Here is a 57,671-nt window from a genome sequence, read left to right as displayed (position 1 = left end):
GGTAATCCATCTGGATCTCTTATTTCAGCTCTTTTAGAAGAACCTAAATCTACTGGGCCCCAACTAATCTCTATTCCTTTATCTTCTAGATACTTTATTGTGTCTTCTATATCTTTTACTTCTAAGGCTAACATTCTATAACCTACTTGCCATTCTGTTTTTGAACTAGATTTTGGTTCTTCTACAGATAATAATTCAAGCATTGAATCATCTAATTCTAAATAGACGACTTCCTTTATTGGGGATGCATCAACTTCTTCTCTTTGTTTAATCTTAAATCCCAATATTTCAGTATAAAATGTAATTGATACTTCGATATCTGACGGTATGATTTCAACATGGTCAATTCTTTTAAACATTTTAACCCTCCTACTTCATATTTCCAATAGTATTATGACTTAAATTTACCAATATATTAATTTAAATCATAGCTTTTTTATGTTCACATCCTGGGGGACATTTATTAATCTCACAATCCTTACACTGCTCAAGAGAATCTATTGCACTCTTAATATTCTCTTTTGTATCTTTTAAATCTTGAATTTCTTCTTCTATCTGTTGTAACTGCTTACCAAGTAATGAAAGACTAGCAGAAGCTCTTTGTGATTTATCATCACTAATTTCTATAGAATCAATTAACTTCTTTATTTTATCTAATGGAAAGTCTATCTTCTTAAACCGATTTATAAATAGAAGTCTAGAGAGGTCATTTTCATTATATAATCGAAATCCACCTTCACTTCTTTCCGAAGGAGACAATAAACCTAACTCTTCATAATAACGTATAGTTCTTTTAGTCACTCCAGCTGTTTGAGCCAATTCACCTATCTTTAATAAACTTTGTTTATCTTTTTCCAAATCAAGGCCTCCCTATTTTTCTTTGCTTTATTATATCAAAAGAAGGCCTATACAGCAACATCTCTCAATATCTCATCTATAAAAATCATAATATAATCTATTCATCATTATTAATTAGAAAGTGGACAAGCCTTTATACATATCCCACATCTTTTTCCACCTAATTTAACAAAAATCTCATGATAACATTTCTCTTTATCTATATGCCATCCTTCTTGAGGAGTATATTTATTTTCCCAATCATCTAAAGCATTTCTTGGGCATGCCTTTATACATTTTAAACATTTATTACAGACCTGCTCTGCCTCATAGCTTGTAGGTGCTAATTCAGCGGTAGTAAGGATAGTTGTAAACCGAACTCTAGGACCATACTCAGGTGTAATAACTAAGTTATTAAGACCAAACTTCCCTAAACCAGCAGCCACTGCAATATGTTTGTGCGATATATCGGCTGCTAATCTTTTAGCATCACCAATACTAGCCGTTCCTGGTATACCTAAAGCTAGGTGACCCTTTTCCTCTAAAAATTTACCTACTTGATGATTAATTAAATTAAGCTTCTGATTAGCAAGATTAAATTCTAGCATATAACTATTCCTGCTCGTTGGCAAATTTAAAACTCCACCTTTATTTAAGGCATAAGCAATCGAAACCGCACTCTTAGCTCCTGATAAGTAATCGGTTGGGTGATGATTGTTAGGAAAATCTAGTTTCCTTACATCAACTACTCCTACCAAATCTGCACCTTTCTGCTTAGCAAAATTAATAGCTTTTTTAGTTAAATCCTCCATATCAAATCATCTCCTCAAACCTTTATTAATTTTCAAATTTATTCTTATCCAGCTTGAATCACTTAAGTCTTTAATTCATTATTAACAATTTAAAGCCCTTCTAATACGAAGGGCTTTAAATTAGCATATAAGTAAAATTATAATAATGATTCTGCTTGTTCAGCTTCAAATAATACTTTACCATCTTCAGCATGTGCTGTTCCTGTCAAACGATACCCTTTTGGCTCATCATTAGTAGATGCTAAAACCACCTGCATATCTCCTGTGTCTACTAAATTCTCTTGAGTAGTCTCCATCTTATAGATACCAAAAGTAAGTACATCATCATTTATCTCCTTTACCTCACCAACAACAATTAAATGTTGTTCTCCTTGAGAAGACACTGTACTAATTGGTACAAATGGAGCCTCTTTAGCCAAATTCTTAATTTCATCATTTAAAACCATTTTTTTATACCTCCTATTTAAGATTTTAGTTTAACTATAAATCATAATACCATAATCTTTACGTAAACGTCAAGCTAATAGTAAGGTTTTTTAGCATATTCATTTAGAAAAATAATATAAATCTTTTAATTGAATTTTTTATATCTAATCTAATTTCACTTTTTGTCGCCATTTATAAGGCAACTCTATTATAGTACCTGGTTCATCAATTTCTTTTATTGACATTAAACTCTCTTTAATCACCTTTAGTTGTAATCCCGTATTACCTGGATCTCCAAATGGAGCACCAAAGACAAAATTAGTATTGATTGTTCGTGGTGCTTGTACTAAATTAGCAACTTCTAAAAACATATTTAATGTTACAGTAATTATATCATTCTCTTCTAATTTTCTTGCTAACAATCCCACGGATTGATTGCATATTGGTCATGCAGGTGCTAAAATCACTATATCTACTTGATCTTCCTTTAAAGAATTAATAATTTTCATTCCTGTCTGATTAATAAGTTCATCAACCTTTAAACAATAACCCATAAAACTATAATTTCTTTTAGCTAACGTACCAATTAAACCTCTTTCCTCAAGTCTTTTCAACAATTCAACAGGAAATACAGTATTCATATCTTCCTTTATATATCTGTAGTCATAATGACCATGACTAATTTCTAAATCTGCAAATTTCACTTCACTCGGAATTTCTCGATAGCTAGCATCTCCCATTGGATCTTCAGTGTCAAACTTTGAAGTATCTTTTAAATGAAGTCCACCTGAAGAAATTAAAGCAACTTTTGCTTTAGAAATCGGTTTTCTTAGCTTAACAAATGGCACCTCTTTTTTTCGATTATCAATAAATTTAAAATTAGGATCAACATTACTTTGAATCATTTTCTCAATATTTTCTATATCCATTTCTATCTCCCTTCTCTCATTTTTAAAAATTACATCATAACCCTAACGTTAGAGTCAAGTAGCTAACAAATTAATATATCTTTCTATAGCTGTTTTATTTCGCACCATATATTTACCAAAAGACCAAAAAGCTTTATGTTGATAAAAGATTACTTCTATATTCCATCGTATCCTATAATCACATAAGGGTAGATGGAATATCTTTTTTACATTTTTCTCATATCTAGTTCCTTATTTTGTAGTATATCCGTATTACAAATTACTAAACAGATATAATATTTTATAAAGCATCCCTTTAACTGGCAGAATTTTTAATAAATCCCCTGGTCTTATACGATTCATATTATTAATATCATTTGCTCCAATTAATGTGTCAATATCTATATCATGCTTTCTTGCTATATCCCAAAGCGTCTCACCTTTTTTTACCTCATGTTCTTTAATTCTATCTATCAATGTTACATCCTTAATTTCTTTTCGCTTTTCCTTCGAATTATATTTTTCTAAAATAGTTTTTTTCTTCTTTTTTTGATAATAACTCTTCAGAAGCGATTATAGATTTATCTACGTTAAACCCAACGTAAATGAATATAAAAGAAGTAATTAATAAGATTAGTGCAACTATTTTCTTCATTCTCCTTACTCTCCTTTAGCCCTCGTAATTCTCATCGCATTTAAAACAGCTAATAATGCCACACCTACGTCAGCAAAGACTGCTTCCCACATTGTAGCAGAACCAAATGCACCTAAAATGAGTACAATTCCTTTTATACCTAAAGCTAATATGATATTTTGCCAAATAATTTTACGTGTAAATTTGGCTATATTAATCGCATCAATTAAATTAGAAGGCTTGTCTTTCATCAATACTACGTCAGCTGCTTCAATAGCCGCATCAGATCCTAATCCTCCCATAGCCACTCCAATGTCAGACCTAGCCAAGACAGGTGCGTCATTAATTCCGTCCCCAACAAAGATTAAATTTTGATCATCATCACTTCTATTAAGCATTTCTTCTACCTTTTCTATCTTTTGATCAGGTAAAAGTTCGGCATAATAATCATCTAAGCCTAACTCATCTGCCACACTTTGGGCTACTTGCTTATTATCTCCAGTCAACATCACAAATTTATCGACACCAAGCCTCTTTAAGCCACTAATTGCTTCCTTAGCATCTTCTTTAATCTTATCGGAAATAAGAATATAGCCTACATACTCATTATCACAAGCCACGTAGATAATCGTTCCTGAAGAATCGATTCTATCATTATAATTGATATCTTCTCGTTCCATTAATTTATGGTTACCAGCCAAAATTTCTTTCCCATCTACAGTCACCTTCAATCCATGTCCCGCAATTTCTTGGTAATTATCAATTTCATCTGATTTAATATTCTCTCCTTGGTATGCTTCTAAGATTGACTGAGCAATTGGATGGTTAGAATTAGTCTCTGCTTGAGCAGCTAATTTTAATAAATCTCCTTTTGACCAATCACCCTCAGGCACTATCTCTGCAACATCAAATACACCTTCAGTTAAAGTTCCTGTCTTATCCATCACAACTGTCTGCACACTATTTAAAGCCTCTAAATAGTTACCTCCTTTAACCAAAACTCCTTGTTTAGAAGCTGAACCAATTCCGCCAAAAAAGCCTAAAGGAATAGAGACTACTAATGCACAAGGACAAGAAACAACCAAAAAGACTAATGCTCTATAAATCCACTCATTAAAAGCAGCTCCAGGAATGACTAATGGCGGTATAATAGCCAATGCCAAAGCACCAAATACCACACCTGGTGTATAATAACGAGCAAATTTAGTAATGAATTTTTCTGTCGGTGCTTTTTCACTAGCTGCATTCTGAACTAGCTCTAAAATCTTATTGACAGTGGATTGACCAAACTCCTTACTAACCTTTACTGTTAAAAGGCCATCTTGATTAATCATTCCACTTAAGATCTCTTCACCTTGTTTTACCTTTCTTGGTACAGATTCACCAGTTAAAGCCGCAGTATCAACCATCGATTCCCCTTCGATAACTTCACCGTCTAATGGCACCTTTTCACCAGGTTTGACTACAATTAAATCCCCAATTTGAACTTGATTAGGATCTACTTTCCTTACTTCATCCTCTTCTTTTAAATTAGCATAGTCTGGTCTAATATCTAATAAAGACTTAATAGAACGTCGTGAACGATTAACGGCCATATCTTGGAATAATTCTCCAACTTCATAAAAGAGCATAACTGCTACACCTTCAGGGAATTCTTGAATAGCAAAAGCACCAATTGTAGCAATCGCCATTAAAAAGTTCTCATCAAATATCTGACCTTTAGAAATATTTCTTGCCGATTTAGATAATACTTTACCACCAATTATCACATATGCAATCCCATATAAAGCTAATTCCCCAACAAAACTTAACTTTAATAATAAAGCCGCTACAAAAAAGGCTGCACCAATTCCAATTCTAATTCCTTCAGACTTTAATTCGTTATTATCTTCTTGTGAATGACTATGCCCGTGTTCATGACCACAACAGTCGTCTTCATCTTCTTTAATTATTACATCAGGCTCTAAATCATGAACAATCTCACGAACTGTAGTTACTACTTCTGATAATACTTTAGCCTCATTTACTTCAATACTTAACTCTTGTAGAGCAAAACTTAAATCAGCCTTAACTACTTCTTCTAAATCATTGACTCTATTTTCTATCTTTTGAGCACAATTTGCACAACCTAATCCTTCTAAAGTTAATTTCTTCTTTTTATTAAGATTAGTTTGATTAGTTCTTTTTACCTCAACACCAGGCTCAATATCATCAACAATCTTAGCAATTTTATCTATAACTTCACCTGGATTAACATTAATCTTAACTTCTAATGTCTTCATCATAAAATTCATCTTACTCTCATTTACCTCTGATAACTCACCAACTTTAGCCTCAATCTTGCTAGCACAACTAGGACAATTTAAACCTTCTAACAATAACTTTTCCTTAACTAAACTATCTGCTCCCATCACAAAACCTCCTTTATCTTTTAGCCAGCATCAGTCAATATTTATGATTTGTTTATATCTAAATTTTAATTATGTTTAATCATGTTTTAAATGTCTTTAATTGTCAATTATTTTAACAATAACATCCATAAGTTACCCCTCATCACATAAATATCTCACTTACTTCCTTTAAATCACTGATCCCTGTTTGTATGAACAACTGTTCACATATATAATAAAAAATATATGAATATGTGCTCATGTAATTATTATATATATTCTCCTACCTAATGTCAACAACTTATTTAAATTTGATCATCTTCCATTACATGCTCTAAACCTTGATTAAATAATTGTAAAATATGATGATCATCTAAAGAATAATAGACTACTCTCCCCTCTTTCCGATATTTAACTAAATTAGAATCACGTAATTTCCTTAACTGATGCGAAATAGCCGACTGTGTCATCCCTAGTAATTCAGAAATATCACATACACATAATTCTTTATTAGCTAAAATATTAATAATTTTAATTCGGGTCGGGTCACCTAAGACTTTAAAAGTAGCCGCTAATTGTTGTATTATATCTTCAGATAATTTCTTATTCTTCAACTCTTTAATATTTTTCAAATTCGGACAATATTCTTGGCAGACTAATATATCTGTATCTTTCATTATTTTCACTCCCACTTCTACTCAATAAATCAACTTTAAAAACATTTCTCTACATTAACTATATCTTATTTCTTCTAGTCACTAAATTAAATACCCTTTAAATCATCTTTATAATCATAAGAAGTTTACCTCCAAAACGGTGGGTTCGATTCCATACCTCTTCGCTTGCTAATGTCCAAGGAGTCTTGATTCCTAATGACCAGTTACGTTATCTATTTCATTTTACAAGTAACATGTTTTATTAGTCTTTTTTCACTATCTAAGTTAATGTCATCAATTACAAGTATAGTTTTCACTTTATTTTCATTACTTCTTCATATTTAACCTATATTATATATTTGTAAGGTCAAATGGGCCGTACATAAAAAAATTAAATGAGGAGTGTTTCACATGAAAAAAACAGTAATAGGAATAACAGTATTAACATTAGTCTTATCTTTAGGAGCGATGGCTATGGCACATGGTTTTGGTGGCAATGGTGACTATGAAGCACAGTATAATGCACAAAAGGAATATATCCAACAACAATTAGATGATGGAGCAATTACACAAAAACAAGCAGATTATATGTTAGATAGATTAGAATATATGAAAGAATACTCAGAGCAGTATGGTAATGCTGGTTATGGAGCATATGGTATGCCTTGCGGAGGACCAGGTATGATGGGTGGTTATCCTGGTATGATGAGAGGTTACGGTCCAGGTATGATGGGCGGCTATGGCCCTGGCATGATGCATGGTGGTTGGTAATTAATTTTATAAACTTCATTATATAATTTAATTTCCCCTTCCCTTTATATAGAATCCCATTTTATATAAGGAAGTTAGTCTCCTTGGAAACAAGGAGACTTTTTATATTAAGCATAACAAAAAACCAGCCTAATTAGTTGGTTTTGATAATAGTTATTCTACTCTATTTATGATAACTTTTGTAACCTTTTTTGAGGGTTATCAAACTTTACAGCGGAAGGGTCAAAATAATCAGGATCATAACCTTCCTCTAACCACTCTATAATTCGTTCATACTCTTCATCTTCAGGATTATTAAGTATTTCCAGTATTCTTTGATAACCAGGAATACCGCCACAATCCTCAGGTGGGCAAGCTCTCTCACCTTCTACACATATCGGATAATCCACTTCTTTTTTTGCAGGTTTAATCTCTTCAAGTTCTATTATGTGCTGCCAATAATCACCGAAATCATAGATATAATTTACAGTCTTGTTCTCCTCTGTGAAATAATCAGCTATTTTTACTTGCCAACTAGTAGCAACATCATCACCAAACTCTTGGTCAGGAATACCTATTTGAAGTTTACCTTCGGGGACTTTTGCTTTAAATTCATGCAAATGATAATCGAACCAACCCATAGCATCTTGAATTGCTACGTGTAAATCCCAAAAAGTATAATCTTCAGGAACTTCTATTTTTCGCCAAATTGTTGGTTTTATCCCTTTAAGACTTATCTTAAAACGATAAACCTTATCATATGATTTACCCATCCTTGCTTTAAAAACAGCCCTTAGTTCTTCGATTGGATAAGCTGTTTCTAATTGTAAAATAGGTATTCTATTGTTTTCTTTATTTAATTCAATCATGTCTTGATTAGATTTAGATGCAAGCTCATAATTCCCATGGTCTATAAATTTTTTAAGATAATTTATTGAACTTAAGATACTGCGACTATAAGTTTTAGAGTAGTTTATATCTTCTATTCTTTTCATGTACTCATCTATGTAAAATTTCTTTATTCCTTCAGCTTTCAAATTATCTTTAATAGCATTAGTTATCAATTCACTTAGATTTTTAAAGTCTGCTTTCTTTAATCCATATAAAATAATGGAATAGCGAGTTGCAACATTCATTAAAATGACAGCTTTTCTTCTCTGGATAGTAACTAAGTGAGCATGCCAGTTATAAAAATCATCCCTATTTTCTTGGGAAGTCTCTTTAATTTCATAGTCAATCTCTTTACGTAATTTACCAGTACAATTAATTGTTAGCATCATATCACCTCCGCAAATTCAATTATATCCTCTTATTGGATAATTAACAAGTCTTTCTAATAAGTTTATTCCCATATTAAATATGAAAAATACTCTTATTATAAATATATTTCAAATTATTTCCAGGGGAATGATTTGAATTTATTATTCTATTTCTTGCTCTTATAATTTTCATGTTTGAAATACATCTCACGTGATTAATGTAATACTTCATTAATTGCTTGTTGGATTAATGGAGCTCCCCTTTATTAGTATTAACCTATAAATCCCCCCTAGAAAATAAAAAACTATAAGTACAAAAATAACCTGTGTCTTTAAAAACACAGATTTTATTGTTTAATAAATTTATTATATTTTGCTAATATATACTGATTTAATTTAATACCTACAAACAACGTAATATTATTAAATATTTTACCAGGATTTTTTTAATTCATCTAATTTTGACTGTTTATTTAAAATTTTAGTACATGTTTCCCAGTCACTTGCTCTAGCCTGTTCATTATATTTAATTTCAAAGGGGTGCTTTTCAGGTGCACTATCAATAATTCTTTTAGCCTTTTCTTTCTCACCTATTGCAACATTGATCCATGCATCTTCTAAAACATCAGGTAATTGCCCAAAAATATCCTGCTTTATTACCACCAGCATAAATACCTATAGAAGTAAATCTAAAAAACCAGTAAAAAAGAAGTATCAACTCATATAACTACTACTTCCAATCAAGTCTGGACCTGGGATATAACCTAGCTCAATGCTTTTATTAAGGGTAAATTCTTAATGTTTTATTAGAACATTTTTTACATCATATTAGAGGACAATATTAACTTTTATATAAATAATTATATGAGGTATAGAAAGGAGGATAAATATTTAATTATGTAACTTTTCTCAATCTTATTTATCATTATCACTTATAGCACTTGTCATTATATTTCTTATGGTTAGATATATTAGTTCTAGAATATAAAAGTTATTTTAATAAATTTTGGAAGGGTGTCTTTAATATGAATTATTATTTTGAAGTATTAAATGAATATGCAGAATTTAATGGTCGAGTAAAAAGAAAAAAATATTGGATGTTTACTCTTATAAGTTTTGTTATTTCTATTATATTACGCTTAATAAGCCCTGTTCTTTTAGGAATATATGGCTTAGTAGTATTGCTCCCTGGATTAGCAGTTACTATAAGGAGGTTACATGACACTAATCGTAGTGGATGGTGGGTATTAATTAATATTATTCCTTTAATAGGACCTATAATTTTTTTAGTATTTATGGTGCAAGATAGTACATCTGGAGAAAACAAATATGATTCAAAACCTAAAATCCAATCACAAAACAATCAAGTTAATACTAATAACTTTAAACAAAATAATTTAAATTCTAAAGAAAAATTAGCTTTAGAAAATTCTAAAGTAGAATGTAATGAATGTGGAGAAATGGTAAATACTGAGGTTGATTTTTGTTCAAATTGTGGTAATGAATTAACTAGTGAAAGAAAACAAACATGTTATAATTGTGACTCAGTAATTGAGGAATATGCTAGATTCTGTCCTGAATGTGGAGTTGAGCTTGTAATGTCTTGTCCAGAATGTGAAACAGAATTAGATCCTAAAACTAAGTTTTGTTCTAATTGTGGTTTTAATTTTGAGTCTGATAATAATGATGATAGGGGTAGTGAAGAAGAGACAGGACCCTAAATATGAAAGCTATAAAATATGAAATTAAGGAAGGTTAGAAATGAATAAACATAAATTTTTAACAGTAGGAATTATTTTATTATTAATTGGTCTAGTAGTTTTAATCAATACTGAAATATTAAATAATAATCAAATAAATCAATTTTTAACAGAAATTCTATCAGTAAAAATTATGGCTATAATTTTAATAGTAGCTTGCTTATTACTAATAATATATTTAATTATTAAGTTTAATATTTGGAGTAAAATTTTAACTTTTTACAAATTAGACTTAAATGGCAAATTTATATTAAGACTTAATTTAATGAGTAACAGTTATACTGAGATTACTAATTATCAGAAATTTAAAGATAAACTGGCTCAATTTCAGACAAAATATGACTTTTTGAAATATGATATTGATTATACTTCTAGTTCAATTAGCATTGAATTAAAAACCCCACAAAAATTAAACATCAAAAATGGTGAAGATTTTTTAAAACAATTTGTAAATGAATTAAATAAAATGATTTCTTTATTGTCTACAGAACAAATATTTATAGATTTAAATATAACAGGTGAAGTTAATAACTTAAAAGAAAATATAAGTTTTATAATTACAAATCAAGACAATAAAGTAGGTATTAATAAAAATAAATATCCTAATGGTATTATGAGTAAACTCACACATATAAATGGCTAATTAAAGAAAGGAGATCTTAATATGTTTTTATTCTGGTTTATTTTTTGTGGAGTAGTAGCCTATTTTGCTAACGAAAGAGGACGCAGCCCAATATTATGGGGGCTTTTAGCTTTTCTTATTTCTCCTTTATTAGCTGGAGTTGCTTTAGCAGCTATGAAAGATTTAAGCATAGAAGAAGAAATCGATAGATTAGATAAAACTACTGAAAATATAAAACGGGAAATAAAGTCTAATCAAAAATATAATGAACAATATAGGAAAGAAATTCAGCCTAAATTAACATCTGGAGGAGAACATCTAACTAATAATCAAACTCCTAGTAATAAATCACAGCCAGCCTTAGGATCTAAAAAAATAAAATGCAAAAATTGCAATAAATATGTTCCAAAAGACACTAAATATTGTGGTGATTGCGGCAATAAAATAATCAAACAAAATGAAAAAGAATGTATTCATTGTCAGCAAATAATATCTAAAGAATCTAAATTCTGTCCTAAATGTGGTCAGAAATTGATTATAGAATGTTCTAATTGTGGTAAAGAACTAACTTCTGATATTAAATTCTGTGTGAAATGTGGAAAAGAAATTAAGGTATGATCTCAAGCTTATTCATATGCTTAAGGGTGGTGGGGAAATTAATCTTTTCTCCAAAGTTTGTCATTAAATATCCTTCCATTAATTAGTCTTTCTACTTCAATAATTCTATATATTCATTTTACTTTAATCTCTTCCACTTTGCATTTCTTCCTTTGCCTAACACTTCTATAAATCCTTCTTTCTTTAGTTTCCTAAATACTCTATTAATTGTTGAATCAGAAACATCTGGACAGGCATTTCTTATATCTTCTTTAGTAAAAGTTCCTAATACATTTTTAACAGCTTGCTCTACTCTATAACTTTTATTTCCTTTTTTATTCTTTACTAATCCTACTCTATCCTCAAATTCTTTATAAGCAGCAAGTAAAGTTCCTAAAAAATAATCTAACCAAATAAATATATTATGATTAGCATCATGCCAACCTGTGGAAGATTGGTTTAAAGTTCTATAATAACTAGATTTACTCTCTTCAATAATTTTTTCTAAACTAATATATCTTCCAACTTTATAATCATATTTATATAATAATAGTAATGTCAATAATCTTGACACTCTTCCATTCCCGTCATTAAAAGGATGAATACATAAAAAATCCAATATAAAAGTTCCTATTAATATTAAAGGATCAATCTTTTCCTCTCTCATTTCTCTATTTAGATAATTACATAATTCCTCCATAGCTTTTGGGGTTTCATATGCAGACAATGGCTTAAATCTTACACGCTCCTCCCCATCAGGTGATATTTCTCCTATAATATTATCTTGATTCTTCCATTTCCCTCCATCAGCAGGAATAAACTTATATAAATCTCTATGTAATTGCAAAATTATATTAGGATTTATAGGAATAGCATCATAAGAAGTGTGGATTGTATTTAAAACATCTTTATACCCAGCAATTTCTCCTTCTGAACGGTCTTTAAGGTTTGTATCATCTTTCATTATCTCTTTTAATCGTTTATCAGTAACAACTATCCCTTCTATACTATTAGAAGCTTTAGTACTTTGAACAACCGCTACTTCTTTTAATTTTTCTAATATCTGTGGAGATTGATTCATATACAAATCTTGTTTTCCTTTATATTCATTTGTTTTCCCCACTAATTTTACTATATTCATTGGTATCTTTTCATTTTTTAATTTCTCATTTCTAAATGAATTCATAAATATACTCACCTTTCCTATTAATATGCTCATTTAATTTTTTATGACTATATTTATTATACCATAAACATAATCATTTTACTATAAAAGTATTCATTAAATCATAAATGAATATATTAAAAAGATTGATCAATATATTTATATCTCTACGAGATCGTTGTGCTATGCAAGTAAGTTTTGTTCTAACCTTTTCTCTGGTTCTGAGTTCAGAGAGTGTGTCCTTTACTTGCAATTACTCTTTTACTACTCCTTCCTGCGACCGGAGTTACCCGGCTTCTTAAGTACATTGATGACTAGTCTTTATCCTGATGGGTATTCCGCCCACTAAAATATATGCCCTGCCAGGACACACCGCTAAGGTGCTGTTATATGATTGTAAGGGCACATCAAAAATCTGAAGTTACTTAGTAAACACTACGATATATTCATTCCAATCTAACAAATAACTTTATAAAACACCCTTCATTATAATATTACCATAAAAGTTATTATTTGTTTATGTTAATCTAAAAGTGACCCACGATATTAATTGAAAATTTAGTTAAAGAGCCACAATATGATTCATCAAATAGGAGTAAGAGAAAATTAACCGATGAAATTATTGAAGAAATTAATAAATGTTTAGAGAAAAATAAAAAGAAGAAAACTCAAGGTAAACATAAACAACTTATGAATAAAGTGGATATCCATGATTATTTAGTAGATAAAGGTTATGATATTAGTTATAGTACAGTTTGTAATTATGTCAGGGAACATACTAAAGAAGCTTATATTAAACAAGTATATAAGCCTGGGAAGACTCTTCAATTTGACTATGGAGAAGTAAAAGTTAATATAGCTGGTGAAAATAAAGTTCTAAATTTGGCCCTATTTACAACAGGATATGGTTTTTATAGCTATGGTAAACTTTATGAGAATAAAAAGATCGTAAACTTTTTAGATGCTCATGTCAATGCATTTAAACATTTTGGAGGGGTTCATAATGAAATAGTTTATGACAATTTAAAACAAGCTGTTAGGAGATTTGTGGGCCCTACTGAAAAAGAAGCAACCGAAGATTTAGTTAAATTATCACTTTATTATAAATTTAACTATAGATTTTGTAATGCAAGACCAGGAAATCCAGGGACAGGTAAAACCCATTTATCAATTGGATTAGGTATTAAAGCCTGTAATGAGGGTTATAGTGAAAAACGATTACGGTCCTTTGAGAAGAAATTTGAAAAGTATGATTTAATTATACTTGATGAACTAGGATATATTTCGTTTGATAAGGAAGGTAGTGAATTATTATTTTCATTTTTCATAAAGTTTGAAACTACCATAAATTAGGTGTTGTATATTTATTAATTTGCCAAATAACCTTAATAACAGACATTAGTTATATTCTAACACTATTATATACTGTTTAGATGTAAAAATCAATACATTTCTCTGGTTTACTATGTTTTATTAATTAATATGGAATCCGTTAATTAAATTAGATACTACATTAAGCAACCTATCTCTTCCACGCAATTTTTTAAACTAATATACTAAATTTTATTATAGTAATATTCAAATATATCTTATCTTACTTTAAATCAACATTATAATAAATTAATTTTGATTTTAATGTTTTCTGCTACTGCATTATCCTCACAGCTCACTTTTAATAAAAACCTATCAATAATATTTAAGTATTAACATAGCTTGACATCTAATTATATCTTACTATTATAATGTAGGAAAAATATTTTTCTCTTATATATCTACATTCTAAAAAGTTGTGATCTACTAATTTCAATACTTTTGTAACCTCTCTATTAGTAGAATTAGAGAATTTTAAAATCTCATTTATATCCAATCATTCTCCTTGAAAAATGTTAAAAAACCCCTGAATCAATTCGAGGGCACTGAAAAACCTACGGTTTTTCAGTGCCCTCCCTAATTAGGTATAGAACTTTCAGTAATAACTTTATTATTTGTTAAGTTCATTATAATCTTTTTGTGTCTTAAAAGTATGGGTTCTAATATCGCCTGGTGTTGCTGACTTAGCTGTTTTAGGCATATGACAATCCACACACTTTTGTGCTACATTTTGTTTTTCTAAATCAAGGTGAACATCATGACATGAACTACAAGTTAAACCAGCCTCGTTATGTTCACTTTGAAGGAATCCTAAGTATTGCTGATGATGGCTCTTTTCTAATAATAAGTCTGCATCTGCTTTATCATCCCACCATTTATTAGCTGCATCTTTTCCTTTAACTTCCCACCATCTCTTATCGGCAGTAGTTGGATTATAAATATCTTCAACAATATCTCCAGGTTCAAACCCATACGGATAACCATAATATCCATCAACATGCTTTCCACGATTATGACATGAACCACAAATGCTAACCTTTTGCCCTCTACTTAAATCTTTTGGATTAACAATTTTTTCTGGATCCATAGTTTTAACATGCTCTTGTCCAGCTCCGTGACAGGATTCACAACCAACTGATGTCTCAGCAAAAGGTTGTACCTTACCAGCATTCTCCTTATCAGGTATAGCATCTGCTGGTCTAGCTCCCGTAGTATGGCAGCCCATACACTTCTTACTCCATGGTCTTTCCTCCCAGTTATTAGCATGATATGGTTTCCATTCTTGTGTTTTAACAATCCATTGAGCAGGTAAGATATAATAGTGTCCATCTTTTTTAGTAATATATCTTTGCTTCCACTTACCTCCAATAACATATACTGCGTCATCTTTATCAAAAGTTAAATCTGCATCATCAGAAGTAAAGTTTCCAACAATATTTTCTTCTTTAGCCTTTCTAATCATCTGACTATGTCTTGATCCTTTCCACTCTTTATATTTGCTACTATGACATGTTTTACATGTCTCTGAACCTACATAGTCATCTACATCAGATGCTAAAGCTACCCCTGTTACAAATGTCATCATTAATAAAATTAAGCAACTTACTAATAATTTTTTCATCCTTTAATCACCCCTTTAATTTTTTCTTTCATTATAATTATTTCATATTGTAATTTTTTTAACAAGATGTTAAATATAACATATTAATATGACATAAATCATAATAAAACCTCGGGGGAATATGACATTTGTCACAAAGTTCTTTCTTTATTTTTAAAATTTAAGGTTTTTATTCTATTTCCTCATCTTTTTTTTAGTAATATAAGTTGCTGCTTCCACTCGATTATCAAAATCTAACTTCTTTAGTATATTGCTGACATAATTTCTAACAGTCTTTTCAGTTAAATTTACTTTCTTAGCTATCTTCCTATTAGTTAATCCCTCTGATAAAAATTCAAGAATTTCTCGCTCCTTATCTGTTAACTTCTCATCATCTTGATCTGCTTCATTCTCCGATTTACGCATATGTTGTAAAACTTTCTTTGTAACTTTAGGATCCAATAATGATTCCCCTCTACTAACCTTCTCGACTGCTGTAATTAATTCTTTATTATTAATCTCCTTTAATACATATCCACTTGCTCCTGCCATAATTGACTTAACGATAGCCTCATCATCCTTATAAGAACTTAACATTATAACTTCAACATTAGGTTGATTATTACATATTCTTCGACAAGCATCAATACCACTATAATCTCCAGGTGGCATCTTAATATCTAATAATACTACATCGGGTTGATATTCTTCGGTCTTTTTAATTGCTTCATTAGCAGAACTTGCTTGTGCTACAACTTCAAATTCAGACTTTTGTTCTAATAAAGTAACTAAGCCTACTCTCACTACTCCATGATCATCAGCTAAAATTATCTTTACTTTAGACACCTTTTATCACCTCACATGGTATTTTGATTTTGATCTCTGTTCCTTTTCCCTTAGCTGAATTTATGATTAATTCGCAATTGATCAGATTAGCTCTTTCCTTCATATTCTTTAATCCCTGATGTTTTTCCTTTTTGTCGCCAGTTGAATATAAATCAAAACCAACACCGTCATCAATTAATCTTATAATTATTTGATTAGTATCTTCCGATACTTTTAAAGTTACTTTTCTTGCTTTGGCATGTTTTTTAATATTATTTAAACCTTCTTGCAAAATATGATAAATATTATCTAAATATTCAGGAAAAATCTTAATATCCTTAGAAACCATATAATCAAAATTAACCTGCACATCTAAATCTAAAAAATCATCTATTAATTTTTTTAACAACTGATATAAGTGCTCTTCTTCTAGAATTTCTGGCTTTAAATCCATAATATAGTCTCTAATATTAGAAATAATTCCATTTAGATTATCCATCTTCTTATTAAGTTCTTCCTCAGCTTTAACTAAATTCTTTTGTTGCATTAAGTATGACACACTCTCTAAACCTAGACCAACACCATAAATTGACTGAATAATACCATCATGTAAATTTCTAGAAATCCTTTGTCTCTCATTTAAAATTGCTTTTTCTTTCTTCAATTTTTCTAGTTTATAATGATACTCTACATCATACATTTCTAAAATACCAACTATAAAATAGGCCATTCCTATTCCAGTTATAGCTCTAAACATTTGAACTGGTAATTTAAATGTAGTAAAAAAAGTATTAACATTAATATACCTTGATAACAGGTGTATATTTTCAGGTACTACTAGTCCCCCTACTACTCCATATAAAAATATAGCTCCTATTAAACCATAAAGATTATTAACTATCTTTTTATTACCTAAAACTTGTAATTCATTTATCTGTAAAAACAAAGCATAACATGTAATAAATGAACCAGGCAGAGCCAATAAATATCTACTCCAAACATCTGCTGCTTTTAACCACATATTAAAATAAACTAAATTACTCTTAAACCCAAAATAAACAGATAAAAACATCCAAATAATAAATATAATCCATGGCAGAAATAATAAATAATTACTCTTTTGTTTGGTGTTCACCAATAAATGAATTCCAAAATAAAATAAAAATACAAATGATAGCCCCTCTATAAAGCCTCTGAAAATATAGAATTCCTTAATAATAATTGAAGACAAATAATGCTCTTGAATTGGAATAAAAATATATCCCCACTCATAAAAACTATGTAAAACTCCAAAAATTGCTAAAAAGACTAAACTATTAGCTAATCTAAAATTACTATTAGAAGTATTCTTAAGAAAAACTGCAAATCCTAACATAAAAAATGATAAACCATAGAAAAAATAAATCAAATTAATATTTACCTTTAAAACTTCATAAATAGTATGCATTAATTAATCCCTCTTTATTTAAGACTATAAATTAATATTATAGGACTATAATTTTTTATACTTAACTTGCTAAATCTTTATTTTTCATATATGAAATGACTATCTTAATCAATAACTGACTCTCCAAAGTCTGTTAGACATCAATGGAAAATACTCCCTTATCAATTAAACGTGTATAATCCCTCTTTCCTTAAATAAAATATAGTCTACTAGATAATAAAAGCCTCATCAAGGGCCTTAAATGCAGTCTGGCAAGCAGAATCTTTTAAAGATCATAAGCCCCATAACTTTGCAACCTTGCTTTTTAATAAATATTTAATCTAGTTATTTCAATCAAATAAAAAATACTAAAACTATGATGCAGAAGTGAATATCTCACCTTTAACCAATAACTCTTCAACTTCTTTAACTGACAGAGGATGTGCAAATAAATAACCTTGTCCAATATTACAGTTATGTTGCTTTAAAAATATTTGTTGTTCTACAGTTTCTATACCTTCCGCAATTATATTAAGATTTAAATCATTACCTATGTTAATTATATTCTTTACAAGTGCTGTTTTGTTTTTATCTTTTGAAATATCTTGAATGAAACTCCGATCAATTTTTAAATTATTTAGAGGAATATCATCCAAAATACTTAATGATGAATAACCAGTTCCAAAATCATCTAGAGCTATGTTCACTCCTATCTCTTTTAACTTCTTTAACATATGACTTAGTTCTTCTATATTTTTTCTATTCCTTTCAGTAATTTCTAATTCTAAATATTTAGGTTCAAGCTGAATTTTTTCTAGTACTTGATTTACAGTTTTTAAAAATCCTTTATTAAAAAGTTGGTTCTTATAGACATTTACTGACATATTTATCGGAGGTAGACCAGCATCTTGCCAAGCTTTATTCTGTTTACAGGCAGTCTGTAGAACCCACTTGCCAATAGGTTTAATAAGACCCGACTCTTCTACTATTGGAATGAATTCTCCAGGAGAAACATGTTCTAATTCAGAATTCTGCCAACGGATTAATGCTTCTACTCCTATAATTTTACCTGTATTTAAATTTATTTGTGGTTGATAATGAAGTCTAAGTTCATTATTCTCCATTGCATGTCTTAACCTATTTTCTATTTTAGCTTTTTGTAAAAGTATTACATTTAAATTAGAGTCATAAAATTTATAGTCAACTTTTTTCTTCTTCTTATTTGAATACATTGCTATATCAGCGTATCTAATTAGTTCATCTGCATTATTTCCATCCTCTGGATAAACACTAATCCCAATACTAGGAGTTATAATTATTTCATACTCATTTATATTAAGTGGCTTAGAAAATTCACGAATAATTCTATTAACTACCTTTTTAACTTGTTTTCTCTCAATTTCTTTCATTTTATTAAAATAAAAGCAATTACTTTACTAATTATACTAAGTTTATATTTCATATCTTGATTTATCACCCCTTTAAAATTAAATTTTTATCTATAAATTATATCCCTTTACTTTTTATTAATTTAAATAGTATATCTATTACAGACAAATTAATATAAGAACTATAATAAAAAACCACATCAAAAGTTTTAAAAATTACAATTCCACAACTTTGCTTCCCTGCTTTTCAACAGGTTTACCCTCTAAAATCTAAAAAATTCTATTTTATTGTATATAACTATGATTTTGATTCATTATATAATGATTGAAGCTATAAGATGAATAATTCATTTATTAATATTTTACCATATATTATTATAACTACTATATTATTGTTATAATTCCTTTTTTAATATAAAAAAATGTAGTATAAAGTTATATTTGTCCCAAATATATTATGAGAACCATCATGTTGTTATGCATAAAAACTTTTAATTTATAGATAATAAAAGATGTACATAAAATAAATTTGGAGGTGATTATGGTGTCTAATATTAAATGTACTGTCGAAGAATGCCAATATAATGAGAGCGACTTATGTCAAGCTTCTACAATTAAAGTGCAAGCAGGAATGCAAGACCATGTAATTAGTACTTCGCATGATACTGCATGTAGAACCTTTACCCCTAAAACAAATTTAAGTTAAATAATATTAACCACAAACTCCTGGTTTAAACCAGGAGTTTCAGCTTATCAACTCCATAATATACCTGTTAAATTTAATTATCTCAAATTCTTATGGTCTGTATTTACTTTAAAAATGTTACATGTCTTTAAATAAATTTATTGTCAAAAAATAAGTAAATCGTTAGACTATGAAAAAATACTACATTTTACTTGATAATAATGGTAATTGCTTATATAATTAGTATCGTTGTACTATAAAATTTTAATTTGTAACAAAATATTATAAAGTCAGCATAATACTTGATATTTCATAAAAAACACATAAACATAATTTAATTTTAGAAAAATAAAAATTCACTCTTGCTAAATAATGTGATTTATAGTATAATCTGTAATGTAATCTTAAGTATAGGTATAGGGGGTATATGTAATGTCTAATAATAATCAGCTTCGTAGTAGAATAAAAAATTTAAAATCAGAATTACTTACATTAGCTACACAAACTAAGGAGATTACAAGTAATAGAATGGTAAATAAAAGTCAAGAGCTTGATGAAGTAATTGTTTCATTCATGAAAAAAGAATTAATTAATTAATCTCTTTAATTTATAAATAACAAATAAAGTTGGTGGCAAAATTAATAAATAAAATATAGTAAAGTAATTAACTATACTGCTATATTTAAAGACTTGTATAATATTTTGTGGAATCAACCCTAAAAAGTAAGGTGGAACTAAAGCAAAAGGAATTAAGAATTTAGGTTCTTTAAATTTTAATAGATTAGCTAAACCTAATCCTGCCCCTGCATAAACTGTAATCATAGTAGTAGTAAAACCTATTACAAACCATACAGACACAAATGCTGAAATTAATCTTTCTAAAAAAGGTAAATCTATTTCTTGAATTAATGTCAAAGTAGGAAAAAGTATATTTTCTAACGGAGCTGCTCCAAAATGGGCTATAGCTAGTATTATCGTTAATGAATATAATAATATCACAAATAAAATTGCTAATGAACTAATCTTAAAACATTGCTTCTTAGCTTTATTATTTAATAATGGAAATATTACATATATGATTTCAACACCAACTAATGCAAATAAACCTGGTCCAAAGATTGCTTGTTTAAATAATTTTGTAATCGGAGTAGTATATAATATAGGTCGTAACCTTCCATAATCCATAGTAGGCATTATTATGTGTCCACCTAATAAAAAGAAGAAAATTATTAATCCAGCAGGAGTTATTAATTGATTTAATCTAGCAATTGGTTCAATTCCATGTCTAGCAATATATAATAACAAAGCTAATACAGTTACATAAATTATCTCTGTCGGAGTTCTTTCTAATAATAAAGGTCTAAGTCCAAGAGCAAAAATAGGTAATACTGTACTCGTCATTAATAAAAAATAAAGTAATAATCCTAAAGATAAGATCTTTCCTACAAACTTACCTACAATCTTATCAACATAATCAATGAAAGTATCCTCAGGAAATGCTTGCCCTAACTTCACTATAAAATAAGTATCAATTATTACAATAACCCCTCCTATTAAAGGAATGATCCACCCATCTTGATTGACTCCTTTAATAACAGTTCGAGGTAAAGTTACAATTCCAACTCCTATTAATACTCCAATTATTAACATGAACAGTTGATATCCATTTATCTTATCATTAGTAACATTTAACATACTAACCTCCAATTACATATGTATTATTACTTTATTATTAGTTAGCTCAAACAGTTATATTCTAATTTGAAGTTAGATAATACACAATGAATAAGCTCTACCAGTAAGTCATGCAACTCCTGATAGAGCTTAGCTAAATAACGAATATTTAATTAGGTAATTTCTCTTCATTATAAATCTATCACACTTTGCTCAGTAATAATACGCCATAACTCCACTACAAGTTAGACCTATAATTAAAAAATGTAAACTTTTTATCCTATAGTTGAATATAATAATATTGATTTCTTATTTATTTTCTATAATGGTAGTAGAATATTACCCTCATTCCTTAATTTTCAATTAAATTATAAATATATTTCTACTACAATTTTTCTTTTAACCTTTCACATTTCATCTTAACATTGCATATTATGAATTAAATTTAAATAAAACTCCATAGTAGTAGAAAAAAGTATCAACCAAATGTCATCACCTTCTTACTCTACTACTATGTTTTAATATCTTATTACTTTTCATATTACCCAGCATATATCGGAGTTTATCTTGTTTATGGTGGTAGCCTCCTTTTTAACTTTCTACCACCATTTCTTTATGCTATTTTTTCATATCTGCTACTTTCCTAATTGTTTCTTGTTTAAGACTATATTGCTTATTCAAATCAAGTGCTTTTCTACTTTCTAATCTTTAATTATAATTTTCTTCTTATTTAGCTGCTTTACTATTTCTTCTCTTTCATTTGTAGCTAATGCTTCAAAAATATCATCTATTACTTTCTCACCAAAAGATGCTGACATTCTAGCATATTTAATCATTTCTTTTGATTGATCATGTTCTTCCCACTCATCAGTCTTTTCTCGCAAGTAATCCACAAATGCAGCTATTGCAAATACTTCTTCCTTTCTACGTTTGTTTATGTAAGCCATTAAAATACAACCACCTTTAGTCTATCTAGAGATTCTCTTAATATATCCTTTAGATGACTCATTATGATAAACCAAGGACATTATTGTCTTTGGTTTATTTCTGTTTAATTTGTATAGATTTTATTATTTATAACAATAATAAATAATGTTGTTAAAATATTTTTTGTCCTGTTGCTATACATATTCACTTTTTAATTATTTTAATGGTCAAAGATATGATTATCTTTGACCTATTTTTTTAATTGAACATTATTAATTATAACTTCATCTATAATTTACTCTATCTTACTTTTAAATATAAATAAGACCAGGGTTGTGACTCCCCTGGTCTTCTACTAAGGAATAATGCTGTGATTTATATGATGGAGGAAGATGGTAAAAAGCAGAATATAATTTTTAATGGGAGGTTAATTAACTAACTTCCTCCTATTTGTATGTACTCGCTTTATACTGACTACATTGTAGCATGCGATTAAATGCAATTATGTTAATTCCCTCACATTGTCATAGAATGTTCTTATTTTTTTATATAACTGCAATTATCAAATTTTTCATTTTGAAAATATATATATTCTTATTTGAGGATATATTAACAACAGGTTGAGTCATTATCGCAGCACGAATCACTTATTTTAGTACCAAGTAAATTTGCTGCTGCCTTAAGTCCTGCTTGAACAATTAAATCAGAAGGAATTGTCTCATATATTTCTCCACCTACTTTAGTAGTTCTACAGTCAGATAGCCCACAAACATCACAACATTGACTCTATCCTACCTCTCCCCCAATCCATTTCTCTAATGATTGATCTTCAATATATATTATATTAGATTGCACAGGATTCTCTTTAAATTCTTCCATTGTAAGTTCATCTTTTTCAATTCTTCCTCTGTCCCTCCACATCTTGGACATGTTTCTCCATCAGATATAAGCCTTTGCCACTTAACTTTTAAATCTTTCATAATTTCTTACCTCCTCTTTATAATTTATTTTATTCTTATAGATAACTTTATAAAACTTCCTATCAAAAAGTTACTTGAAGAGCTAAGAAATTATAGCAATTTATAAATAATTTTAATATCAGTATTTATTCCGCCATGAAGAAAACGCCCCATAAATTATAGAAATATATTTTAGCCAAAACTATTCATAAATGAATATATATAATCTCATTGTTAAACTATGTAATTGATAGTTCTTTATAATTAAAACATAAATTGGGAGTATTGATTATATGACTCCTAATGAATATAAAAAACAGCTAAGAATACCTGCTTAATTTGTTCAACTTTTTGTGTCCAAAATATTGACATAGGTCCATACGAATATAAAACTGTAAATATTTTACCATTCTGCCTTTATAGTGTTAAACATTGCTCTTTCTTACTATCAATAAGTTTTTCATATACATTTAATTTACTTTGAATCTGTTTATTTGTATTTTTCATTGCCTTCTCTGCTGCTTTCATTTCTACATCTTCACCAAATGTTACATGATCAAATTCAGCAATTCTAAAATCAGAAGTTAAAGTATTGATTGTTTGTTCTTATTTTTGAGTTCATTATTTTCTTCTCCATCTATCTATTTTATTTTCTTATTAGTTTATTAAATATATATCTTATTTATAATAATTAACATTAAGCTATCCTTTAAATCAGTAGCGTATAATTGTTTGTGTAAATAAATTTTAAAACCTATCAAGCAAAACAAAAATTTCTCTTTAAAATATTGAGAATTTTAAAACATTAATGGACATAGAAGTTTACAATTAATGAGTAGCATTTGCATCAATATTTATTTCAAAATAAAGCTCCCATAAATTAAACAAATATATTCTAACCATAAACCACAAATAGCAGCTTCAAAGCCCCTCCTTGGTCTTTAAGCTACTATAATTTAATGACTTTTTATTCTATTTTAAACCTCTATTCCTTATTGAGAATACTGCTTCTTAAGCTTCTCTACATCATTTTTGCTATACCAAATCCATCTATACTAGAACCACTTACTGGGATTAACTTGTCTTTATTCTTCCACTTAATGATTGTCCCTCTTGGCACTCCTATTATCCTAGCTGCCTTTGTCCCTGTAATAACATTCTCTTTCATTAAATATTAAAAACTATACACCTTAAAAATAATCCCAAACACAAAATAGCCTGTGCCTTCATATTAAACAAAGACACAGGACCATTCTTTAATAAATTCATTATTTTTGCTCATATTTATACTGTTTAAATTTAAAATACAATATACTCATGTTAAACTTTAAACTGCCCAATCATATTCTTCAATTCCTCACCCATTTGTGCTAATTCTACAGAAGAATTAGTTACTTCTTCTGATATTTCATCTATTTGTTCAGTTGCATTATTTACTTCCTCACTATTTGCTGCTACTTGTTGAGTTGCTGATGTTGTATCCTGAATTTGATCTGAAGTCTCTTCAACTGCTTGAACAATTCCATTAAAAGATTCACCTACTTCATCAATTATTTCTTCACCCTTCTTAACTTCCTCTGCCCCAATATTAATTGCTTCTATAGCTTTATTAGAGCCAGCTTGTGTTTGTGAAATTAAATCAGCGATTTTATTAGTTGAACTAGCAGTCTGCTCTGCTAATTCTCGAATTTCTTCCGCCACTACTGCAAATCCTTGTCCATGTTCACCAGCTCTCGCAGCTTCAATTGCTGCATTTAAAGCTAATAAATTAGTCTGATCAGCTATATCAGTAATCAATTGTATGATTTCTCCTATTTCTTCTGATGTTTCACCTAATTCTCTTACATCTTCCTCAGCTCTATTTACTTTATCTGTAATAACTTTCATCTGTTCTACCGTGTTTACAACATTTTCTTTACCTTGCTGTGCCGTAGCTGTAGCTTCTTCTGAAAAAGCATTAACTTCTTGAGCACTAGAAGCAATCTGTTGGATGCTAACTGATATATCTTCAATATGATCAGTAGTAGTTTCTATAGTTGCATTAGACTCTTCCGCTGAAGCCGATAGTTGCTGACTAGTAGCAGCTACATTATCAGAAACTTCTATTATTGTCTTAATTGTATTTCTAAATCTTTCAACCATATTGTTAAGTGACATAGTAATTTTAGAAAATTCATCTTTCTGAGCCATTTCGTAAACTTCACAATCTCTACAGTTTGCTATCTTATTTGCAAATTCCCCTTGGATTTCTCCACCACAGTGAGTTCCTGCCATTTGCCAACAGCGAAGGTTATCACTTTTATAAGCAGGGCATTCTGATACATTACATCCTTTTACTTCCCAACATTCTTTTAAATTATCATTAGTAATTAATGTTGTTAAATCACCATCTTCTATTTTATTTATTTTATTTTCGATTTTAGAAATTGAATTAGTAATAACTTTAATTATAAAATATGCTAATGTAATACCAATTACAATAGAAATTATAGTAATGATTATACTACTTGTTGTATCTTTATCCATTTTTTCTTCAATCGATAATAGTGAGCCTTCCATTTCTTGATAACTATCTTCACTTAATTCTTCTAATTGTTCTTCTAAGCTTTTAGCTTCATTATCTAATGTAATCATTAATTTATTTCCTGCCTTAGTTCCTTGGTTAATATAAGCTAAAGCCATTTTATTGCCAATTCTATTGTATTCTGTAAATTCTTTATTAATATTGCTAACTTCCTTACTTAACTCAGGATGTAATTCTTTTAATTTGTCTATATTAGCTTTAAAGTTTTTAACAATCTTTTCTGCTTCCTTCAACTCCTCATCATTTCTAGTTACTCCTACATCTGCAAATATCTCTTGAATTTTAACTACATCAAGTTTTAACTTATTTGTTAATACAACACCCTCATATGCAACAGTTGATTCTTCTAATTTTTGATCATTCTGTTTCATAGATACATAATTCATAGTAGTTATCAATACCATCAAAATCAAAATTAAACCAAATCCAAAAGCTAATTTTGCTTTAATACTTTTAAAATTAATCATTTCATATAACTTCATATTTCCCCTCCAATTATTATTACAACTATTATATTTATTACTATATAATTACTGTGATCCCTTTTTATTCATCTAAACAAATTATAAAATCACATTTATCCTAAGCAATTTATGATAAATCTCATAATAAATTTAATTCGTGATTTCATGTTAATAATAATTTAAATCAAAACAATAATTATGAAGGATTTTAAACCATAACATAGAATTATTACTATATATTATAAAAATTATCATAATTTTGGTTGGTAGATATTTCATATTATCACTTACGGTGTTTTACTTTAAAAAATCATGTAATATATAAAGTAAAATTTATATATAACTTATTATCTATCTAGGAGGAAAGATGAAAAATGGGATTAACAAAGTTTATCGATAATCATATTGATGAAGAAGTAGTAAATATTGATGATAGTTTTCTTGACATTCTAAATAATTTACATGAAGTTATAACATATAAAACTTTAGACCATAGAATTCTTTGGGCAAATAAAACTACACTAGAAGAATTCAACTTATCTATGAATCAAATCAAAGGAGAATATTGTTATGAATTATTTCATAACCGTAACCGTCCATGTAGGAATTGTTCAGCAATATACTCTGCAAACACTGGTGAAATTTCTGAAAAACCCTCTAAAACCCCAGATGGACGATCATTTTTAATCAAATCATATCCTGTTAAAAATGATCAAAATAAAGTAATAGGAGTAATTGAAATAGCCTTAAATACTACTCAACAACATATATTACAAGAAAAATTAAAGTATAATGAATTAAAAAATGATTTCTTTGCTAATTTATCTCATGAGTTTAAAACTCCATTAAATTTAATATTTTCTGGATTACAGATGTTGGACTTCAAAGCAGAAAATAATGGACATGCAAACATTTATTCAAAATATACACAGACTATTAAACAAAATAGTTATCGTCTTCTAAGATTAATTAATAACTTAGTTGACATTACTAAAGTTGATTCAAATGCATATGAATTAAATATGCAAAATTATGATATAGTGTCACTTATTAAAAATATTACTTCCTCAGTTAAAGAGTATGCTCAAAATCAATTAAAACATCTATATTTTAATTCTGAGATTGAAAAAAAAGTAATAGCTTGTGACCCCTTTAACATTGAAAGAGTGATTTTAAATCTAATTTCTAATGCAATTAAGTTTACAGATGAAGGTGATGAAATAATAGTAAATATATATGATAAAATGGATAAGATTTTAATTTCAGTAAAAGACACAGGAATAGGCATTAAAGAAATTAAACAAAAAATAATATTTGAACGTTTTGGACAAGCAGATAAGACTTTAACAAGAAATAGTGAAGGGTCAGGCATTGGTTTATCCTTAGTTAATGCAATTGTAAAAATGCATGATGGTGAAATCAAACTTAAAAGTGAATATGAAAAAGGTAGTGAATTTATTATAGAACTCCCTGTTAGATTGTTATCAACAGAAAAAGTTAAACAAGAAAAAAAGAAAATTAGACATAATATTATAGATAAAATTGATGTGGAATTTTCAGATATATATTTTTAATTAAAGTATAGTAATTATCGTAAATTCCTCATAACTGCTTTCATTATTTATTAAAAACTAAATATAGTTTCATTCATGAAGAAAGAATTTATTGACTAATTTTTAATTTATATATAGCAAATCACTAGCATTGCATTGTTAAATTTGGCTAATTATCACTATGTAATAACTTAGCAAGTTTAATCTGATTTCAATACTAAATCAAAGCTCCTCCTTGGTCTTTAAGCTACTATAATTTAATATCTTTATATTCTATTTTAAACCTCTATTCCTTATTGACCATACTCTTTCCTGAGCTTCTATACATCACCTTTGCTATATAAATACTTGCCAAATCCATCTATACTAGGTCTATTTACAGCATTCAACTTACCTTTATTCTTCCACTTAATGATTGTTCCTCTTGCTACTCCTATTATCTTAGCTGCGTCTGATGCTGTCACGATATTATTCTCAAATTTATTCTTAACTCTCTTCACATCAAACTCTCTAAAGTGATAAATATTAGTTGATAAATATAATGCTTACTTACTGATAGGTACTCTACTACTTCTTTAGTAATCAAATAATAATCTGTGAAGTTGTTAGCTAACTCCTCTATCTCTTCTCTTTTAAACAGGTATCTTCTGGTTCCATCTACTTTCAAGCCTGAATAAGCTTTAATTATTCCATAATTAACCCAGGTTGAGACTGTCTCTTCATCTATATTTAAAGCTTTTACTACATCTTCGGTAAACATATATTGACTACAAAAGTCATATAAATCAGTTAGCTTAACCTTTCTTATAACTTGCCCATCTTGAGCTACTTTTTTTGAATACTTCTCCTTTATTTACCAGTAAGTATTATCTGTTTTCACTCCTCTTTACTTTCTATATCAACCAGATTACGAGTCATTTTTTGATAATAATAATTATTTTAAATATCACTTCTTTCTAGGAAATAGTATAATCGTGGTGATCTTTTACAAATGTATAACACTTCATTAACTATGATATAATAAATAATTTTTAAGGTGACTATTACATATACACTGCTTGATTTGCAGTATATATGATAGAATATTTTACAATTAAGAAGATATTGCTATGTAAATAAAAAGAGCAAAAGATGGCTAAATCACCACTTTTGCTCTTGAAACCTATTTAATATTAAATTTCATCTAACATTTAAAACTATGCTATCTTCTTGTAAGACCAATAAGAATAGACTACACTCCCAATAGCTGCTATAACTACAGAAATACTAAGATAGTATGCATTACTAGTCAACAAGATTCCAATTAGACTAATTACACCTGCAATCATAAAAAGCTTTCCTCCAAAACGATGGGTTCGATTCCATACCTCTTCACTTGCTAATGTCCAAGGAGTCTTGATTCCTAATGACCAGTTACGTTTAAAGGTAGGTGTGTAGTTACCAAAAATAATCATTAATAGTGATATTAGGATAAATATAGCCTTATTTACGTTCTTAATATAGCCTAATGCTACTAAAACTGGTATTGAATTAATAACTACAAAGAATGTAATCATAATATCTCTGATTAACTTATAAATTTTATTAAATCGTTGATAATTTTCTTTTAAAGGGTCAATTGAAGCCAGTACATAAAAACCAATATAAATTGCTGAACCAATTATTAAACCTATGAATGCACCTAAAGGTTTATTCATATAATTATCTACTTCCCCATGTAAGTTCCAATGAATAGGTAACTTAGCAGGTAGCTCTGGATAACTCCAAATAACAGCTAATATTCCTATTAGTAAAATAACTAAAGAGTAGATATCCCTTTTCCAATTAAACATCTTCATTATTATCATCCTCCTCTTTAAATAATCCCATAAAACCATTAAGAATCTCTTGAAAAACAGTCATCTTCAAAGAATAATAAATATTCTGCCCTTCTCTTCTGGCATCAATTAAATCAGCATTCTTCAATATTTTAAGATGATGCGAAATTGAAGGTTTACTAATGTTAAACTCTTCGGCTATCTCCCCAGCTGTTAAATCTTTTTCCTTAAGTAGAATTAAGATCCTACGACGATTATTATCTGCTAAAGCTTTAAAAGTTTGATCAAAATTTAATGTCATATCTCCCACTCCTTTATTAGATATTTAGATAATTAACTAAATATCTAATAATATTATAGCATTATCTATTTTATTTTACAAATAATTGATCGAAACTGAAACTAAATTTTTATAATTTCCCCTTCCCTTTATATAGAACCCCATTTTATATAAGGAAGTTAGTCTCCTTGGAAACAAGGAGACTTTTCTATATTTAACATAAGAACAAAATGGCCTATCGGCTACTCTTCTATAAATATAAGCATTCTATTTTTTAAAAGAATGCTTATATTTCATTTCATGACCACACTTTGGACAAGCTACTCCAGGCTTCTCGCTTTTCTTCAATTCTTTACTCATTGCAAGTTCATCTACTATGCTTTAAAATCGTAAAATTTAAGCTAAATTGTATATTTATTTGCCCTATCCATAGCCTATATATATATAATTAAAAATTCAATCTCAAAAATAGATGGAGGAAGTTAAGTTGCAGAAAAAAGAAATTATCAAAAAATTAAATTGGTTCTATACTTTAGAGCATAATCAAGTTGACCTTTATACAACCCAAAGTAAAAACACTGATAATTTATATATTAAGAAAACTTTTGCTAGGATATCTCTTATTGAACAAAAGCATGTTAATATAGTTGCAGATAAAATAAAAGAGCTTGGTGGAACACCTACCTTATTAGGAAATGTAATTGGATCATTAAGCGGAAGAATAACTGGTAAACTTACTGGTAAAACGGATATGATTAACTTGTTAAAGTTAAACATAAAACTAGAAGAAAAAGCTATGCAAGATTATAAAAAATTTATTTCAAGTGTGGAAAACAATGAAGATTTATCTGAACTTTTATGGTCTAATTTAATAGATGAGGATTTACATAAGGCATGGTTTTACAGTAAAATTGATGAATTAGAAAGTTTTTGAATTCATAGTATTTACCTATTCACTTATGCTTCTACCTTTAGTATAAAACGCCTTATAAGACCATTATGACATTCATTAGTACCTCTTTCCCATGATGAATATGGATGTATAAAATATACTTTTGTATCAACTAATTCTTTTATAGCACCTAACTCTGAGAATTCAGAGCCATTATCGCAAGTAAAACTTTTAAATACAGTGGAAAAAATCTCTAGATTAATTAGCTTTAATATAGCATTCTGAACAGATTCAACTGTTTTACCAGAGATCTTACGAATAATTTCTTTACGAGTCATACGTTCTATCATAGTAAGTAAGGCCTCCTCATTTTTATTATTTTTAACTTGGTCCACTACGGGTATTTTTTATTAGTTCAAGTTAATTTTACAATGAAACAAAAATATATAACACCAATTTAGTAAAATGTTTATCATTTAAATTTTTATGGTGAATACTTTTTTTCTATTTTCTCTTCAATGTAATCTACCATATCAAAATCTTTACCTATCTTTAACTTTGGTCCTTTTGCTGTTGCAATTTCATCATATACTCCTTGAGCTATTTCTGGCACATAAACTTCTCTATCAGACCAATCTGCATTTTTAAAAGTAGTTAAACCTTTTTTATTTCTCGGCTTATTGTTGTCCTATAACAGTTCAGCTCTCGGGCTATTTCACTATAATTTTTCTTTTGCTTATTATATAAATGAGCAATAACCTTACGAGCTTCTAGTTTTCAAAGTTTCACTTTTTCTCTTTCTATGATATAATTAATATGATGCATATTTTGTACCTCCTTAATGTTTAAGTGTGGTTGCTTAACATTTTATCAGAGGTACAAGTATGTGTCATTTTTTTATTGCCCCGTGCATTTAATTATACAATGCACCATTTAATATAAAAAATATAGTACTATAAATAAAAATCAGAGCTATTTATACCCTGATTTCTTACTAAAAAATTTACTTTTATTCACTATGTAATTCACTTCATATTAACCTGCTTAAAATAATATCTAACTTTTAAATTATTTTTTTAATCATTGATTTATTAGCCTGTAGCTAATAAATCACCCTTCTTTATTAAATTAATGAATACATCAACAATTTCTGAATCAAATTGAATTCCTCTACATTCATTTAATTCTTTAAGTGTTTTTTTTGTAGAAAGAGGACCTCTATAAGGTCTTGTTGAAGTCATAGCATCAAATGCATCTGCTATAGAAATAATCCTTGCAATCAATGGAATTCCTTCTTTTTTTAAACCATTAGGATACCCTTGTCCATTAATAAATTCATGATGATGTCGAACCCCTTTTACTATTTCATCATTTAAATTCATTTTTTTTAATAGATTAGCTCCAATCATTGAATGTTTTTTTATTTCTATATATTCTTTTTCAGTTAAGGAAGTAGATTTGTGTAATATAGTTTCTGGTATTGATACTTTACCTATATCATGCAATAAAGATGCATATCTTAAATTATCTAAAGTAACTTTTTCTAAATTTAATTCTTCGCCTATCCTTAATGAATATTTACAAACATTTTTGCTATGATTAAAAGTATATAAATCTTTCAATTTAATAGTTTCTATAAAGGCTTTAGCTAATGTATCAACCACCACTTCTCCTCCTTAACCACTTAATTTAATCAAAAATATTATTAAATATTTATAAAACAAATTATTAATAGTTGAGCTTGCCCCACTAAATTTGGACAAGATTTAATTAGATTTATTAAACATAGAATTTCATTAACTTTCTCGCTTATGCAGCAAATTTAACTCTTGAAACTAAGTTGTTTAAAATATTTTCATTATAAACTGCTGTAGGCATTTGCTTTTACCCCCTATAATTATTATAAGATGTTAAGTTTGTGTTTATCCAATATTATTAGAGGGGCTTAACGACTCCTAATATGATTTTAGTTAAATTAACAACTAAAGTGTATAATATACATAAGTCACAATAAAAAATCAAGGAGTGGTAAAAATATGTTACTCAAACACCGATTAAAACAACTACGAACAGAAAAGAAATTAACACAAAAAGAATTAGGAGATCACTTAGAGTTAACTCCTGCAACAATTTCTTTTTATGAAATTGGGAGAAGAACCCCGGATTATGAAACTTTAATTAATATTAGTAATTATTTTGATGTAAGTTTAGATTATCTACTAGGCAAAACACATATTCGTAATTCCCAAACGGCAAAATACTTAAAAGATTTACCTTCAAAAATAGTTAATGAACTAAGTAGCGAACCTGAAAACTTGAATAAATTAATGCAGACAATTTATGTAGCCAAAAAAAACAATATTCAAATTAAAGGTTTAGTTAAAGTTATAGAGTCAGTAATTAATGCAATTCCTTAAACAGATAGACTTTTATACTTGTTTTTGTAGAAAAATCGATCTTCTTATCTAATCTTTAGGTTCTTAATAATTAATATTTTTATTTTTATTAAAATAAAGCCCTATCCCTCATGAATTATAGCAAGGAATAGGGCTTTAAATTTTAAAACCAATATTCCCTTCGGTATACTGACAATCATAGTGTAAAACCGTAGACTCAGTACTTTGCGCCCCTATTTTTCAATAGGTATGCCATTATCGAGGAATTTATCATAAAAAAGAGTTTAAAATATTATTTTGTCAAATCACAATTAAAATTATAGCAACTTATATACAACATGTCAAGTTTTTTTAAAAAATATACGTTATGTTAATATTGGCATGTTAATTTTATTAAGATAATAAACAATATAGGAAATAAATTCAGCCTAGATTAACATTTGGAGGAGAACATCTAGCTAATAATCAAATGGATTGTCAACCCTTTTTAGGACACTTTTTTCTCGGACATTAACATTCTATATTCTACAGGGGTAAGATAAATCAGTGACCAATGTATTCTGTGATTATTATACCAGTTTACATAATCAAATAACTAATATTCTAATTCCTCAAAACTACTAAAGATCTTATTAAACGCAAACTCTGTTTTAACTACTTTAAAAGCAGCTTCTACAACAGCATTATCATAGGGACAGCCTTTCTTACTCAAAGAACGGTTAATACTAAATACTTTTAATAGCTGGTCTATAGCTTTATTCTTAAATTCATTACCTCTATCAGTATGTAATATGTAATTCCATTTACCCTTAACATTTACATAAGTTAAATCACTGACTACAACATCTAGAGTTTGATCTCTGTCAAATTCTCTATTAACAATATTCTTTATTTTTTCTTCATTACATTTTGTTGAATGAACCTTGTATTGTTTGACAGTATAGCTAGAAACTAGACCATATTTTTTCATGATACGGCTAATCCTTCTTCTGGATACTTTATAACCCTTTTTAGCTAATTCTTTTTTAATCTTTCTTGTTCCATAGTTATTTTTACTCTTTTTAAAGATAGAGATAATTTTGTTTTCTAGATCACTGTCAGATGATTTTTTCTTGGGCTTATAATAAATAAGGCTTCTTGATACATTTAATACTCTACACATGGCGCTAATACTGTATTTATTCCTATTTGCCTTAATAACAGCTGCTTTCGTCCTAGTATCAGCGCCGCTTGCTTTTAAGTGACCACTTGGCAATTTATTGCCTTAGTGGAACTTATCCTTTAGGGCAAATATCATTCTCCATCTTTAGTTGTTGATTTTCTTTGCGTAATTTTATTAATTCTTTTTCTTTATCAGTTCTATTGTCTTTAGCCTTAAATAAACCTGAATTATTAAAGTCCTTTACCCATTTATGAACAGTAGATCTGGAAATGTTATATTCTTTGACTATTTCACTTATCTTTTTACCATTATCAACTAAGCTTACTATTTGTTTTTTGAATTCATCATTATATCTTTTCGGCATGATATATACCTCCATATTATTAATTTTATCTTACTATTATATCATGTCCGAGAAATTTCTGTACAATTAATTATAACCTATCCAGACCCTTTAAATGATGATACCCAAGTAATTAACTCTTTTTCAGCACTACTTATACTCTCACCTTCTATTAAGTTTATCATTTTCTCATCAGAGTCTATAAGATCATATTCTTCTTCTATTATCTCGTCCATAAAATCTATAAATGTGGCTTGTCGTACATTTTCAACTCTTAATTCAGGTAAGACATCAGATATATAATCAATAAATAATTTATTTCAAGTAAAACAAAAAATTCTCTTTAAAATATTGAAAATTTTAAAACATTAATGGACATAGAAGTTTACAATTAATGAGTAGCATTTGCATCAATATTTACTTCAAAATAAAGCCTCCATAAATTAAAGTAATAATTTCATACATAACCACAAATAGTAGCTTCAAAGCCCCTCCTTGGTCTTTAAGCTATTATAATTTAATGACTTTTTATTCCATTTTAAGGTTCCGTTCCTTATTGAGAATACTCTTTCCTGAGCTTCTCTACATCACCTTTGCTATATAGATACTTGCCAAACCAATCTATACTAGATCCACTTATAGCATTCAACTTACCTTTATTCTTCCACTTAATAATTGTTCTTCTAGCTACTTCTATTATATTAGCTGCTTTTGTTCTTGTAATAGAATTTTCTTTCATTTTAGTTACCTTTTTAACATCCTTAATATCAAAAAAGCACTTACCTAGTTTACCATTAAACTCTCTAAGAAGATAAATATCGTGACCATCAACGCTAAGCCCTCTACAATAATTGACTTTAACTTCTTGGATTAGCTTCCACATATAACTCACAACCACTTACTAGTAGTTAAATTTTAAAAATTTATTATATAATTATACTATTGCTTGATTTTTTCTTCTATAAACTTTATAGTATCTTCTATACCTTTTTCTTTATTAATTTTAATAGCAATATCTGAAGCATTATCACTTAGTGTATTATTCCTAAGAAGTTCATATATTCTGTTTATAAATGTTTCTACAGACATATCCCTTTCCTTAAGTGGCGTTGTTGCAACATCAATCCGCCTCATTCGTTCCGCCCAAAAAGGTTGATCAGCAGAAAATGGACAAATAATCATTGGTTTACCAGCTCTTAATGCAGCAGCAATCGTACCAGCTCCACCATGATGAATAACTCCTATTATTCTTGGAAACAGCCATGTGTGAGGTATAGAATCAACTGTAAAAGTATGTGAATTAGAATCACAATTATTCATCCCACTCCAACCTGAAATAAATACCCCACGTTGACCCGTTTTCTCTAATGCCTCTATAAGCATTTCTTTAACTCGATCAGGATTTTTTAATGGCATACTGCTAAAACTTATTGCAATTGGAGGTGAACCATCTTCTAAGAAGTTTAATAATTCATTAGGAGGTTTCCAACCCTTTTCTTCTAAAAACCAGAAGCCTGACATTGAAACGTTTTCTTTCCAATTTTCATCATATGGAATTACACTGGGACTACAACCATATAATATTGGTATAGACTTTCCATTAAGAACTAAGTCATTAGTAAATATAGATCGTTTAGTTGCTAACCCAAGTTTTTCTCTACGCCACTTATTAATAATTTTAAAGAAACTAATCATAAATAAACGGTTTACTTTAAAGCTCATTTTATTTATTAATCCAATATTAAACGAAAAAGGTAGAGCTGGATTAGTAAATAAAGAAGTAGGAGCAATAACAGGAATAGGGTGAGCCATAAAAACGGGTATACCTAAGGCTTCAGCAATATCATATCCACCAAATGCTTTTGGATGATAAATTAATACATCCGCATCTTTAGAACCTTCCCATAAATCTTCTAACATTTGCTCCATCATTGGATAAATTAACTTTTTCATATTTTTAAATATTTCTATTACATTACCACTCATCATTCTTTTACCTTCTTTAGATTGAGTTAATTCAAGATAGTTAATTCTAATTGGAAAAAATCCTACTTCATTACTTTCTACAAATGTCTTAAAATTCTCACCAGTACAGATGGTTACCTCATAACCATATTGAATTAGCCTCTTCCCTAGTGCTACAAAGGGTTGAACATCTCCTCTTGTGCCAACAGTCAGTATTTTTATTTTCATTATTCACCTCCAATTTTATGAAGTCAGATCACCACCTTGATAAATCCTAGCCCATATATTCTTATCTAATATAGCTAAAATATTACCAACTAATCCTCCTATTAATCTAATAAATATCATTATGGTAAAATTAACAAATCAAGTATAGTAAAAAATAATTAACTAAACTGCTATAAATATAAAGTCTGTTTTAGTCTTTAAATTCTCATAAAATTTATTTGTTCTTTTTAATCACTTTTAAACCTTCTCTTCTACTCAATGATGACAGGCTATTCTTAGAAATAAATTGTCTCACTATTCTTGGTTCTATCTTAGAATATTCTCTTAATGACCAACCAATAGCCTTTTGAATAAAGAATTCATCTATTTCCTTTAACTGTTTTATCAAGTCAAATAGAAGCTCAACATCTGTATTTTCTTTATAACTTAATTGAAATAATAGGGTAGTTCTTTGCAGCCATATATTATCAGAGTCCACCCACTTTTTTATGTATTTATCCCTTTCCTTAGGAAAAAGTTTAAAATAGTTACCTACAAGCTTTTTAGAAATTCTATCTATTGTATCCCACCAAGATTTATGGGTTATCATGTATTCAAATAGATTAACAATTTCTTTGGTAAATTCTTTTTCATATCTTTCTAATAATTCATTAGCAAAATATTGGTACTCTCTTTCAGATAAATTCCACAACTTTTTTACAACAATATCAACTTCATTATAACTTGGTCGGTTATCTTTTCTCATAAATTCACGCGTAGCTTTTCTTCTTTCTTGAGCTTTAATACCAAAAAAGTCGAATTTATTTCTCATATATTGCTCCATTTTTGGTGCATATTCAGAGTTCGCCTGTTTCTCATAAGCCTTAGTTATTTTTTCTATATAATCATTTACATTATAACCTTTACTCATAACACTCCCCCTGTTATTATGTCTTAACATTAATATTTCTAACAATAATTGATTTATAATTGAGAAATAATGTTAAATAAAATTTAATTTTACTTCACAACCATCTTTATATTATCTACTCTTTTAAGGATGGAAAGATTATAGAATGAAACTGTTTGTAAAATTTCAACTATCCTTATATTTAATTCAGTTAGTTTAAAGATTGATTCTTTTATAATATTAGTTAAAAATTTTAATAGCTTGACATTACTTTTTTAATTACATTGAATAATAGATTGATTTATTAGGGAAATTAATATAGGAGGTGAATGATAATATGAGTCAAACAATAACTGCTCTAATAATTAAGTTTATTATGACTTTGGTTATTGCAGGTATAGTTTTCTCTTTGATGAATGGCAATAATTTCGGATGGATATTGATTGTTTCTATTGCTGGAACTATTCTGAATTATTTAATGGGTGACCTTTTTGTTCTACCAAATTTAGGCAATATTGTTGCCTCTTTAGGTGATGGTTTAATGGCGGCATTAACAGCCTATATCATTGATTTAACTACTTTAAATTTTGCTACAAGTCTTTCTTCATTAGCTATTTTTGGAATTCTTATAGCAATTGGCGAATACTTTTTTCATCAGTATTTAATTCAAAATGAAAAAGTTGCTCCATAAATTTTAAAAAATATATAGCCATAATCATAAATAGTAGCTTAAAAGACACTTATTCTTTAAGCTACTATTATTTTTAAAATGTTTTAAAGATAACATTATACTTTTTATCCCTAACCTAATAAGAATATCAACGCTATAATAACCTTATTCCCTTTTGATAAGTTTACTTTTATCAAGGGATTTACTTTATTTAATTTTTAATACTTAAACATTATTCAAATCAAATTAGATTATTAAACATCTATTTGCTTAACTAAATCTTTTTTAATGTTTTCTGATATCTCATTTAACTGATCAGCTAAACTAGCAGTCTTCTCAGCTGTACTTGCTTGTTCTTGCATAGCTGAAGTAACTTGCTGCATAGAAGATGTTCCTTGCTCTACACTATTTGCCACCTCCTCTGTTGCTATAGAAATATCATCTATTCTTTCTGCTATCCCTTCCACATTATCTACAATATTATTAACCTTTTCTTCAGTAGTAAGGATTAGTTCTTTACTACTATCAATTTCCTTTACACTTTTCTCTACTTTATTTAGAGTTTCTTGACTTTGTTTTTGAGTATCAATAACAGTCATCTTAATTTCTTCAGCTGACTCAGCAGACTTTTCTGCAAGCTCACGAATCTCCTCAGCAACAATAGCAAAGCCACTACCATGTTTACCAGCTCGTGCAGCTTCAATAGCAGCATTAAGGGCTAAAAGATTTGTTTGATCTGATATATCAGTAATTACATTTGTAAATTCTGTAACTTTTTTAATAGCATCATTCAATTCCTTTATATTACCATATAAATTTTGGATCGTTATTGAAGCATTTTCTACTTTATCAGATGTATTCTCTAACATCTCTAAGCCCGTTGTTGCTTCATTAGCAACATTATCTGCTGATTCTGTTAATCTATCATTATTAGCAGAAGTCTCTTGTGACATACTAGTTATTTCTTCAAAAGTAGCACTTAATTCTTCAGTACTAGCTGCCTGTTCTTCATTCATACTACTAGATATTTCAGCCATTTCAGTTAAATCTTCAGCAATACTTGAATTTTTAACTGTAGTATCTTGGATATCATCAAGTAATCCACCTAAGTTACGAATAATTTTATTAATAGAAGTAGCTAGGAGTCCTAATTCATCTTTACTATCAATTTCAATTTTATTTGTCGACAAGTCTCCTTCACTTATTTTCTGAGTAATATTTATGAGCGTCTTTAACCGCTTTACTATTAAGAAATACGTAAAAATAGCCACAGTAATTGCTAAAACAACTGTATTAGCTACCCCTTGTATAGCAATTAATTTATTAAAACTAAATATTTTATTTAAATAAGTAATAATAGTAGGTGTTAATAAAGAAGCTACAGTACAGATCAGTACAAATTTTATAGTTATTCCAAATTTAATATAATTTTTAATGTTTATTTTGTTTCCTGACAATATTATCCTCTCCTTAATTAATAAAATATTTCATCAATAAAAATCATCATAATATATTAAAATGAAACTCATTATCATTTTAATATTAAAAATTCTTAGTTAATTATTGTAATTGAATCAAAGCAATTTACCTATACCCCCTAACCCTATATAACTATTATCCATTAATTATATTTAGATATTTATCGAGTTATTCCTTCATTTTCTTTGCTATTTCCCCATAAATCTAATTATATTTTATTTCATTAACATTTCATGGACAATTTAATACTAATTTTAATTACTCAACATAATATATTTACAAACAATCTATAACCCCCCACTTGCCAATAAATAAAATTATCATTTTATACTTTAATTATTCAATTAATAACTGAAATAATATTGTAATATAAATAATAATTTTTTGTTATAAGTTCAAATGTATTAAATAACTGAGTAGACTTCTTCATGTAAATAATTTTTGCACGTTATTAATTTGAATTCCACATTCTTCTTATCCTAAGCTAAAAACTATTAGCACTAAATTTTAAAATAATTAATATTAAATTTTGTCGTATACTGTTATAATTTACATATTTGATTCATAATTCCTTTAAAATATAAAATAAACAACAAAAAATTACATTTGTCCCATATGCTAAGTCACCACTTTTGCTCTTAAAGTCTAGTTTTTTTGTTAGCTAATAATGTACATCAAATACAAATATAATTTTCACATTCTTTTCATATTATTTTCATTATCTCTTCATATTTAACCTATATTATATATTTGTAAGGTCAAAGGGGCCGTACATAAAAAATTAAATGAGGAGTGATTCACATGAAAAAAACAGTAATAGTAATAACGGTATTAGCATTAGTCTTATCTTTAGGAACAATGGCTATGGCACATGGTTTTGGATTAGGTAATGGTGACTATGAAGCACAGTATAAGGCACAAAAGGAATATATCCAACAACAATTAGATGATGGAGCAATTACACAAAAACAAGCAGATTATATGTTAGATAGATTAGAATATATGAAAGAATACTCAGAGCAGTATGGTAATGCTGGTTATGGAGCATATGGTATGCCTTGTGGAGGACCAGGTATGATGGGTGGTTATGGCCCTGGCATGATGCATGGTGGCTGGTAATTAACTTTTCAAACTTCATTATATAATTTAATTTCCCCTTCCCTTTATATAGAACCCCATTTTATATAAGGAAGTTAGTCTCCTTGGAAACAAGGAGACTTTTTATATTAAGCATAATAAAAAACCAGCTAATAATTAGCTGGTTTGATAATAGTTATTCTACTTTATCTAAGATAAATTCTTTAATAGTAATAGCGTCTTTTATAGCTAATTCCACATCCTCCAAAGTTAATTCAAAGTGAAAAGGGTATCTAACATTGACTCCATAATCAGTTAATCGTAAACATTCATCCTCAATCTCTGAAAAATCACTATTATATTTTCTACATTTTTTATTTAAAACAAGCAAATCATGAGTTCTAACTATTTTTTCATTTTGAAGAGCCATATAGCCTTTTAAATATTTTTCTACACTTTGCTGACAATGATAACAAATTATTTCTAATGGAGTTGGATGCATACCTTTTAAAAATTGAGCAGATTTTAAATCTTTCTCTGCTATTGTAAACCATTCTTGCATCATGTCATTACTATTCATATAAATCAGATCCTTCTTCCATAATCTGATGTTCAAAGCTATTTTTTAAATTAGCTTTTTGATAAAATTCATCCTCTTTATATACTAATAAATCAAGTGGATAATCTGTTATCGTCGATAAATTTTTTCTTATTTCCCGCATAATATCTAACTTTCTTTTCTCTTCATCAGTTATAATACATAAATCAACATCACTTTCTTCATCTGAATTACCAGTGGCATACGAACCAAATAAGATTATCTTCTTGATATCTATTATCTGTGATATCTTATTAGTTAATGACCTCAATTCCGTTTCAGAAATCATATTACCACCTTCTTTCTAAATTATAGTTTCATTATATCATACTTTTATCTTAAGGTAAACTTTAGAAAAACAGAGGATCATGTCAATTTTTTATAATTTTATTTAAACTAGGTATATTCTCTCGTTTTTCTGTAAACCTTTTAATATAAGCTCTGTTGAACTTAAAAGCTCTTAATCTGTCAGGAGGAATGATTCAGTATTATGTTAGGTAATATACTTTTTAAAATTGGTTATAACCTTTATATATTTAACTGTTTCCCATTAATCCTTAACCATTCTTGCTTTTCCTTATAATTCGGTATTATCGTTCCTACTAAATCCCAAAAATCCTTAGAATGATTTGGGTACTTTAAATGTGCTAATTCATGAACTACTATGTAATCTACTACAGACATTGGAGCCATGATAATCTTCCAATTAAAATTGAGATTACCTAGACTACTACAACTCCCCCAACGTTTCTTCTGTTCCTTAATCTTAATTTTAGCAGGTTCTTTACCTACTTGCTTCTTGTATTTATTAACTCTTTCTTCTAATTTAGTAGCTGCATGTTTTTTATACCAATTAATTACCTCTTGATGGATTAATTCTCTTCTATCTTCTTTAGTGATTTTATTACTAACTTCTATCTGAAACTTACCTTGATATAGTCTTAATGATACCCCTTGGATATCTTTAGTAGTAACCTTCAACCTATATCTTCTACCTAAATACGGTAATTTTTCTCCACTCATAAATTCCTTAGGAACTGGCTTAGACTTGACTTCATTTAACTTTTCTTGTTTCTCTAAAATCCATCCTGCTTTTTTCTTAACCATCTCTTTTATCTGGTGTGATGATAAGTTCTTTGGTGACCTAATGAGTACCCCTTTTTCTGGATTAACTTCAAACCCAATTGTTTTCCTACTACTTTTAATTACTTCATATTCTATTGTGCTATTACCAAATTCAATAATTTCCACGGCTATCACACCTTTACTTTTGCTTTTGTAATTACTATTATCATAATGACTATTAAAATTACTTGATATAAAGTTTAAATTAAATTTGCTATATGTTTTCTATAGAAATAGCTCTTACTGGTGAACCATCAGCTTTTTTATTTTTCAATGGCATAATACTTAAAGTAAAATATTCCTTACTAATAGAATCTAAATTTGTGAGATTTTCAATAATTATAATCTCTTTTGACAATAATATTTTATGAACTTCAAATGTAGTTGAGTTTATATCATCAATTGAAATAGCATCAATGCCAATACCTTTTAAATCAAATTCTAACAACCATTCGGCTGCTTTCTCACTCAAAGAAGGAAAATCTTTATAGTATTTTTCATCACCCCAATAATCACTCCAACCTGTCTTTATTATAATGAATTCTACATTTCTTATTTTTTCTTCATAAGGTTTTAATGTATTAAGATCTATTAGTGATATCTTTTCATTTGAAAAGTCAAGAATAGTAGCCTTCCCAATAAAATGCTCTACATCTAAATCGTCTAAATAGAGTCCATTACTCAACATATGGGCAGGTGCATCTATATGTGTACCTGTATGTGAGTACATAGTGATTTTATTTTCTTGGAAACCATCATTCTTCAATGTATTTGCTTTTTTAAAAACTGGTTGTTCAGTCCCTGGGAAAACTGGCATATCTGAATAAATAACATGTGTTAGATCAGTAACTTTCATAGTAATCCTCCGTAATAATATTTTTAACTATCAACTGTTTTCAATCTAGACAAGTCTCAATCTAATCTTTATAATATATTTTTGGCTAATTTCATTATTTGAGTAGTTAAACCCTTCAGTTTAGATTTAAATTTCTTCTTTTTAGCTAAATTCAATTTAATCTTACGTCTCATTTTCTTTAATCTTTGCTTCTTTCGCTGCCAGTCTATGACTGCCATATCTTCTAATTCTATCATTAATTTTTGAGTTAACTCTTTAATCTGTTCATTACCTTGGACTGTTGAAGTTTCACCACTAATCTTATACTTACCTTTGTTTTCTGCAACTTCTTGGGAGGATTCCTCATCTATGTTTTTAATCAATATCTCATAAAGTGCAAATTCCCGTTCACTTAGACCTAACTTTTCTGCTTTACTCTTTACTTCCCTAATATCGTGGATTATATCATGTAAACCTTCTATCTCTTCTTTAAAATTCAACCTACCTTGAACTCTTTTTTCAATTAATTCTTCTAATCTTTCTTTTAAAGACTGATAAAAGACAGGGTTTTCATCCATCTTAACACTGATCGTATGTTTAATTGCATGTTCCATCTCACTGGCTTTAGCCTTATCGTTATCTTTCTCTTCAATGATCTGATCAAACTTATCTTCATTTAAGATAGAGACTGGTTCATGAAGAAGTTTAATATCAACAGTTTTGATATGTTCATTAATTAAGTCCTTAACCTTCGCTCCAACACCTTTGATATTAATGCTTTTATCACGGTAACGATTTCTAACTGCTTTATAAATTCTACCTAAAGTCTTTAAATCATCACGATAAGGGTCAGCTATTGGATGGGGCATCACGATATCCATACTTTTAGAGAAAGCTTTAAAGGCTTGTTTAAACTTTAGTCTCACATCCTCTTCTGCAAAGAGTGAAATACATGCTTCCAAATCATCCATGTCTACCCCTTCAAAAAACTGCATTACCTGTCTATGACTCTGTTCTAAATTTGGCTTTTCCGCTGTAATAGGTGTTACTGCATTCTCTACATCTGCTTTATTGAAGATAGCCAATGCTTCTTGTAAGTGATCAAAGATACCGTAATAATCTACTACTAAACCGTAATTTTTCTCATCGAATCTCCGATTAACTCTTGCTATTGCTTGTAAGAGATTATGTTCTTTTAACGGTTTATCCAAGTACATCACCTGCTCTACTGGAGCATCGAAACCTGTTAAGAGTTTATCACAAACAATTAAGAACCTTAGACTATCATCTAAATCTTTAAATCTAGAGATTAAATCTTTCTGCTCACTTGGTGATGTATTATATTTCTTAATTAATGGAATATCGTTATTATCTCCACTCATAATTACAGCTGACTCTGGTCCGTTCAATTTATCCATCTTTTCCTTATAGATAGCAGCTGCTTCTCTACTAACGGTTACTATCTGGGCTTTTAAAGGAGCAATCTTTTCTTCATAATGCTCTATTATATCGAGACAGATAGTTTCAATTCGCTGTGGTACTTCTGCTATAGCCCGAGCAGTAGCATATTTTTGCTTAATCTTCTTTCTTTCCTCTTCTGTATATTCAGTAAAATATCTATCAAATAACTTATCTAAATTATTACCTTCGACTTTCTGTTCAGGTAAACGCCCTTCATATAAGATAGGTAAAGTTGCTCCGTCAGCTACTGACTCTTCAATAGTATAGGTATCTATGTAATTACCGAAGGTTCGTCTTGTACTCCTTTGCTTTTTGTCAATTGGCGTTCCTGTAAAGCCTAGATAACAAGCATTAGGTAGTCCTCGTCTCATATTTAAGGCTAAGTCTTTATATTGAGTTCGATGAGCTTCATCGACCATGACAAAGACATTTTCATCTTCAGTCAATACTGGATACTTTTTATCTTCATTCTCTTGAAACTTATGAACTGTAGTCATTATTGTCTTTCCAGCACCTAATTGAATCTGTTTTTTTAAATCCTTAACACTATCTGCTTGAATTGGATTAGGGAAACCACACCGCTGAAAGGTACCAGTAATCTGATTATCTAAATCTTTTCTATCGGTTACAATTAAAAGAGTAGGGTTCTCTAACTCTTCCATTCGCTTTAACTTAAGAGCTAAAAATAACATAGAAAGTGATTTACCTGAACCTTGGGTATGCCAGACCGTTCCGTTTCTATCTTCTAATCGTTCAGCTAACTTAATATTAGTTAAAGCTTTATTAACTGCTCTAAATTGTTGATATCTAGCTAACTTCTTAACTAATTCGTTCCCTTCTTGTTCAAAGACAATAAAGTTCTGAATTAAGTCTAATAGATTTTCCTTCTTAAACATAGAAAATAATAATATATCCTGTAATGTAACATTATCATCTATTAATTCTGCTATATCTTCTTTAGTGTAGGGATAAGGATCTTTCCAGGCTCTATATTGTCTTGCTGGAGCACCTACAGTTGAGAAGGAAGCTGAATCTTTCCAGGTTGCGACTAGGATTTGGTTGGTATAGAATAGTTGTTCTGCCCCTTCTTCTTCGTTATCATAACGAATATCTTGATATCTCCGTAATTGATTAATTGCATCTTCCTCTGGTTCATTGCAAGTCGAAGGATTCTTACATTCAACTACACCAACTGGAATACCATTAATAAAGATAACAATATCAGGAATAATATTCTCTTTACCTTTCACCTTATATTGATTCAAAGCTATAAATTCATTATTCTCTGGATTATCAAAGTCTATAAACTTAACTGTTTGATTCTTCTTACCTTTACCTCTATCTTGTTTTAGGGCAATATATTTAACTAACTTTTCATGAATAGTAGAATTAGCATCCATTAAGTTAGTAGCTTGAATTCTAGCTGGCCTTATCTCATTAACCGCCTTATTTAAGTTATTATCGGAAATCCAAGGATTAATTCGTTTAATGGCAGCTCGTAATCTATCTAGTAATAAGACTTCATGCTCTGATTCTCTTGTAGGCATTTCATCAGCTTGATTAGCATCATAGACTTGATAACCTAACTTATTGAATAAGTTTAAAGCTCTCTTTTCTACTAAATGATATTCATCCCAGTTTTTAGCCATAGTCTTTCCTCCTCAACTTCTAATCTAAAATAATATACTTCTGATTGTTCAAACTACATACTAACAACTATAATACTCACTAGCACTCTACTCTAACTTCACCCGTTAATAGCTTTTGCATTAATCCTTTTTTAAGCTGTTCTAGACTTTCTTTATATTCTTGTCTCTTATTAATTTTATTTTCTACAAATGATAAAATCTTTGCTATTCTTTTCTGCTCCTTAATAGGAGGTAATGGAATTTCCATATTTTTAACATCATTTATGCTAATATTTTCCTGTTTACCAGTACCACCTTTCCCATCTAGGAAAAATCGGTCTCTAAATACTTTAGTCTGCAAATAATAATAGCAATATCTATTATCAACTCTATCATCATTAACTTGAATGTGTCCAATTCTTTGATTAAGAAGATACTTATCCCCTTCTTCTATTATTACTACATTTCCATAATCTCTTTTACTTACGGTTCCAGTTAAAGTAATCAAAATATCTCTTTTCTTTAAAAGATAGTTATATGCTCTTTCAGAAAGTTTATCTTCATGTAGATAAACTGGATTTTTATTAATATCAAGAAAACTCATTTTTACATTTCCCATACGAATCACTTGATAACTTTTATCACATTTATCTTCTATAAATTTTTTGCTTTTAAATGCATATCCTCCTGAAATTTCACAAATCTGATTTAAATTATATAATTCCCATTCTATTGGTATTTTAATTTCTTTAGGCCCAATCTTCACTTCCTTAAACTCTTCATGATCAATTCCTTTAATCAATAACTCTTGCATTAATCCTTTCTTTAATCTCTTAGTTTCATCAATTATCTCATCTGTCTTCTCTATTGCTTTATCTACTGAAGATAGAATAGTTGCTATTTTCTTCTGTTCCTCTGAAGGGGGTAATGGAATCTCCATTTCTCTTATTAATGTTTGATTAAGATTCTGTTGTCCTGAACCTTGAGTTCTCTGAGCAACTAAAATATTCATATTTAAAGAAAGAGTTTGATATAAGAATAAAGGTTGACACAAATTATCTTTAGGTAAAAGAGCTAATACCGCTTGATTTGTTGTGGCTTTTGTCCTTAAAAATCCTACTTGCCCAGCTGTAGCCCCATACATAGCTACTAAAACATTATTACTTGGTACCCATTTCGCACTACTATTTTCTAGACCTTTTTGAGTAATACATTCTTCTATTTCATCAATATAATTTTGATTCAACTCTCCAGATTTAACCCAAGGAATATTTCCCTCATAATATTCTTCATTAGAACGCCTAGGAGTTCCTCCAGCATATGTTTCACAAATATCTTCTATAGTACTTACTTTCCATTCTCTAGGAATTTCTAATTTTTTGGGGCCAATCCTAACTTCTTTATATCCTTTCCTAACTTCGTTACCCATCATATCCCAACTCTCTCAAGTAACCATTTAACTCATTTTCAATCTCTTCATATTCATTTTCTAACTGACTAAGATTACTTAATACTTCATTAATATCAACTGGTTCTTCTGGTTCAGTTGTATCTACATACCGAGGTACATTTAAGTTGAAGTCATTTCTTTCAATTTCTTCTAAATCAACTACTCTACAATACTTCTCTATATCTCCAAAGTCGTGATAAGTATCTAATATTTTAGCTAAATCTTCATCTCGTAAAAAGTTCTGATTACTACCTTCTTCATAGTCCTCTTCCGCATAGACAAATAATACTTTTCCTTCTCTTTCCTCAGGTTTATTTTTATTTAAAATTAAAATACAACCTGGCGAAGAAGTATTATAGAATAAGTTAGACGGCAATGCAATTACTGCTTCGATTAAGTCATCCTGTAATACTTTCTTTCTGATCTTACCTTCCGAACGGCTACGGAATAGAACTCCATTATCTAAGACTACTCCTATTTTACCTTCTACATTAGCACTAGTTAACATATGTTGAATCCAAGCCCAGTCTGCTGAATTTTTTGGTGGATAACCATACTTCATTCTGCCATATGGCTCCGCATCCTTTAGATAATTCTTACTCCATTCACTCTGATTCCACATTGGATTAGCAATAACTCGATCAAACTGTCGCAATCTACCTCCATCTACGAACTGAGGCTCTCGCATGGTATCGCCTTTTTCAATCTTAGCATCATATAAACCATGTAATAACATATTCATCTTACAGATAGCCCATGTATTTAAGTTCTTCTCTTGTCCAAATAGACTTATCTCCGAAACATCGAAACCTTCTTCTTGTAAATGATCTGCTGAATACACTAGCATTCCTCCTGAACCACAACATGGGTCATAAACTCTCATATCAGGTCGAGGGTCAAGAATTTCTACTAATAATCTTACTACTTGACGAGGTGTATAAAACTCTCCACCTTTCTTACCTGCATCGTCTGCAAATTGTCTAATTAAATATTCATAAGCTCTACCTAATAGATCTGGATCTTCTAAATCTTCATTTCTTAATCTATATTGAGAAAAATGCTGAACTAACTCATCTAAAACATGATCAGGCAATCTCTCTTTATCATTAAAGTCTATACTAACTAATACTCCTTCTAATAATTCATTCTCTTCTTCTAAAACTTCAAAAGCTTTATTTAGTGCTGCCCCGATATCTTGACTAACTTGTTGTATGTTCTCCCACCTAGCTCGTTCAGGTACATAAAAATCATGAAAGTCTGGATCATCTGCGAATTCTTCACCATACTCTTCACTAACTTTTTCACACTCTTCTTCAAATACATCACTTAACCGCTTAAGAAACAACATACCAAATATGTAATTCTTATAATCGGATGAATCAATACTTCCTCTTAGAATATTAGCTGATTCCCATAAGTGGGATTCTAGTTTATCTAATGTTAATACTTCTTCTGCCATGACTACACTCTCCTTTTATAATTATAGTTACCTTTTCCTTACATTACTAAACTACTACTTATATTAATACTATGAATAGTACTTATTTTCCTGTAATAAAGTAGAAAATAGCATGCTTTAGAGTGAGCATGCCATCAATATTTATTAAAATTACTTTAAATTGTGATTGAAGTGTTAAGATTTTATGAAAGCAAGTTTATTGTTATCCATAAATTTTGTTTGCTTTTTTCTTAAACTCATCTTTTAATATTTCATATTCATCAGTTTCATAAACTATATCAGAGTTAAATACAAATTGTTTTGCAAATCTTGAATAGTAAATACCTAAGTTTTTAGGCTTCTTAATATTTACACTTATATCAGCCAAAATTGCATATCCTATCAATTGTCTAAAATATTTTCGTGTAAATCTTAAAGATTTTGTAGTTTTAATATCTAATAAAGTTTCATCAATTATAATATCACAATCTGCTCCCCCAACTAACTGTGATGCTTTATCGAAAGTAGGATTCAACAGAATATTAGAATCTTTCTTTTTAGAAAAATCAGGAATAATTTTGTAAAGTTGTTTTAAATCTTGTATATTTCCTTCTTTATATTCTCCTAAGTCGTTTGGATAATGCTTTCTTCTATATATAACGTCAATCTTAGCTAAATCAATAGTAGCTTTTATTACTCCATCTGTTAAATTACCGCTTTTAAGAAAATTACTATATTCTTTTTCAGCATTTAAAATTAAATTTATAACTTTAAATATTTGTCTACCTTTATAATCGTTTTTTTCTTTCAATTTTTCTTGAAGATCTTTGACATCCAAAATTGAATCATTATATATATCCTTAAAATTCATTTCAGTTAAAAAAGCAATTGGCTTAACTGGTTCAATTCCTAACTTAAAATTGTCAATCAATAAGTAAACTAAACTATTATGAGCAACCCAATGACAATTATCTATTATTGAATACTTATATTCAAAATGAAACCTCATTAAATAGTCAAAAGCTGTTCCTACTAAAGCATAACTCTTAGTTTGAGGATTTGCCTTAATTTCAGCACAAAGATCAAATTTCGGTTTATCTACATAATTATCAATTAAATTCCTAACCTCTTTTTCTTCAATAAACTTAGTTAAACTCATTTTTAGTTCCTTTCTATAATAATTTTAAATTTTCAAGTATAAACTAAAACTAGTTTGGCTATGAAATTAGAAGTGCGATTATAAAATTTCATCCCTTTCAAATTTACTATACATTCTTTGGTGTTACAGTCTGCATGCTTAATCGATGCCTTATAAATATCTTAATTAATGGACTTCAATATAACTGGTTTCCCAATTATATTGCCATTCAACTACAGAGTTTTGACTTTTGCTCTGATAGGACTTTCACCTATCGGATATGTCCAGCTTCGCTGAACACACAACGTCTCCAGGATTAGCGACGTCTCATATAAAATATGTAACCAACAATTAAGCAAAAGAATATAAACCAAACATTTAAACAGTAAATCTCATATAAATCAGTTAAATCCCAACTATGTTCATAAATTAGATGTCGCTAATCCTGAGTTATCTGCAGTGCCGAATTTTATAAATTTTCAAGAGTTTTAATGATTAAACCTTCTATTTCATTGTATTTCCAGTGCGGTATTCTTAATAAAAATAAATTATTTTCCATACAATAATTAGTTTTAATTTCATCATTTCGCCTTACATAATTAAGATATTCATCTCCACCGAAAAATTCTATCGATTCAAAATGTTGTCGACCATCATATTCAATAAGCATTCTTATTTCATTTTCAATAAATATAGCAAAATCAAATGGTAACAACTGTATGTTTTTGCAATCATCAAACATAAATTCTCTTTCATAATCAAGATTTAGTTGTTCTAATATTTCTTTTACTCTTGCTTCTCCCCTAGAAACATAGCATTTAGGACATCTTTGTCCCAATAAAAAATTATTGGGACGCATTTCGAATACGTTTCCACATTCCATATGCTTAATTTTAATTGGAACCTTACTCTTTATATATTCTCCAATAATTTTATATTCATTTTCTACTAAATCATAAACTTCCTTAATAAATTCATCAGTAGATTTTGTTTTCAAATCTGTTTGTTCTTTCTTCATACATACAGGACATCTTTTTCCGCTTAGAAAGCTAGATGGAGTTACAAAATAAGTATTACAACATTCATTATGTAAAAGTTTGATTTTCGTTTTATTATTTTCATATTTGCCTAGAACTTCATATTCAGAACCAACCAATTCATATACTTCTTCTTTAAACTCTTCAGTTGATTTCTTTTGATTATTAGCACAATTCGGACATCTAGCACCTTGTAAAAAATTACTGGATTGAGGTGTAAAGATAGTATCACATTCATTATGAATCATTTTAATTGGCACCTGTGTACCATGATATTCACCTAAAACCTCATATTCATCCTCAACCAATTCAAAAACTTCTTTTTTAAAAATATCTGTATTTTTCTTAGCTTTTCCAGAACACTTTGGACATCTGGTTCCTCTAAGGAATGATATAGGATTAGCTTCCCACTCATATCCACAAGTAATATGTTTCATTTTTATAGACGTTTTATTGTTTTTATATTCACTTAATACTTGGTATTCTTTTCCAACCAAATTGTAAATTTCATTTTTAAATTCTTTTGTTGTTCTTTTTTTATTTGGTTTTCTAGCTTTAATATTTAATTTTTTCATTTTTCTACAAACAGTACTAACAGCAATATTCAATCTTTCAGCTATTTCAGCTTGTGAAAGTTCTAAATCATAATATAAGTGTTCAAAATCTTCTTTTGAAACATTCACTTTTCTAGTTATATTATATTTTTGTCGCCATTTCCAGATAGTTTGACGACTTTTACCAAGTTTCTTTCCAATTTCTCTATCGCTTAGCTTTTTGTCAATATATAAATGTTTTAGAACCTCTCTTTTAATCATAATATTATGTACACTCCTTTACACGAAGAACGTTACTGGTGTTTACGACGCTCATTAAAGCTTGTCCAGTCCACATTTAAGCATAGTAATTCCAATTATATAACCCAATCAATCTTGCATAAGTCATCACTAAGACTACTATTATGCACTTTGCCTAGTGTTGTAAATGCCATGTTCGTATACGGTGTTTGTCAAGCAAGTTGTCGCATTTAATTAAAAATTTCTTTGAATACTCTTCATTCAGAGTTCCAGTTAGGAACTCTGCTGGTTGAGATATTTTTCTACTTTATCTTCGTCCATTGGGTTTAATGTTACATATTCAGGAAGAGACCAGTCTCTAATTTTTCCTGACCATCTTTCTGGATGAGCTGCCTTAGCTTTTTTATATGTTTCAATACGCTTTTTCATTATATTTATATCAAGCCCATAATGTCTCTGGTAGGGCGTTATAAAATTAATTCCACTATGTAAATGCTCATGATTGTACCAGTGAACAAATTTAGAAGTCCATTCTCTGGCTTCTGTCAAGTTCTTAAAACCTTTACTAGGATAAACAGGTCTATACTTCATTGTCTTAAATAGTGACTCAGAATAGGGATTATCGTTACTTACTCTTGGTCTTGAAAATAAACTTTGTACTCCCAACTTTTCGAGTGTTGCCATAAATGTTGCTGCTTTCATAGGGCTACCGTTATCAGAATGTAATACTAATGGTTTATTTTTTTTAGCTGCTATGCCTTGGGAAAGAGTTGCTTTTCTAATTAATCTTTTAGAGTACTCAGCATTTTCTGTTTCCCAGACTTCATGAGCAACTATTAGTCTGCTAAACATATCTACAATTAAATACAGTTTAAAAAAATTACCTTTGATAAAAGCATTGAGCCAGGTTATATCCCAGGTCCACACCTGATTGGGAGCAGTAGCTATATGAGTTGGTATTTTTCTTTTTACTGGTTCCTTAGATTTACTCCTATGAGTATTTAGTTTTTCTTCAGCTAATATTCTATAAAAAGTTGATTCCGAAGCAATATACTTACCCTTATCGGCTAATTTAGGTACAATTTTTGACGGTGGTAAATCTGCATATTCCTTACTATTGGCAACTTTAATAATTTTTTCTCTTTCTGATTTTGTTAGTCTGTTTTTAGGTGGTTTTCTTTTAATCAATGGTCTTTGATCTTTTTTGATACCACCATTTTTAGTCCACCTTTGGTAGGTGCGAGAGCTAATTCCAAGCTCTCTACAGGCTGGTTTTAATCTTGCACCATTTTCTCTTGCATCATTGATCAGCTTTACTGCTTTTATGCGATCTGAATTACTGATCAGTCTTCCTCGGGGTCCCCCCAAATCGCATTTGCCTTTTTTCTAAGTGTCAGTAAAGCTGCAGTTTCTGCTAGAGCTTTTTCCTTATATCTTAGTTCTTTTTGGAGTTCTTTATTTTTCTGTTTTTCATTTTTCAGATTATCTTTAAGTTCTTTTGGATCTTCTAGTTTAGTATCATTAGCATTTTGACACTGCTTAACCCAGTTTTTTAGTTCTTCAAGATGAATTCCTTTTTCTCGGCAGTATTTAGAAGTTTCCAATTCAGAAAGACTGGCAGTTTCTAAGATAGCCTGAAACTTATCTTTAGAAGTCCACTTACTTGCTCTTTTACTGGTAGCAGAGCTTTCTTTAAGAACTTTAGATCTCCAAGAGTAAAGAGTATTTTTAGGTATATTCAGTTCTTTTGCTAGATCAGATACTTTTTCAGCATTTGGTGGAGCAAGTTTTTTAAAAACAGACTCTTTTAATTCTTTGGAATAAACTTTTTTTGGCATATTAATTCTCCTTAGGATTTATTGTCGTTACTTTATTATACACAACTTTTACTCCGTACGACAACTATCCTAACACATAGGGTATAATAGACTTATACCAACTAGCTCAATCTAATATGTACTTTTTTCACAACATAACTTATACTTAAAAGAAATACCAGGGTAAAGGATATACGCCATGTTGGGACTTTGATCCCGTCGCATAAACTATCCAAACCCTCTCCAACGCTCATACTTCGATTGAGCTGGTTGGGTCTTTGAACCCGTATCACCGCACGAACCTGGAGAGAGTCGTTGCTTGAGGGATCTGGTAAACTAAGGAGGTCCCCTATGAATCAACCTGTATTAAGTATTGATGTTTCAAAATCTAATAGTTATGCTGCTGCTTTTATGTCTTATGGACAACCTTTTAAAAAACCTATTAAATTTAATCACACTATTATACGAACTCAAATGCATAAATGGGCCGAATTTTCTCCTGCCTTTCCCTTATTTCTCTCCATACTAGGAGTTGGGAAGCTGACAGCAGCTACTATTATTGGTGAAATTGGTGATGTTAATAGATTTCCAACAACTAAACAATTGATTGCTTACGCTGGTTTAGATCCTACGGTTTACCAGTCAGGCAGATTTAAAGCCTCCAATAATAAAATTTCTAAACTTGGCTCTACCTACTTGCGTAAATCTTTATATCAAGCTACCACCGCCGCAATCAGAAAAGTAAAAGGCAAACCTAATAATCCAACTCTATACGACTATTATACTAAAAAACGTAATGAAGGGAAGCCTTATAAAGTTGCTGTCATCGCAACTGCTAGTAAACTTTTACGTATTATTTATGGTGTTTGGAAAAACAACGAAAAATTTATTATTAAGTAAGACAGCATAACAGTTTGTAACTGTAAAAAGTTTACATTAGTGTAAGCTTAGTTTCCCCTGCGTAATTTTACGTAACTAAATTTTTTAAATTAATTCTTGACATATATTAGCTGGTTTATACGACAAGATTAATTCTTGCCTATTTTAATTTTGGACTTCCAGATCATTTTTTATTAATTCAATTAATTTATGCAAATAATTTTGTTCCCCAAATAGAAAAACATCTATAATTATATCTAAAATAGCAACATGTAAAGCTCCAACTGGAATAAACCTTTCAACTAAATTAGATAACCTAGTAGATAACTGATTTTTAGTCAGTAATTTTTTATGTTTTCGTTTTCCGTTCGGTGCATTATAAATAAGTATTTTATTACTATCTTTAAATTCAAAATCATTATGAGCATTAGAATTCCTTATTGTAATTTCCCAAATATCAACTAAATCTTTATATTCTGAATAATGGTTTTCAAAACTTTTTTCTAGTTTTCTTGCAATTGTTCCAGGAGATTTTTTATCCAAATTCTTTGTTACTTTGCAGTTATAAAATATGTTAGATACTAATTTCAAATATGAAACATACCTATTTTCTACAATTGATCCATATGTTTTAAGCATTTGCCTCATAGCTATTTTATCATCATCTTCCTCAATTCCTTTTAAAGAACGAAACTCTAAACTATCTTTTAATAAGTCCTCAGAACTATCCTTATATTCTTTAAGTAAAAGTCCTATAATGCAGTTTTTATTCTTTGGATAATCTTTCATAAGTTCTTTAACAAACTCCTTAAATTTCTTCGAAAACAATTTTGCTCCATCTGATAAATTTGTATATAAATTATCTCTAATAAATTTTACTCCCTCTTCTAAAACATTTAAAAAATCAGGATCCAAAATAACTTTAATAATTCCATCTATTAAAATCTCAATTTCTTCTTCAGATAAATTAATATCTTGAATTACATTTTTAAAATCATCTTCTAACCTATTTAATTTCCACATTTCATCATACTCTGAGAGTAACTTCATAAAAACCTTCATATCAATATGTCTTTTAAATAATTTCTTAACCTCATCATTTAATACTTCTTCTAAAAAAGCTTCACTTAAAGGTAAACTTTCTTTCATATATTCCCCCCCTTAAAATATAAATTACTCATGTGTAGAGTAGAAGGCAAGTTTGAAGTTATCTCCCCAGCCTCCCCTCGTCAATTCCGTAAGTAAGCTTTTCCCTTATACGGCTTTCCATTGTACTTCTTCCTGTAGTCTTCAGTTAATATAAATATTAACTTTTACTCTCAGGTATAGTTTTCTCCGAAGTTATCAAGCTTTTACAAAGGTGTAGTTAGCCTATTTAGGCATTCACTCACTTTTACCCTCTTCGGAAACTTGTACAAAGTAGAGTTCCTTCCCTCCAATTATGGTTTTGTTGTCCATACTGTCTTCAGTACTATGAACTCATCCGAATCCCTTTCTGCAATTTACACCTTCACCATTATGGCTTATGTGCTCCCTCTTTACAGATTATTCTGTGCAAACTAGGGTCTCAACAGTTTCTCATCATTACTTTCACTACATGTCGCTTCCATACACCGAGAGGTTCTTCAGTGCTGCTCAATTCAGTTTCTTCACACTTTCTTACGCCTTCGCCCTTATACGTGAGGCTCAGCTCCTCTTTGTTCCCTCTTTATTGAGGGGGAACTAACGATGCAGCAGATTTCGCTTCATGCTACAACCTGCAGTTTTGTTCGCCATACTCTGATGACTTTGTCACAGTTACCAAATAGAAATTTCTCTCTACCAAGTCTGTCAACTACCGAGCTACTGAGTTATTACTCGGACTGGACTTACACCAGCTAGCAATGATAGAATTATCTGGTCTCGCCGTAGTCACGGTAGGAATGTTAGTTACCCAACATCCCCCGCACAGATCCCAGCGTGCGAAATTATCGCACTGGGCTCTTCAGTAAATATTCGCTT

56 protein-coding genes, 6 pseudogenes and 1 riboswitch (1 of these 63 running past the window's edge) are annotated in these 57,671 nt (G+C 29.2%); of the genes and pseudogenes, 14 read left to right on the top strand and 48 right to left on the bottom strand.

Annotation, left to right across the window (positions count from 1 at the left end; translation table 11 throughout):
• The 11 genes and pseudogenes from B5D41_RS09575 to B5D41_RS14580 form a co-directional block, all read right to left on the bottom strand.
• Positions 1-359 carry the 5' portion of a VOC family protein gene (locus B5D41_RS09575; RefSeq protein ID WP_078810404.1) on the bottom strand. Its footprint begins 22 nt before the window's first position, so 359 of the gene's 381 nt are visible here — the first part of the coding sequence; its start codon is at positions 357-359; its stop codon lies beyond the left edge, outside the window.
• Positions 360-420: 61 nt separating this feature from the next.
• Positions 421-858 carry a MerR family transcriptional regulator gene (locus B5D41_RS14485; protein WP_078810403.1) on the bottom strand — a complete coding sequence of 146 codons (438 nt, stop codon included), beginning with the start codon at positions 856-858 and terminating at the stop codon, positions 421-423.
• A 110-nt stretch (positions 859-968) separates the two neighbouring features.
• Positions 969-1,649: a 4Fe-4S dicluster domain-containing protein gene (locus B5D41_RS09565; RefSeq protein ID WP_078810402.1), complete on the bottom strand. Its 681-nt coding sequence runs from the start codon at positions 1,647-1,649 to the stop codon at positions 969-971.
• A 137-nt stretch (positions 1,650-1,786) separates the two neighbouring features.
• A complete protein-coding gene (locus B5D41_RS09560; RefSeq protein ID WP_078810401.1) occupies positions 1,787-2,095 on the bottom strand; it encodes a pyridoxamine 5'-phosphate oxidase family protein in 309 nt (102 codons plus the stop codon).
• Between the two features lie 144 nt (positions 2,096-2,239).
• Positions 2,240-2,497, bottom strand: coding sequence for a hypothetical protein (locus B5D41_RS09555; protein ID WP_143555691.1), 258 nt, complete (start codon positions 2,495-2,497; stop codon positions 2,240-2,242).
• Positions 2,498-2,521: 24 nt separating this feature from the next.
• Complete coding sequence (locus B5D41_RS09550) at positions 2,522-3,004, bottom strand: glycine/sarcosine/betaine reductase selenoprotein B family protein (protein WP_078810399.1); 483 nt, start codon at positions 3,002-3,004, stop codon at positions 2,522-2,524.
• Positions 3,005-3,256: 252 nt separating this feature from the next.
• Positions 3,257-3,460, bottom strand: coding sequence for a LysM peptidoglycan-binding domain-containing protein (locus tag B5D41_RS09545; RefSeq protein ID WP_159442935.1), 204 nt, complete (start codon positions 3,458-3,460; stop codon positions 3,257-3,259).
• Positions 3,461-3,497: 37 nt separating this feature from the next.
• A complete protein-coding gene (locus B5D41_RS14125) occupies positions 3,498-3,638 on the bottom strand; it encodes a hypothetical protein (protein ID WP_159442934.1) in 141 nt (46 codons plus the stop codon).
• 5 nt (positions 3,639-3,643) lie between these two features.
• On the bottom strand, positions 3,644-6,028 hold the full coding sequence (locus B5D41_RS09540) for a heavy metal translocating P-type ATPase (protein ID WP_078810397.1): 2,385 nt from the start codon (positions 6,026-6,028) through the stop codon (positions 3,644-3,646).
• Between the two features lie 284 nt (positions 6,029-6,312).
• A complete protein-coding gene (locus B5D41_RS09535; RefSeq protein ID WP_078810396.1) occupies positions 6,313-6,684 on the bottom strand; it encodes an ArsR/SmtB family transcription factor in 372 nt (123 codons plus the stop codon).
• A 97-nt stretch (positions 6,685-6,781) separates the two neighbouring features.
• Positions 6,782-6,880: pseudogene (locus B5D41_RS14580) on the bottom strand (SdpI family protein); the annotation flags it as partial.
• Between the two features lie 194 nt (positions 6,881-7,074).
• Here B5D41_RS14580 and B5D41_RS09525 point away from each other — a divergent pair.
• Positions 7,075-7,434: a hypothetical protein gene (locus B5D41_RS09525; protein WP_078810395.1), complete on the top strand. Its 360-nt coding sequence runs from the start codon at positions 7,075-7,077 to the stop codon at positions 7,432-7,434.
• 167 nt (positions 7,435-7,601) lie between these two features.
• Here the strand turns inward: B5D41_RS09525 and B5D41_RS14290 are convergent, their stop codons facing one another.
• The gene (locus B5D41_RS14290; RefSeq protein WP_200806460.1) at positions 7,602-8,690 is read right to left on the bottom strand and encodes a plasmid pRiA4b ORF-3 family protein; all 1,089 of its coding nucleotides are present in this window, start codon (positions 8,688-8,690) and stop codon (positions 7,602-7,604) included.
• Positions 8,691-9,104: 414 nt separating this feature from the next.
• Positions 9,105-9,335 (bottom strand): hypothetical protein, encoded by a 231-nt coding sequence (locus B5D41_RS09515; RefSeq protein ID WP_200806459.1) that lies wholly within the window; start codon positions 9,333-9,335, stop codon positions 9,105-9,107.
• 362 nt (positions 9,336-9,697) lie between these two features.
• On the opposite strand from B5D41_RS09515, the pseudogene B5D41_RS14575 reads away from it, so the two are divergent.
• From B5D41_RS14575 to B5D41_RS09500, 4 genes and pseudogenes are all read left to right on the top strand, one after another.
• Positions 9,698-10,045 (top strand): annotated as a pseudogene (locus tag B5D41_RS14575) (DUF805 domain-containing protein); the annotation flags it as partial.
• Between the two features lie 87 nt (positions 10,046-10,132).
• Positions 10,133-10,393 (top strand): zinc ribbon domain-containing protein, encoded by a 261-nt coding sequence (locus B5D41_RS14570; protein ID WP_407695265.1) that lies wholly within the window; start codon positions 10,133-10,135, stop codon positions 10,391-10,393.
• Between the two features lie 40 nt (positions 10,394-10,433).
• Positions 10,434-11,075, top strand: coding sequence for a hypothetical protein (locus B5D41_RS09505; protein WP_078810393.1), 642 nt, complete (start codon positions 10,434-10,436; stop codon positions 11,073-11,075).
• A gap of 21 nt (positions 11,076-11,096) precedes the next feature.
• A complete protein-coding gene (locus tag B5D41_RS09500; RefSeq protein ID WP_078810392.1) occupies positions 11,097-11,672 on the top strand; it encodes a zinc ribbon domain-containing protein in 576 nt (191 codons plus the stop codon).
• A 118-nt stretch (positions 11,673-11,790) separates the two neighbouring features.
• On the opposite strand, the gene B5D41_RS09495 is transcribed toward B5D41_RS09500, so the two are convergent.
• Complete coding sequence (locus B5D41_RS09495; RefSeq protein WP_078810391.1) at positions 11,791-12,837, bottom strand: Fic family protein; 1,047 nt, start codon at positions 12,835-12,837, stop codon at positions 11,791-11,793.
• Between the two features lie 669 nt (positions 12,838-13,506).
• On the opposite strand from B5D41_RS09495, the gene B5D41_RS14520 reads away from it, so the two are divergent.
• Entirely contained in the window at positions 13,507-14,169 is a 663-nt protein-coding gene (locus tag B5D41_RS14520; RefSeq protein ID WP_327292994.1) for a hypothetical protein, read from the top strand.
• 628 nt (positions 14,170-14,797) lie between these two features.
• Here the strand turns inward: B5D41_RS14520 and B5D41_RS09485 are convergent.
• From B5D41_RS09485 to B5D41_RS09470, 4 genes are all read right to left on the bottom strand, one after another.
• On the bottom strand, positions 14,798-15,808 hold the full coding sequence (locus B5D41_RS09485; protein WP_078810390.1) for a multiheme c-type cytochrome: 1,011 nt from the start codon (positions 15,806-15,808) through the stop codon (positions 14,798-14,800).
• A 174-nt stretch (positions 15,809-15,982) separates the two neighbouring features.
• Positions 15,983-16,633 (bottom strand): response regulator, encoded by a 651-nt coding sequence (locus B5D41_RS09480; RefSeq protein WP_078810389.1) that lies wholly within the window; start codon positions 16,631-16,633, stop codon positions 15,983-15,985.
• On the bottom strand, positions 16,626-18,059 hold the full coding sequence (locus B5D41_RS09475) for a sensor histidine kinase (protein WP_078810388.1): 1,434 nt from the start codon (positions 18,057-18,059) through the stop codon (positions 16,626-16,628). The genes B5D41_RS09480 and B5D41_RS09475 overlap by 8 nt, the downstream gene beginning before the upstream one ends.
• Before the next feature lie 353 nt (positions 18,060-18,412).
• Positions 18,413-19,447, bottom strand: coding sequence for a putative bifunctional diguanylate cyclase/phosphodiesterase (locus tag B5D41_RS09470; protein WP_078810387.1), 1,035 nt, complete (start codon positions 19,445-19,447; stop codon positions 18,413-18,415).
• Between the two features lie 523 nt (positions 19,448-19,970).
• On the opposite strand from B5D41_RS09470, the gene B5D41_RS09465 reads away from it, so the two are divergent.
• Both B5D41_RS09465 and B5D41_RS09460 read left to right on the top strand, forming a co-directional pair.
• Positions 19,971-20,132 (top strand): DUF1540 domain-containing protein, encoded by a 162-nt coding sequence (locus B5D41_RS09465; protein ID WP_078810422.1) that lies wholly within the window; start codon positions 19,971-19,973, stop codon positions 20,130-20,132.
• 411 nt (positions 20,133-20,543) lie between these two features.
• Positions 20,544-20,708 (top strand): aspartyl-phosphate phosphatase Spo0E family protein, encoded by a 165-nt coding sequence (locus B5D41_RS09460; RefSeq protein ID WP_078810386.1) that lies wholly within the window; start codon positions 20,544-20,546, stop codon positions 20,706-20,708.
• Here the strand turns inward: B5D41_RS09460 and B5D41_RS09455 are convergent.
• The 5 genes and pseudogenes from B5D41_RS09455 to B5D41_RS09440 all read right to left on the bottom strand — a co-directional run bounded on the left by B5D41_RS09455 (position 20,697) and on the right by B5D41_RS09440 (position 26,737).
• A complete protein-coding gene (locus B5D41_RS09455; RefSeq protein ID WP_078810385.1) occupies positions 20,697-21,806 on the bottom strand; it encodes a GerAB/ArcD/ProY family transporter in 1,110 nt (369 codons plus the stop codon). The two genes, B5D41_RS09460 and B5D41_RS09455, sit on opposite strands and share 12 nt — an antisense overlap.
• A 680-nt stretch (positions 21,807-22,486) precedes the next feature.
• Positions 22,487-22,732: a hypothetical protein gene (locus tag B5D41_RS09450; protein WP_078810384.1), complete on the bottom strand. Its 246-nt coding sequence runs from the start codon at positions 22,730-22,732 to the stop codon at positions 22,487-22,489.
• Positions 22,733-23,321: 589 nt separating this feature from the next.
• A pseudogene (locus B5D41_RS14565) lies at positions 23,322-23,692 on the bottom strand (DUF2703 domain-containing protein).
• Positions 23,693-24,692: 1,000 nt separating this feature from the next.
• A complete protein-coding gene (locus tag B5D41_RS14120) occupies positions 24,693-24,839 on the bottom strand; it encodes a hypothetical protein (RefSeq protein WP_159442933.1) in 147 nt (48 codons plus the stop codon).
• A 152-nt stretch (positions 24,840-24,991) separates the two neighbouring features.
• Positions 24,992-26,737, bottom strand: coding sequence for a methyl-accepting chemotaxis protein (locus B5D41_RS09440; RefSeq protein WP_078810383.1), 1,746 nt, complete (start codon positions 26,735-26,737; stop codon positions 24,992-24,994).
• 356 nt (positions 26,738-27,093) lie between these two features.
• Between B5D41_RS09440 and B5D41_RS09435 the strand changes: the two genes are divergently transcribed.
• Complete coding sequence (locus B5D41_RS09435) at positions 27,094-28,293, top strand: sensor histidine kinase (RefSeq protein WP_078810382.1); 1,200 nt, start codon at positions 27,094-27,096, stop codon at positions 28,291-28,293.
• Between the two features lie 299 nt (positions 28,294-28,592).
• Here the strand turns inward: B5D41_RS09435 and B5D41_RS09430 are convergent, their stop codons facing one another.
• The 4 genes from B5D41_RS09430 to B5D41_RS09415 form a co-directional block, all read right to left on the bottom strand.
• Positions 28,593-28,772: a MerR family transcriptional regulator gene (locus B5D41_RS09430; protein ID WP_078810381.1), complete on the bottom strand. Its 180-nt coding sequence runs from the start codon at positions 28,770-28,772 to the stop codon at positions 28,593-28,595.
• Positions 28,769-29,032: a helix-turn-helix domain-containing protein gene (locus B5D41_RS09425; RefSeq protein WP_078810380.1), complete on the bottom strand. Its 264-nt coding sequence runs from the start codon at positions 29,030-29,032 to the stop codon at positions 28,769-28,771. Before B5D41_RS09425 ends, B5D41_RS09430 begins: the two co-directional genes overlap by 4 nt.
• 436 nt (positions 29,033-29,468) lie before the next feature.
• Positions 29,469-30,110: an SdpI family protein gene (locus tag B5D41_RS09420; protein ID WP_159442932.1), complete on the bottom strand. Its 642-nt coding sequence runs from the start codon at positions 30,108-30,110 to the stop codon at positions 29,469-29,471.
• Complete coding sequence (locus tag B5D41_RS09415) at positions 30,097-30,390, bottom strand: autorepressor SdpR family transcription factor (protein ID WP_078810378.1); 294 nt, start codon at positions 30,388-30,390, stop codon at positions 30,097-30,099. Before B5D41_RS09415 ends, B5D41_RS09420 begins: the two co-directional genes overlap by 14 nt.
• A 466-nt stretch (positions 30,391-30,856) precedes the next feature.
• On the opposite strand from B5D41_RS09415, the gene B5D41_RS09410 reads away from it, so the two are divergent.
• Entirely contained in the window at positions 30,857-31,303 is a 447-nt protein-coding gene (locus B5D41_RS09410) for a ferritin-like domain-containing protein (RefSeq protein ID WP_143555690.1), read from the top strand.
• 35 nt (positions 31,304-31,338) lie between these two features.
• Here B5D41_RS09410 and B5D41_RS09405 read toward each other — a convergent pair.
• From B5D41_RS09405 to B5D41_RS09395, 3 genes and pseudogenes are all read right to left on the bottom strand, one after another.
• A pseudogene (locus B5D41_RS09405) lies at positions 31,339-31,644 on the bottom strand (IS30 family transposase); the annotation flags it as partial.
• A 104-nt stretch (positions 31,645-31,748) separates the two neighbouring features.
• A pseudogene (locus B5D41_RS14610) lies at positions 31,749-32,086 on the bottom strand (helix-turn-helix domain-containing protein); the annotation flags it as partial.
• A gap of 266 nt (positions 32,087-32,352) precedes the next feature.
• A complete protein-coding gene (locus B5D41_RS09395; protein ID WP_159442931.1) occupies positions 32,353-32,925 on the bottom strand; it encodes an HD-GYP domain-containing protein in 573 nt (190 codons plus the stop codon).
• 372 nt (positions 32,926-33,297) lie between these two features.
• On the opposite strand from B5D41_RS09395, the gene B5D41_RS09390 reads away from it, so the two are divergent.
• Complete coding sequence (locus tag B5D41_RS09390; RefSeq protein WP_078810374.1) at positions 33,298-33,678, top strand: helix-turn-helix domain-containing protein; 381 nt, start codon at positions 33,298-33,300, stop codon at positions 33,676-33,678.
• A 159-nt stretch (positions 33,679-33,837) separates the two neighbouring features.
• Positions 33,838-33,921: riboswitch (cyclic di-GMP riboswitch) on the bottom strand.
• 223 nt (positions 33,922-34,144) lie between these two features.
• Here B5D41_RS09390 and B5D41_RS09385 read toward each other — a convergent pair.
• The 5 genes and pseudogenes from B5D41_RS09385 to B5D41_RS09370 form a co-directional block, all read right to left on the bottom strand.
• A pseudogene (locus B5D41_RS09385) lies at positions 34,145-35,198 on the bottom strand (IS3 family transposase).
• 62 nt (positions 35,199-35,260) lie between these two features.
• Entirely contained in the window at positions 35,261-35,398 is a 138-nt protein-coding gene (locus B5D41_RS14115; RefSeq protein ID WP_159442930.1) for a hypothetical protein, read from the bottom strand.
• Positions 35,399-35,715: 317 nt separating this feature from the next.
• On the bottom strand, positions 35,716-36,045 hold the full coding sequence (locus tag B5D41_RS09380; protein ID WP_078810373.1) for a hypothetical protein: 330 nt from the start codon (positions 36,043-36,045) through the stop codon (positions 35,716-35,718).
• A 56-nt stretch (positions 36,046-36,101) separates the two neighbouring features.
• Positions 36,102-37,355 carry a glycosyltransferase gene (locus tag B5D41_RS09375; protein ID WP_078810372.1) on the bottom strand — a complete coding sequence of 418 codons (1,254 nt, stop codon included), beginning with the start codon at positions 37,353-37,355 and terminating at the stop codon, positions 36,102-36,104.
• Positions 37,356-37,569: 214 nt separating this feature from the next.
• Positions 37,570-38,265 carry a DNA alkylation repair protein gene (locus B5D41_RS09370; protein ID WP_159442929.1) on the bottom strand — a complete coding sequence of 232 codons (696 nt, stop codon included), beginning with the start codon at positions 38,263-38,265 and terminating at the stop codon, positions 37,570-37,572.
• A gap of 316 nt (positions 38,266-38,581) precedes the next feature.
• Here B5D41_RS09370 and B5D41_RS09365 point away from each other — a divergent pair, with 316 nt between their 5' ends.
• Positions 38,582-38,935: a DUF2512 family protein gene (locus tag B5D41_RS09365; RefSeq protein ID WP_078810370.1), complete on the top strand. Its 354-nt coding sequence runs from the start codon at positions 38,582-38,584 to the stop codon at positions 38,933-38,935.
• Positions 38,936-39,168: 233 nt separating this feature from the next.
• Here B5D41_RS09365 and B5D41_RS09360 read toward each other — a convergent pair whose 3' ends face one another.
• The gene (locus tag B5D41_RS09360) at positions 39,169-40,371 is read right to left on the bottom strand and encodes a methyl-accepting chemotaxis protein (protein ID WP_078810369.1); all 1,203 of its coding nucleotides are present in this window, start codon (positions 40,369-40,371) and stop codon (positions 39,169-39,171) included.
• A gap of 823 nt (positions 40,372-41,194) precedes the next feature.
• On the opposite strand from B5D41_RS09360, the gene B5D41_RS09355 reads away from it, so the two are divergent.
• A complete protein-coding gene (locus B5D41_RS09355) occupies positions 41,195-41,512 on the top strand; it encodes a hypothetical protein (RefSeq protein WP_078810368.1) in 318 nt (105 codons plus the stop codon).
• A gap of 154 nt (positions 41,513-41,666) precedes the next feature.
• Here B5D41_RS09355 and B5D41_RS09350 read toward each other — a convergent pair whose 3' ends face one another.
• From B5D41_RS09350 to B5D41_RS14555, 11 genes are all read right to left on the bottom strand, one after another.
• Complete coding sequence (locus B5D41_RS09350) at positions 41,667-42,050, bottom strand: HEPN domain-containing protein (RefSeq protein WP_078810367.1); 384 nt, start codon at positions 42,048-42,050, stop codon at positions 41,667-41,669.
• Positions 42,043-42,357, bottom strand: coding sequence for a nucleotidyltransferase domain-containing protein (locus B5D41_RS09345; protein ID WP_078810366.1), 315 nt, complete (start codon positions 42,355-42,357; stop codon positions 42,043-42,045). The genes B5D41_RS09350 and B5D41_RS09345 overlap by 8 nt, the downstream gene beginning before the upstream one ends.
• Before the next feature lie 239 nt (positions 42,358-42,596).
• On the bottom strand, positions 42,597-43,319 hold the full coding sequence (locus B5D41_RS09340) for a M48 family metallopeptidase (protein ID WP_078810365.1): 723 nt from the start codon (positions 43,317-43,319) through the stop codon (positions 42,597-42,599).
• Between the two features lie 88 nt (positions 43,320-43,407).
• A complete protein-coding gene (locus tag B5D41_RS09335; RefSeq protein WP_078810364.1) occupies positions 43,408-44,049 on the bottom strand; it encodes a cyclase family protein in 642 nt (213 codons plus the stop codon).
• Between the two features lie 68 nt (positions 44,050-44,117).
• The gene (locus B5D41_RS09330) at positions 44,118-47,138 is read right to left on the bottom strand and encodes a type I restriction endonuclease subunit R (RefSeq protein ID WP_078810363.1); all 3,021 of its coding nucleotides are present in this window, start codon (positions 47,136-47,138) and stop codon (positions 44,118-44,120) included.
• A 79-nt stretch (positions 47,139-47,217) separates the two neighbouring features.
• On the bottom strand, positions 47,218-48,549 hold the full coding sequence (locus B5D41_RS09325) for a restriction endonuclease subunit S (RefSeq protein ID WP_078810362.1): 1,332 nt from the start codon (positions 48,547-48,549) through the stop codon (positions 47,218-47,220).
• Positions 48,539-50,026: a class I SAM-dependent DNA methyltransferase gene (locus B5D41_RS09320; RefSeq protein ID WP_078810361.1), complete on the bottom strand. Its 1,488-nt coding sequence runs from the start codon at positions 50,024-50,026 to the stop codon at positions 48,539-48,541. The genes B5D41_RS09325 and B5D41_RS09320 overlap by 11 nt, the downstream gene beginning before the upstream one ends.
• Positions 50,027-50,228: 202 nt before the next feature.
• Positions 50,229-51,164: a hypothetical protein gene (locus B5D41_RS09315; protein WP_078810360.1), complete on the bottom strand. Its 936-nt coding sequence runs from the start codon at positions 51,162-51,164 to the stop codon at positions 50,229-50,231.
• A 448-nt stretch (positions 51,165-51,612) separates the two neighbouring features.
• Entirely contained in the window at positions 51,613-52,995 is a 1,383-nt protein-coding gene (locus B5D41_RS09310) for a helix-turn-helix domain-containing protein (RefSeq protein ID WP_078810359.1), read from the bottom strand.
• Positions 52,996-53,247: 252 nt separating this feature from the next.
• Entirely contained in the window at positions 53,248-54,342 is a 1,095-nt protein-coding gene (locus B5D41_RS09305) for an IS3 family transposase (RefSeq protein ID WP_407695264.1), read from the bottom strand.
• On the bottom strand, positions 54,318-54,812 hold the full coding sequence (locus B5D41_RS14555; protein ID WP_407695263.1) for a transposase: 495 nt from the start codon (positions 54,810-54,812) through the stop codon (positions 54,318-54,320). The genes B5D41_RS09305 and B5D41_RS14555 overlap by 25 nt, the downstream gene beginning before the upstream one ends.
• A 330-nt stretch (positions 54,813-55,142) precedes the next feature.
• Between B5D41_RS14555 and B5D41_RS09300 the strand changes: the two genes are divergently transcribed.
• The gene (locus tag B5D41_RS09300; RefSeq protein ID WP_078810358.1) at positions 55,143-55,691 is read left to right on the top strand and encodes a transposase; all 549 of its coding nucleotides are present in this window, start codon (positions 55,143-55,145) and stop codon (positions 55,689-55,691) included.
• A 144-nt stretch (positions 55,692-55,835) separates the two neighbouring features.
• On the opposite strand, the gene B5D41_RS09295 is transcribed toward B5D41_RS09300, so the two are convergent.
• Positions 55,836-56,819, bottom strand: coding sequence for a hypothetical protein (locus B5D41_RS09295; protein WP_078810357.1), 984 nt, complete (start codon positions 56,817-56,819; stop codon positions 55,836-55,838).
• Positions 56,820-57,671 lie beyond the last annotated feature (852 nt).

The sequence above is a fragment of the Selenihalanaerobacter shriftii genome, assembly GCF_900167185.1.
Lineage (GTDB): Bacteria > Bacillota > Halanaerobiia > Halobacteroidales > Acetohalobiaceae > Selenihalanaerobacter > Selenihalanaerobacter shriftii.
Note: the sequence above shows the minus strand (reverse complement) of the source record. Positions and strands in the feature narration are given on the sequence as shown.

Bases quoted from the DNA above. Each gene is read 5' to 3' on its own strand.
- B5D41_RS09565 (WP_078810402.1), bottom strand. From the start codon at position 1,649: ATGGAGGATTTAACTAAAAAAGCTATTAATTTTGCTAAGCAGAAAGGT.
- B5D41_RS09560 (WP_078810401.1), bottom strand. From the start codon at position 2,095: ATGGTTTTAAATGATGAAATTAAGAATTTGGCTAAAGAGGCTCCATTT.
- B5D41_RS09550 (WP_078810399.1), bottom strand. From the start codon at position 3,004: ATGGATATAGAAAATATTGAGAAAATGATTCAAAGTAATGTTGATCCT.
- B5D41_RS14125 (WP_159442934.1), bottom strand. From the start codon at position 3,638: ATGAAGAAAATAGTTGCACTAATCTTATTAATTACTTCTTTTATATTC.
- B5D41_RS09540 (WP_078810397.1), bottom strand. From the start codon at position 6,028: ATGGGAGCAGATAGTTTAGTTAAGGAAAAGTTATTGTTAGAAGGTTTA.
- B5D41_RS09535 (WP_078810396.1), bottom strand. From the start codon at position 6,684: ATGAAAGATACAGATATATTAGTCTGCCAAGAATATTGTCCGAATTTG.
- B5D41_RS09525 (WP_078810395.1), top strand. From the start codon at position 7,075: ATGAAAAAAACAGTAATAGGAATAACAGTATTAACATTAGTCTTATCT.
- B5D41_RS14290 (WP_200806460.1), bottom strand. From the start codon at position 8,690: ATGCTAACAATTAATTGTACTGGTAAATTACGTAAAGAGATTGACTAT.
- B5D41_RS14570 (WP_407695265.1), top strand. From the start codon at position 10,133: ATGGTAAATACTGAGGTTGATTTTTGTTCAAATTGTGGTAATGAATTA.
- B5D41_RS09505 (WP_078810393.1), top strand. From the start codon at position 10,434: ATGAATAAACATAAATTTTTAACAGTAGGAATTATTTTATTATTAATT.
- B5D41_RS09500 (WP_078810392.1), top strand. From the start codon at position 11,097: ATGTTTTTATTCTGGTTTATTTTTTGTGGAGTAGTAGCCTATTTTGCT.
- B5D41_RS09495 (WP_078810391.1), bottom strand. From the start codon at position 12,837: ATGAATTCATTTAGAAATGAGAAATTAAAAAATGAAAAGATACCAATG.
- B5D41_RS14520 (WP_327292994.1), top strand. From the start codon at position 13,507: ATGAATAAAGTGGATATCCATGATTATTTAGTAGATAAAGGTTATGAT.
- B5D41_RS09485 (WP_078810390.1), bottom strand. From the start codon at position 15,808: ATGAAAAAATTATTAGTAAGTTGCTTAATTTTATTAATGATGACATTT.
- B5D41_RS09475 (WP_078810388.1), bottom strand. From the start codon at position 18,059: ATGCATACTATTTATGAAGTTTTAAAGGTAAATATTAATTTGATTTAT.
- B5D41_RS09470 (WP_078810387.1), bottom strand. From the start codon at position 19,447: ATGAAAGAAATTGAGAGAAAACAAGTTAAAAAGGTAGTTAATAGAATT.
- B5D41_RS09460 (WP_078810386.1), top strand. From the start codon at position 20,544: ATGTCTAATAATAATCAGCTTCGTAGTAGAATAAAAAATTTAAAATCA.
- B5D41_RS09455 (WP_078810385.1), bottom strand. From the start codon at position 21,806: ATGTTAAATGTTACTAATGATAAGATAAATGGATATCAACTGTTCATG.
- B5D41_RS09450 (WP_078810384.1), bottom strand. From the start codon at position 22,732: ATGGCTTACATAAACAAACGTAGAAAGGAAGAAGTATTTGCAATAGCT.
- B5D41_RS14120 (WP_159442933.1), bottom strand. From the start codon at position 24,839: ATGAAAGAGAATGTTATTACAGGGACAAAGGCAGCTAGGATAATAGGA.
- B5D41_RS09440 (WP_078810383.1), bottom strand. From the start codon at position 26,737: ATGAAGTTATATGAAATGATTAATTTTAAAAGTATTAAAGCAAAATTA.
- B5D41_RS09435 (WP_078810382.1), top strand. From the start codon at position 27,094: ATGGGATTAACAAAGTTTATCGATAATCATATTGATGAAGAAGTAGTA.
- B5D41_RS09425 (WP_078810380.1), bottom strand. From the start codon at position 29,032: ATGTTTACCGAAGATGTAGTAAAAGCTTTAAATATAGATGAAGAGACA.
- B5D41_RS09420 (WP_159442932.1), bottom strand. From the start codon at position 30,110: ATGAAGATGTTTAATTGGAAAAGGGATATCTACTCTTTAGTTATTTTA.
- B5D41_RS09415 (WP_078810378.1), bottom strand. From the start codon at position 30,390: ATGACATTAAATTTTGATCAAACTTTTAAAGCTTTAGCAGATAATAAT.
- B5D41_RS09390 (WP_078810374.1), top strand. From the start codon at position 33,298: ATGTTACTCAAACACCGATTAAAACAACTACGAACAGAAAAGAAATTA.
- B5D41_RS14115 (WP_159442930.1), bottom strand. From the start codon at position 35,398: ATGGACGAGATAATAGAAGAAGAATATGATCTTATAGACTCTGATGAG.
- B5D41_RS09380 (WP_078810373.1), bottom strand. From the start codon at position 36,045: ATGTGGAAGCTAATCCAAGAAGTTAAAGTCAATTATTGTAGAGGGCTT.
- B5D41_RS09375 (WP_078810372.1), bottom strand. From the start codon at position 37,355: ATGAAAATAAAAATACTGACTGTTGGCACAAGAGGAGATGTTCAACCC.
- B5D41_RS09370 (WP_159442929.1), bottom strand. From the start codon at position 38,265: ATGAGTAAAGGTTATAATGTAAATGATTATATAGAAAAAATAACTAAG.
- B5D41_RS09365 (WP_078810370.1), top strand. From the start codon at position 38,582: ATGAGTCAAACAATAACTGCTCTAATAATTAAGTTTATTATGACTTTG.
- B5D41_RS09355 (WP_078810368.1), top strand. From the start codon at position 41,195: ATGAAAAAAACAGTAATAGTAATAACGGTATTAGCATTAGTCTTATCT.
- B5D41_RS09350 (WP_078810367.1), bottom strand. From the start codon at position 42,050: ATGAATAGTAATGACATGATGCAAGAATGGTTTACAATAGCAGAGAAA.
- B5D41_RS09345 (WP_078810366.1), bottom strand. From the start codon at position 42,357: ATGATTTCTGAAACGGAATTGAGGTCATTAACTAATAAGATATCACAG.
- B5D41_RS09335 (WP_078810364.1), bottom strand. From the start codon at position 44,049: ATGAAAGTTACTGATCTAACACATGTTATTTATTCAGATATGCCAGTT.
- B5D41_RS09330 (WP_078810363.1), bottom strand. From the start codon at position 47,138: ATGGCTAAAAACTGGGATGAATATCATTTAGTAGAAAAGAGAGCTTTA.
- B5D41_RS09325 (WP_078810362.1), bottom strand. From the start codon at position 48,549: ATGATGGGTAACGAAGTTAGGAAAGGATATAAAGAAGTTAGGATTGGC.
- B5D41_RS09320 (WP_078810361.1), bottom strand. From the start codon at position 50,026: ATGGCAGAAGAAGTATTAACATTAGATAAACTAGAATCCCACTTATGG.
- B5D41_RS09315 (WP_078810360.1), bottom strand. From the start codon at position 51,164: ATGAGTTTAACTAAGTTTATTGAAGAAAAAGAGGTTAGGAATTTAATT.
- B5D41_RS09310 (WP_078810359.1), bottom strand. From the start codon at position 52,995: ATGATTAAAAGAGAGGTTCTAAAACATTTATATATTGACAAAAAGCTA.
- B5D41_RS14555 (WP_407695263.1), bottom strand. From the start codon at position 54,812: ATGCCAAAAAAAGTTTATTCCAAAGAATTAAAAGAGTCTGTTTTTAAA.
- B5D41_RS09300 (WP_078810358.1), top strand. From the start codon at position 55,143: ATGAATCAACCTGTATTAAGTATTGATGTTTCAAAATCTAATAGTTAT.
- B5D41_RS09295 (WP_078810357.1), bottom strand. From the start codon at position 56,819: ATGAAAGAAAGTTTACCTTTAAGTGAAGCTTTTTTAGAAGAAGTATTA.